Annotated in this window: 49 protein-coding genes, 1 pseudogene and 1 riboswitch (1 of these 51 running past the window's edge); of the genes and pseudogenes, 43 read left to right on the top strand and 7 right to left on the bottom strand. The window is 32.0% G+C overall.

The window, feature by feature from the left end:
• The 7 genes in view from V7056_RS10945 to V7056_RS10915 are tightly spaced (at most 35 nt apart) and all read left to right on the top strand, a layout consistent with a single transcriptional unit that may run on beyond the window.
• Nucleotides 1–381, top strand: the end of a protein-coding gene (locus V7056_RS10945; protein WP_499701856.1) for a glycosyltransferase family 4 protein. The gene continues 750 nt to the left of window position 1, outside the view; only the last 381 of its 1131 coding nucleotides appear in the window; its start codon lies off the left edge, out of view; it ends in the stop codon at nucleotides 379–381.
• Nucleotides 382–1401, top strand: a complete 1020-nt coding sequence (locus tag V7056_RS10940) for a glycosyltransferase family 2 protein (RefSeq protein WP_499701854.1) — start codon at nucleotides 382–384, stop codon at nucleotides 1399–1401.
• A gap of 35 nt (nucleotides 1402–1436) precedes the next feature.
• Nucleotides 1437–2468: an EpsG family protein gene (locus tag V7056_RS10935; RefSeq protein ID WP_499701852.1), complete on the top strand. Its 1032-nt coding sequence runs from the start codon at nucleotides 1437–1439 to the stop codon at nucleotides 2466–2468.
• A 23-nt stretch (nucleotides 2469–2491) separates the two neighbouring features.
• Nucleotides 2492–3241: a glycosyltransferase family 32 protein gene (locus V7056_RS10930; protein WP_499701851.1), complete on the top strand. Its 750-nt coding sequence runs from the start codon at nucleotides 2492–2494 to the stop codon at nucleotides 3239–3241.
• Between the two features lie 5 nt (nucleotides 3242–3246).
• Complete coding sequence (locus V7056_RS10925; RefSeq protein WP_499701849.1) at nucleotides 3247–4440, top strand: glycosyltransferase; 1194 nt, start codon at nucleotides 3247–3249, stop codon at nucleotides 4438–4440.
• A gap of 22 nt (nucleotides 4441–4462) precedes the next feature.
• Nucleotides 4463–5653 (top strand): glycosyltransferase, encoded by a 1191-nt coding sequence (locus tag V7056_RS10920; RefSeq protein ID WP_499701847.1) that lies wholly within the window; start codon nucleotides 4463–4465, stop codon nucleotides 5651–5653.
• A gap of 29 nt (nucleotides 5654–5682) precedes the next feature.
• Nucleotides 5683–7215: a lipopolysaccharide biosynthesis protein gene (locus V7056_RS10915; RefSeq protein WP_499701845.1), complete on the top strand. Its 1533-nt coding sequence runs from the start codon at nucleotides 5683–5685 to the stop codon at nucleotides 7213–7215.
• 57 nt (nucleotides 7216–7272) lie between these two features.
• Here the strand turns inward: V7056_RS10915 and V7056_RS10910 are convergent, their stop codons facing one another.
• Complete coding sequence (locus V7056_RS10910; protein WP_499701843.1) at nucleotides 7273–9441, bottom strand: right-handed parallel beta-helix repeat-containing protein; 2169 nt, start codon at nucleotides 9439–9441, stop codon at nucleotides 7273–7275.
• 258 nt (nucleotides 9442–9699) lie between these two features.
• Between V7056_RS10910 and galU the strand changes: the two genes are divergently transcribed.
• From galU to V7056_RS10850, 12 genes are all read left to right on the top strand, one after another.
• Nucleotides 9700–10593 carry a UTP--glucose-1-phosphate uridylyltransferase GalU gene (galU, locus tag V7056_RS10905; RefSeq protein WP_499701841.1) on the top strand — a complete coding sequence of 298 codons (894 nt, stop codon included), beginning with the start codon at nucleotides 9700–9702 and terminating at the stop codon, nucleotides 10591–10593.
• 38 nt (nucleotides 10594–10631) lie between these two features.
• Nucleotides 10632–11633 (top strand): UDP-glucose 4-epimerase GalE, encoded by a 1002-nt coding sequence (galE, locus tag V7056_RS10900; RefSeq protein ID WP_499701839.1) that lies wholly within the window; start codon nucleotides 10632–10634, stop codon nucleotides 11631–11633.
• A 79-nt stretch (nucleotides 11634–11712) separates the two neighbouring features.
• Entirely contained in the window at nucleotides 11713–12459 is a 747-nt protein-coding gene (locus V7056_RS10895; protein WP_499701837.1) for a YveK family protein, read from the top strand.
• Complete coding sequence (locus V7056_RS10890; RefSeq protein ID WP_499701835.1) at nucleotides 12413–13102, top strand: CpsD/CapB family tyrosine-protein kinase; 690 nt, start codon at nucleotides 12413–12415, stop codon at nucleotides 13100–13102. The genes V7056_RS10895 and V7056_RS10890 overlap by 47 nt, the downstream gene beginning before the upstream one ends.
• 234 nt (nucleotides 13103–13336) lie before the next feature.
• The gene (locus tag V7056_RS10885) at nucleotides 13337–14239 is read left to right on the top strand and encodes an LCP family glycopolymer transferase (RefSeq protein ID WP_499701833.1); all 903 of its coding nucleotides are present in this window, start codon (nucleotides 13337–13339) and stop codon (nucleotides 14237–14239) included.
• 38 nt (nucleotides 14240–14277) lie between these two features.
• Nucleotides 14278–15051, top strand: a complete 774-nt coding sequence (locus V7056_RS10880; RefSeq protein ID WP_499701831.1) for a tyrosine-protein phosphatase — start codon at nucleotides 14278–14280, stop codon at nucleotides 15049–15051.
• An 84-nt stretch (nucleotides 15052–15135) separates the two neighbouring features.
• Nucleotides 15136–15708 (top strand): hypothetical protein, encoded by a 573-nt coding sequence (locus tag V7056_RS10875; RefSeq protein ID WP_499701829.1) that lies wholly within the window; start codon nucleotides 15136–15138, stop codon nucleotides 15706–15708.
• Nucleotides 15709–15849: 141 nt separating this feature from the next.
• Nucleotides 15850–16383, top strand: a complete 534-nt coding sequence (locus tag V7056_RS10870; RefSeq protein ID WP_499701827.1) for a signal peptidase I — start codon at nucleotides 15850–15852, stop codon at nucleotides 16381–16383.
• A 187-nt stretch (nucleotides 16384–16570) separates the two neighbouring features.
• Entirely contained in the window at nucleotides 16571–17185 is a 615-nt protein-coding gene (locus V7056_RS10865; protein WP_499701825.1) for a hypothetical protein, read from the top strand.
• Nucleotides 17186–17197: 12 nt separating this feature from the next.
• On the top strand, nucleotides 17198–17767 hold the full coding sequence (gene lepB, locus V7056_RS10860; protein WP_499701823.1) for a signal peptidase I: 570 nt from the start codon (nucleotides 17198–17200) through the stop codon (nucleotides 17765–17767).
• Between the two features lie 19 nt (nucleotides 17768–17786).
• Complete coding sequence (locus tag V7056_RS10855; protein WP_499701821.1) at nucleotides 17787–18431, top strand: hypothetical protein; 645 nt, start codon at nucleotides 17787–17789, stop codon at nucleotides 18429–18431.
• Between the two features lie 80 nt (nucleotides 18432–18511).
• Nucleotides 18512–19618 carry a hypothetical protein gene (locus tag V7056_RS10850; RefSeq protein ID WP_499701819.1) on the top strand — a complete coding sequence of 369 codons (1107 nt, stop codon included), beginning with the start codon at nucleotides 18512–18514 and terminating at the stop codon, nucleotides 19616–19618.
• 163 nt (nucleotides 19619–19781) lie between these two features.
• Here V7056_RS10850 and V7056_RS10845 read toward each other — a convergent pair whose 3' ends face one another.
• Together V7056_RS10845 and V7056_RS10840 are read right to left on the bottom strand one after the other, a co-directional pair.
• On the bottom strand, nucleotides 19782–20105 hold the full coding sequence (locus V7056_RS10845) for a helix-turn-helix domain-containing protein (RefSeq protein WP_499701817.1): 324 nt from the start codon (nucleotides 20103–20105) through the stop codon (nucleotides 19782–19784).
• A gap of 63 nt (nucleotides 20106–20168) precedes the next feature.
• Nucleotides 20169–20306, bottom strand: a complete 138-nt coding sequence (locus V7056_RS10840) for a hypothetical protein (protein WP_499701815.1) — start codon at nucleotides 20304–20306, stop codon at nucleotides 20169–20171.
• Between the two features lie 144 nt (nucleotides 20307–20450).
• Nucleotides 20451–20513, bottom strand: a riboswitch (cyclic di-GMP riboswitch).
• Between the two features lie 433 nt (nucleotides 20514–20946).
• Here V7056_RS10840 and V7056_RS10835 point away from each other — a divergent pair.
• Complete coding sequence (locus tag V7056_RS10835) at nucleotides 20947–21396, top strand: chemotaxis protein CheX (RefSeq protein ID WP_499701813.1); 450 nt, start codon at nucleotides 20947–20949, stop codon at nucleotides 21394–21396.
• A 41-nt stretch (nucleotides 21397–21437) separates the two neighbouring features.
• On the opposite strand, the gene V7056_RS10830 is transcribed toward V7056_RS10835, so the two are convergent.
• A complete protein-coding gene (locus V7056_RS10830) occupies nucleotides 21438–21965 on the bottom strand; it encodes a sigma-70 family RNA polymerase sigma factor (protein WP_499701811.1) in 528 nt (175 codons plus the stop codon).
• 306 nt (nucleotides 21966–22271) lie between these two features.
• Between V7056_RS10830 and V7056_RS10825 the strand changes: the two genes are divergently transcribed.
• Nucleotides 22272–22811, top strand: a complete 540-nt coding sequence (locus V7056_RS10825; RefSeq protein WP_499701809.1) for a competence protein ComK — start codon at nucleotides 22272–22274, stop codon at nucleotides 22809–22811.
• A 30-nt stretch (nucleotides 22812–22841) separates the two neighbouring features.
• Here V7056_RS10825 and V7056_RS10820 read toward each other — a convergent pair whose 3' ends face one another.
• Both V7056_RS10820 and secA2 read right to left on the bottom strand, forming a co-directional pair.
• Nucleotides 22842–23747, bottom strand: coding sequence for an accessory Sec system S-layer assembly protein (locus tag V7056_RS10820; protein WP_499701807.1), 906 nt, complete (start codon nucleotides 23745–23747; stop codon nucleotides 22842–22844).
• On the bottom strand, nucleotides 23731–26118 hold the full coding sequence (secA2, locus tag V7056_RS10815) for an accessory Sec system translocase SecA2 (RefSeq protein WP_499701805.1): 2388 nt from the start codon (nucleotides 26116–26118) through the stop codon (nucleotides 23731–23733). Before secA2 ends, V7056_RS10820 begins: the two co-directional genes overlap by 17 nt.
• 500 nt (nucleotides 26119–26618) lie before the next feature.
• On the opposite strand from secA2, the gene V7056_RS10810 reads away from it, so the two are divergent.
• From V7056_RS10810 to V7056_RS10765, 10 genes are all read left to right on the top strand, one after another.
• Nucleotides 26619–29084, top strand: a complete 2466-nt coding sequence (locus V7056_RS10810) for a hypothetical protein (protein WP_499701803.1) — start codon at nucleotides 26619–26621, stop codon at nucleotides 29082–29084.
• An 801-nt stretch (nucleotides 29085–29885) separates the two neighbouring features.
• Nucleotides 29886–31295 carry a hypothetical protein gene (locus tag V7056_RS10805; RefSeq protein ID WP_499701801.1) on the top strand — a complete coding sequence of 470 codons (1410 nt, stop codon included), beginning with the start codon at nucleotides 29886–29888 and terminating at the stop codon, nucleotides 31293–31295.
• A gap of 247 nt (nucleotides 31296–31542) precedes the next feature.
• Complete coding sequence (locus tag V7056_RS10800; RefSeq protein ID WP_499701799.1) at nucleotides 31543–32808, top strand: HNH endonuclease; 1266 nt, start codon at nucleotides 31543–31545, stop codon at nucleotides 32806–32808.
• 287 nt (nucleotides 32809–33095) lie between these two features.
• Complete coding sequence (locus V7056_RS10795) at nucleotides 33096–33290, top strand: hypothetical protein (RefSeq protein ID WP_464958066.1); 195 nt, start codon at nucleotides 33096–33098, stop codon at nucleotides 33288–33290.
• 78 nt (nucleotides 33291–33368) lie between these two features.
• Nucleotides 33369–33878, top strand: coding sequence for a hypothetical protein (locus tag V7056_RS10790; RefSeq protein WP_499701797.1), 510 nt, complete (start codon nucleotides 33369–33371; stop codon nucleotides 33876–33878).
• Nucleotides 33879–34232: 354 nt separating this feature from the next.
• Nucleotides 34233–35906 carry a hypothetical protein gene (locus V7056_RS10785; protein ID WP_499701795.1) on the top strand — a complete coding sequence of 558 codons (1674 nt, stop codon included), beginning with the start codon at nucleotides 34233–34235 and terminating at the stop codon, nucleotides 35904–35906.
• 4 nt (nucleotides 35907–35910) lie between these two features.
• Entirely contained in the window at nucleotides 35911–38901 is a 2991-nt protein-coding gene (locus tag V7056_RS10780) for an ATP-binding protein (RefSeq protein WP_499701793.1), read from the top strand.
• On the top strand, nucleotides 38888–39820 hold the full coding sequence (locus tag V7056_RS10775) for an HNH/ENDO VII family nuclease (protein ID WP_499701791.1): 933 nt from the start codon (nucleotides 38888–38890) through the stop codon (nucleotides 39818–39820). Before V7056_RS10780 ends, V7056_RS10775 begins: the two co-directional genes overlap by 14 nt.
• 13 nt (nucleotides 39821–39833) lie before the next feature.
• Nucleotides 39834–40223: an SMI1/KNR4 family protein gene (locus tag V7056_RS10770; protein ID WP_499701789.1), complete on the top strand. Its 390-nt coding sequence runs from the start codon at nucleotides 39834–39836 to the stop codon at nucleotides 40221–40223.
• Between the two features lie 467 nt (nucleotides 40224–40690).
• Entirely contained in the window at nucleotides 40691–41008 is a 318-nt protein-coding gene (locus tag V7056_RS10765; RefSeq protein ID WP_499701787.1) for a hypothetical protein, read from the top strand.
• Between the two features lie 615 nt (nucleotides 41009–41623).
• Here V7056_RS10765 and V7056_RS10760 read toward each other — a convergent pair.
• Nucleotides 41624–43456 carry a transglutaminase domain-containing protein gene (locus tag V7056_RS10760; RefSeq protein ID WP_499701785.1) on the bottom strand — a complete coding sequence of 611 codons (1833 nt, stop codon included), beginning with the start codon at nucleotides 43454–43456 and terminating at the stop codon, nucleotides 41624–41626.
• 610 nt (nucleotides 43457–44066) lie between these two features.
• Here V7056_RS10760 and V7056_RS10755 point away from each other — a divergent pair.
• The 12 genes and pseudogenes from V7056_RS10755 to V7056_RS10700 all read left to right on the top strand — a co-directional run.
• Nucleotides 44067–45470: a tetratricopeptide repeat protein gene (locus tag V7056_RS10755; protein WP_499701783.1), complete on the top strand. Its 1404-nt coding sequence runs from the start codon at nucleotides 44067–44069 to the stop codon at nucleotides 45468–45470.
• A gap of 83 nt (nucleotides 45471–45553) precedes the next feature.
• A complete protein-coding gene (locus tag V7056_RS10750) occupies nucleotides 45554–46270 on the top strand; it encodes a restriction endonuclease (RefSeq protein WP_499701781.1) in 717 nt (238 codons plus the stop codon).
• A gap of 364 nt (nucleotides 46271–46634) precedes the next feature.
• Nucleotides 46635–47537: a tyrosine-type recombinase/integrase gene (locus V7056_RS10745; protein ID WP_499701780.1), complete on the top strand. Its 903-nt coding sequence runs from the start codon at nucleotides 46635–46637 to the stop codon at nucleotides 47535–47537.
• A 6-nt stretch (nucleotides 47538–47543) separates the two neighbouring features.
• The gene (locus V7056_RS10740) at nucleotides 47544–48377 is read left to right on the top strand and encodes a tyrosine-type recombinase/integrase (RefSeq protein WP_499701779.1); all 834 of its coding nucleotides are present in this window, start codon (nucleotides 47544–47546) and stop codon (nucleotides 48375–48377) included.
• An 18-nt stretch (nucleotides 48378–48395) separates the two neighbouring features.
• Entirely contained in the window at nucleotides 48396–49277 is an 882-nt protein-coding gene (locus V7056_RS10735; protein ID WP_499701778.1) for a tyrosine-type recombinase/integrase, read from the top strand.
• 13 nt (nucleotides 49278–49290) lie between these two features.
• On the top strand, nucleotides 49291–50142 hold the full coding sequence (locus V7056_RS10730; RefSeq protein WP_499701777.1) for a tyrosine-type recombinase/integrase: 852 nt from the start codon (nucleotides 49291–49293) through the stop codon (nucleotides 50140–50142).
• Nucleotides 50143–50418: 276 nt separating this feature from the next.
• Nucleotides 50419–50897, top strand: a pseudogene (locus tag V7056_RS10725) (tyrosine-type recombinase/integrase).
• 293 nt (nucleotides 50898–51190) lie between these two features.
• On the top strand, nucleotides 51191–52864 hold the full coding sequence (locus V7056_RS10720) for a hypothetical protein (RefSeq protein WP_499701776.1): 1674 nt from the start codon (nucleotides 51191–51193) through the stop codon (nucleotides 52862–52864).
• 411 nt (nucleotides 52865–53275) lie between these two features.
• Entirely contained in the window at nucleotides 53276–54013 is a 738-nt protein-coding gene (locus V7056_RS10715) for a PD-(D/E)XK nuclease domain-containing protein (RefSeq protein ID WP_499701774.1), read from the top strand.
• A 161-nt stretch (nucleotides 54014–54174) separates the two neighbouring features.
• Nucleotides 54175–55074, top strand: coding sequence for a hypothetical protein (locus V7056_RS10710; protein WP_499701772.1), 900 nt, complete (start codon nucleotides 54175–54177; stop codon nucleotides 55072–55074).
• Between the two features lie 128 nt (nucleotides 55075–55202).
• Nucleotides 55203–56498 carry a phospholipase D-like domain-containing protein gene (locus V7056_RS10705; RefSeq protein WP_499701770.1) on the top strand — a complete coding sequence of 432 codons (1296 nt, stop codon included), beginning with the start codon at nucleotides 55203–55205 and terminating at the stop codon, nucleotides 56496–56498.
• A gap of 124 nt (nucleotides 56499–56622) precedes the next feature.
• Nucleotides 56623–57671: P-loop NTPase fold protein (locus tag V7056_RS10700; protein WP_499701768.1), on the top strand; the 1049-nt coding region annotated here is incomplete at its 3' end.

Below are 57671 nucleotides of genomic sequence, written 5' to 3'. Positions count from 1 at the left end.
TTGGAAAACACAATCTACATGCTAGGCTATCGAAGGGATATTGAAGAACTAATTTCGGCAAGTGATATCGGAATGCTACTTTCATATCGAGAAGGTCTTCCTAGAAATATTATGGAATTGATGGCATTTGGGAAGCCGGTCGTTGGGACAAACATTAGAGGTATTAAAGATTTAGTAATCGATCATGAAACAGGTTTATTAGTGGAAGTAGGAGACTATGAAGCGACAGCCGAAGCTATAAAACGGTTTATTCAGGAAAAGGATTTGTTACAGTCTTGTGGACAGAAAGCTTTCGAGAGAGTACAAATGTATGAGATTTCAAATGTTTTACACCAATTAGAAGAGATCACTATGTCTGGAAGGGTCAGAAAGGTGGAGTAAATGCCTAAAGTAAGTGTACTCATGTCTGTATATAATGGTGAAAAGTTTTTAGCAGAAGCAGTAAAAAGCATATTAAATCAAACATTTAAAGACTTTGAATTTGTCATCATTGACGATGGGTCAACTGATCGCTCACTTCAAATTCTTCAGCAATTTAGTGATAAAAGAATACGATTATTGCAAAATGAGCAGAACAAAGGATTGGTCTACTCTTTAAACCGAGGACTTGAAGAATGCTACGGTGAGTATATTGTCAGAATGGATGCGGACGATATTGCAAACCAGCATCGCCTTGACTTACAAGTGAGCAAAATGGATGAGTCACCTGATGTTGTTTTACTAGGATCCTCATTTCACATGTTTTACTATAAGTCGTTCATTAGTAAACGAATTTCACCATTAAATGATACAGAGCGAGTGAAGACTAGGTTATTATTTCAAAATGCAATTGCACATCCTACTACGATTATCAGAGCAAAAACCATGAAAGAAAATGAATTGTTTTACGATGAAGAGCATAAATATGCTGAGGATTATGGATTATGGAATAAGCTAGCTTCATATGGTGAGATTACAAATTTACAAGAACCTTTACTTCAGTACCGGCTTGTAAGTAATAGCCAAACAGCGCGCGGTAAGCGAGATGAAAAAGAACGCCTTGCCATTTATAACAAAATAGTCTCTATTCCTTTATCAAGGCTAAATATAGATGTTGAAAACAATGGCATACATTTTGAATTAGCAGAAGCGCATAATCTGAAGCAGCTACAATACAAACTGGAAGATTATAAGGAGTACTTATCGAAGCTAATGAAGGCAAATGAACTGACAAAAGTATATCATCATGATCGGTTCAAAGAAGAATGTGCTTCTCAATTTTATCGTTGCTGTCTAGTTTTTGGAGACTATGAAGCATATAATCAACATTTCTATCAAATTACGCCAATCAGTTCATTTCAATTTAAAATGGACCAACTTCAATTCAAAGCAAAGAAAAGAGTGAAAAAACTAGTTCGTTAAATGCGATGAACGATAAAACAGATGGAAGGTGAAAAATGCTTGGTTATAATCTACTCGTACTAAGTACATTTTTATTTTCATCAATCGGCCAATCAAAAAAGCTAAGTAAATGGATTGTTTCTATATTTAGTGGTTGCTGTTTTTTAGTGCTATGGTTAACTGCGGGGTTTAGAGATCAAGTAGGGACAGATTTTATAAGCTATCGTGTATATTTTGACCATATCAAACTACTCTCATATGAAAATAGAGGAATCGAGGCTGGATACTACTTTCTTAATAAAATTGTTTATTTTATAAATACAAATAATGAAAGTATCTTTTTAACCACTTCATTTATTACGTTGATCCTGATTTTTCTGACAATCAACCGTTATTCGAATCATATAGGCGTCAGCGTATTCTTATTTTTAACAATGTATTTTTATTTTTCATCTTTCAATATTGTTAGGCAGTATATTGCTGTAGCAATCGTATTTTATGCACTTAAATATATTGTTTTAAATGAAACTAAAAAGTATATTTGTTTTATCCTCATTGCGATGTCGTTCCATATGACAGCCATCATTGCATTGTTGGTTTATCCTTTTATGAAAAGGAATCATTCAGCATTTCTTTATTTATTTATCTCAATGATTACGTTTTGTAGCATCCCTTTTCTACCGCATATTATGGGACGAATCAGCGATTTACTTGATAAATACCATACATTAAATTATGGAGCAAGTCCGGTTGGAATGGTCATATCTGGTACGTTATTTCTATTCGCTTTATTCCATAAACAAAAACTCATTAAACAAAATCCACTAAATATCATTTATATGAATGCAATGTTTCTAGCTTTTATTTTTCATACACTTGGTACTCAACAGGTTGTACTCGCAAGATTTGCTACTTATTTTTACATCTTTTCAATCCTTCTCATTCCAAACTGCCTTTCAATATTAAACAAATACGTTCGAATCAGTGTTTATATTATTTTGTTTTCATTATTACTAATTTATTTTAATGTCCAACTAACTCGTGGAGTGGCCGGAGTTTTTCCGTATCAAAGTATTTTCTCAAATTAAATCAGATGAATAGGTGATGATGAATGGAAGAAGTAAATGAGACAATTCCTAAAATAATCCATTATTGTTGGTTTGGAAGAGGGAATAAGCCTGCCTTGTTTATAAAATGCTTAAATAGCTGGAAACAATACCTACCAGATTATGAGTTTATAGAATGGAATGAAGATAACTTTGATATCGAAATAAATCAGTTTGTATCTGAAGCATATAAAGCCAAGAAGTTTGCCTTCGTCACGGATTATGTAAGGGTATATGCTTTATACAAACACGGTGGAATTTATTTAGATACAGATACTGAAGTTTGTAGCTCTTTCGATTCTTTTTTAATGGATGAAGCGTTTCTGGGCTTTGAAGAAAAAAATTTTATAGCAACAAGTACAATTGGAGCAAAGAGCGGAAATCCTTTAATTGGGAAAATGTTAGAAACATATGAAGACAAATCCTTTATCAATCCAGATGGTAGCTATAATATGATCACCAATGTATCAATTTTAAGCTCACTTTTATCGCAGCTAGGAATAAGACTAAATGGCCAAAAGCAAGAGTTACCTAATATCGTAACGATTTATCCTCAAGAAGTATTTTCTCCTTATGACTATATTAATTGTAGAAATAGAACGACAAACCAAACTGTCACAATTCATCATTTTGATCAAAGCTGGTTACCTTGGCATTCGAAGTTGAAAACTTCAATTAAAGTTCTTTTTGCAAAAATACTGGGTGGCGACAACATTGCACTCATACGTCACTACATTCAAGAAGGAAAGAAGTGAGTCTAGTGAAGAAAAATATTCTGATTGCTTCATTTGACTTGAATGTCGGTGGAGTGGAAAGAAGTTTAATTAGTATGTTAAATCAATTTAATTATGAAGAATACAATGTAGATTTAATGCTGTATCGTCATAATGGTGAATTTATGGATCTTTTACCGATTGAACCTAATCTGTTAAAAGAACTACCGCATTATGCTACATTTCGAAAGTCTATTAAACAAGTAGTGAGAGAAAAGTATTATGCTCTGGGGGCAGTCAGGTTATTGTCAAAATGCGTTGCCGTGACTAAAGGGAAGATAAAGACATTAGATGAACTAGGATACTATCAAATGCAGCTAATGTGGAAATACTCATTACCTTTTTTACCCGCACTTGATAAAGAATACGATGTCGCTATTAGCTACTTGTGGCCACACTATTTCGTTGGTGACAAAGTGAAGGCAAAGAAAAAAATTGCCTGGATCCATACCGATTATTCAACAGTTTATACGGATGTCGATCTAGATTGTTTAATGTGGCAAAAATTTGATCATATTATTTCAATTTCACCATCTTGCTCAGAAGCTTTTCTACATAAATACCCTACATTATCTAAGAAGATAGTTGAAGTAGAAAATATTACTTCACCAGCCTTTGTAAAAGAGCTGGCCAATGAAGGAATGGAAGAGTTAAAACAAAATGAACATGATTTTAATCTAGTATCAGTTGGTCGTTTATGCTTTCAAAAAGGCTTCGATTTGGCCATTCAATCAATGAAGCTCTTAGTAGATAAAGGATATAAAAACGTGAAATGGTATGTGGTTGGTAGTGGAGAAGATGAAGAACAATTAAAAAGAAGCATCCAAGAACTTGGATTAGAAAATCAATTTATTTTAGTCGGTAAAAAGGTCAATCCATATCCTTATATTAAGCATTGTGATTTATATGTTCAGCCTTCGCGATACGAAGGGAAAGCAGTTGCTGTGCTAGAGGCTCAAATTTTAGAAAAGCCTGTCTTAATTACGAATTATCCTACGGCTAGTAGCCAAGTAACGGACGGAGTAGATGGAGTTATTACGGAGTTAAGTGTGGAAGGGATTGCGAGTGGGATTGAAAAGATGCTTAAAAATCTTTTGTTAAGGGAAGGTCTTTCAAAAAATAATAAAGAGACTGACTTTCGTAATTCCGCAGAATTAGAGAAATTATATAAATTATTCTAGTTCGAAGGAAGGAGTAAGCTGGATGAAGAAAAAGATTCTTTTTGTACTCGACTCTTTACAAAGTGGTGGAGCAGAAAAGAGTTTGGTGACACTACTAAATGCGTTTGACTATGACAATTATGAAGTCGATCTTTTATTGATTCGTCAGAAAGGGTTGTTTTTGCCGTTAGTTCCCGAGAAAGTCAACATGTTACATTCACCTGATTATTATGTAGCAGTTAAAGAGTCACTGCCTACATTTTTAGTCAATATGTTAAAGAAGAAATCTTTCCGTTATATATTCAGTCGAATCGCAACATCACTTTCCTTGAGAAATCCTTTTAAAAGGAAAGGATATCATACAGCGCAGATTAATTGGCAATATGTTCAATACTCAATTCCAAAGCTAGAAAAAACATATGACACAGCAATCGCTTTTAGCCAAGGCGTACCCACATATTTTGTGGCAAATAAAGTAGATGCTAAAAATAAAATTACTTGGATTAATACAGACTATGAATTAGCAAGATTTAACAAGAGCTTTGATGAACCGTATTATACAAAGTTTAATCGAATTGTCGCTATTTCTGATCAATGTAAGGAATCCTTTACTAAACTGCTACCAAATACAAACGATAAGATACACGTCATTTATGATCCGGTTTCTCCATCATTCCTACACAATTTAGCGGAAAGTGGAGAAGGTTTTGATGATGATTATAAAGGTATTCGCATTTTATCAATTGGTAGGCTGGTCGAATCAAAAGGTCATGAATTAGCAATTGAAGCATGTTCAAAACTCATAGAAGCAGGATATGACCTAAGATGGTATGTCATTGGTGAGGGAGAAGAAGAGGGAAATTTAAAAGAACGTATTCGCTCACTAAAGCTAGAACAACACTTCCATTTATTAGGTGTAAAGCAAAATCCATATCCATATTTATTGCAAAGTGATTTGTATGTTCATGCTTCAAGAATTGAAGGTTTTGGATTGGCGATTCAAGAAGCAAGGATCTTTAAAAAGCCAATCGTAACGACTAATTTTACGGTTGTAACGGATCAAATTACACATAATCAAAACGGTATTATTGTTGAGATGAATGCAGATGCAATTTTTAATGGCGTAAAACAAATACTAGACGATGAGAGTCTACGTACACAAATCAAAAACTATTTAGAACTTGATGATGCAAGTACAGAAGATGAGATTCATAAATTGTACGCCATTATATAAATTTTTTTGTCATGATAGGAGACAAAATAATGAGAAATCAAAAAGTACTTTATAATTTACTATCAAACTTAATTCTCCAAGTACTATTAATTATTGTAGGGTTTATCATTCCAAAGATGATTATTCATGCATATGGTTCAAGTACAAATGGTCTAATAAGTTCCATTACACAGTTTCTGGCTTGCTTAACGATTGTTGAAGCTGGACTTTCCTCAGCAATCACACTTTCTTTATATAAGCCAGTTGCCAAAAATGATATCCAAAAAATTAATGAAATTATGAGTGCAGCAAGAGAATTTTTTATTAAATCTGGGTATGTTTTTACCGGCCTTGTCATTCTATTAGCATTCACTTATCCAATCATCATTGAGGAGAAGAGACATTTTTATACAAGCTTTATCGTGTTAGTTATGGGGTTAAGTGGGGTAGTTGAATTTTTCTTTATCGGTAAATACCGAACTCTTCTGTATGCAGATCAAAAGGGATATATATTAACAAATGTACAGACATTCGCTTTAATCAGTAACACGTTAATCAAAATCCTCTTTATCTACTTAGGTTTTTCAATCTTAACGATACAAATTGGCTCAGCGATTGTCTATATTGTAAGTTTCTTCTTAATCTCAAACTATATAAAGCGAAAATATCCTTCATTAAACTTGCGAGTACAGCCGGATAAAACGGCAGTAAGTCAGCGCTGGGATATCCTAATTCATCAATTGATGTATATTATCTTAACGAATACGCCTATCATTATTCTTTCTATCTTTTGTAGTCTAGAAGATATTAGTGTCTATTCAATTTATATGATGATTCTTACTGCAATTAGTGGCATCGTTTTTATCTTCCAAAATGGAATGAATTCCTATTTCGGTAATGTACTAAATACAGATAAGCATGAAGTATTAATCAATCTTCACAGTTTATATGAAAATGCATTTTTTATGATCATTACGTGCCTGTATTGCTGTACCTTTGTATTGATCATTCCATTTATTAGAATCTATACACATGGTATTACAGATGCGAATTATATCCGAGAAGATTTAGCATTAGTAATGGTATTGTTCGGTTTATTAAAGGTGATCAGGGTACCAGATATGACTATTTTAAGTGCAGCGGGTCATTATAAAGAAACTAAATGGCGAGCAATTACTGAAGGACTAATTCTTATTTTAACGACGATTCTATTTGTTCATTTTTATGGAATGGTCGGCGTTGTGCTAGGGGGAATTATATCGCTAGCGTATCGTTCAATTGATATCATCGCTTATACCCATAAAGAGATCCTGCGAGTGAGTGTGAAACATACTGTACGAAAAATTAGTTTGAATACGTGCTTAGGTTTACTTTCAATCCTACCGTTTGGTACAGTCGTTCATCTTCATCCAACTAACTACGTTGCATGGTTCCTTACAAGTGTTGTGGTGTTTGGTTGGATCGCAATTGTGATATTGACTGGAAACTTTTTATCAGATCGTAATGGAATGAAACAGCTGTTTAGGCAAATATTTCCTTTACTTAAAGTTAAGCTACTGAAACAAAAAGCAGAAGGAATGTAATAGAAGATGAAAAGCCAACAAGAAGGTGAACTCCTTTGTTGGCTTTTATTTGTTAGCTTATTTTTTAGTGCTTTGGAAGACAGTAGATGTAACTTTATCGATTGGACGTACTTTTAGTGTTGCATTGCTTAGAATATTACTTTGAAAATAAAATGGCTTGTTGTATCCACTATAAGATGTTGTATCTACTGCAATACTTGCACTTTTAGACGCAAACGTATTGTTCGAAAAAGTTGCTGCTTTTACCGAGTATGCATTATTCACCTTAAAGAAACGAACCATTCGATAATCTTTTGCTGGTGAGTAATTAAGATTGATTTTATTTGATTTAAATAGAAAATTTGATGCGCTTAAAACAGAAACGATTGGTTCACTATTTAAAGGATTTTCAGTAAATGTGAAGGTTGAGGATTCAATCGTTTTTTGTGTAGCACTTGATGTTGCTGAGTTTTCAATATATACACGTACATTATTAAAAGTTGAACCACTAACTGTGGAATTCTCTTTTAATGAAACTTCCATATACGATTGTGCAGAAGTACTTGTAAAAGTAGAATTTGTAATTTTTGATGCATAAATAGTTCGGCCAATGTCCTTAAATTGGGAATTGATATAAGTGATACTTTTTGCATCGCCACCTGCAATACTAGCCCCTGGGTCTCCAATAAATTTACTGTTTAAAATTGTAAAATCGATTCCTGGTGTGTAAATATTCCATCCAGCACTTTGATCTGTATTGTTGAAAGTACAGCCAGTTACAAGGATATTTGCATCGTATAATTCTAGTCTAGCATTTTCAAATGTATTATTTTCGATAGTAGAAGATGCATAACCATATATTTTAGATGAATAAATTGTATTACCAGAAAAAGATGCACCATAAACATAAGCGCTTGTCCCATTAAAGACGTTGTTCAGAATCGTTTTATTTTTACTTAAGCTACTAGTAGATAATCCGACTTTGCCTTTTGAACCAAATACATTATTTGATGCTTTTAAGTTTTCGCCATCATAGAAGATTAAGTCAAAGCTGTCATTATTGTAAAACTGATTGTTCTCGACTGTAATCGTATCGTTTGGATAATCCCCGCCCTCTACGTCAATACCGCTTTGAGGTGCAGTTCCTTTAATATCATGAAGGATACAATTAGAGATGGTAATATTTCTACCGCCGACAACACTAATACCTTGGCGGCGATTGTCGTGAATATTACAATTATCCACTAATACATTTTCAGCGAAATAAAATGCCCATACGTCGACTCGTAAATCAGGTGCAATTTTTTTAGCATCAAAAACTAGTTTATAATAATACGCACCTGTAGGAATCTTAACGCTATCTTGTAAAAACTGAACATTTTTCTGACTTGAAATAAAACGGTTGTTTTGATCATAAAAATAGATCGCATATGCTTTATTTGTTAATGAATCAATAGAAGAAGGGTAAACAAGCAATTCTTGTGTACGTTGAAAATGAACTGAAGATAAATTCATATCGCTATTTGATAAGACGATTTTTGAAGTTGATGCTACAATTTGACCGGAGGAATTGATATCTCCAAATCGAAATGCTGATGATTCTCCAATATAGCTTGTGATATTTTGACCTGAGAGAAGAATCCCATCACCTGTAAAATTCGATAATTCTACATTTTTAATCGTTACATTTTTAGAACCTCTAATTTGAATTCCAAATCCCCATTCATGTGTACCACTACCATCATAATGATGTGTATTTTTATCGCCTACTAGTTTTCCACCAATAATTGAAATATTGTTATTTGGGAATTCAACATAAATAATATCGTAATACTCGTTTCCATTTGTTTCTTTATATAGAACAGTTGCATCTGTCATGTAAAATGTAAAATCTCCAACTAAATTAACACTATTATTTGCTTCAATTAGATAATTTCCGGCTGGAAGCAATGCACCTGTATATCCATTCGATTTAGCGTATTGGATTGCATCGTTAATCCCATTTGTCGTTTGAACAGGGTTGCCTTTTTGATTATCAATGTGGAATTTAGCTAAATCAATTTGATAGATTGACTCTATATTCTGAGCAATGATTTGTGTAGTTGACAGCCTGTCCTTCTTAGGTCCAACTAATTTCCCGTTTTTTGCTATGTTAGAAGATTTTAAGCTAACAGTGGAATGAAGAGAAGCCATAATTAGTATAAAGATCAGACCTAGAGGAAGTAAGATTGTCATCAACTTTTTCATGTTGATTATCACATCCTAAAAGTAATTTGCGTTTACAGTAGAAACACATACAGTATTCTATGAAAATTAAATCGTTTCGCAAGGTTCAAAATCCTATATTATTAAAAAAATTCTATAAATTAGCAGATTGTATTAATACTCTGTCTAGTAAATGAATACATTTAAGGTAGTATGATACGAAGTTGATTTGAATATGTAGCAAGTTCTTGATCACAAAGAAAATGGTTGGAAGAAAACTTAGAACTGTGAGGGATTATATTGATTAAAAAAGTTAAAAAAGCGATTATACCAGCAGCAGGTTTAGGCACACGTTTTCTACCAGCTACAAAAGCAATGCCAAAAGAAATGCTACCAATTATTGATAAACCGACCATTCAATATATTGTGGAAGAAGCGATTGAATCGGGGATTGAAGATATCATTATCGTTACGGGTAAAGGGAAACGTGCAATAGAAGATCATTTTGACAATGCATTTGAGCTTGAATATAGCCTTTTACAAAAAGAGAAATTTGAGCTATTGGAAAAAGTAGTCCAAGCTTCAAATATGATTGATATTCACTATATTCGCCAAAAGGACCCAAAAGGACTTGGACATGCAGTTTGGTGTGCTAGAAAATTCATAGGAGACGAGCCTTTTGCAGTTTTGTTGGGCGATGATATAGTACAGGCCCATATCCCTTGTACGAAGCAATTGATTCAACAATATGAACAAACTGGTGCATCTGTTATCGGCGTAAAACAAGTACCAAATCATGAGATTAATCGGTATGGAATTATTGATCCTTTCAAAGAGAATGACAGACTTTACAAAGTAAATAATTTAGTTGAAAAGCCTAGCTTGGAGCATGCTCCGTCTAATCTAGCAATAATGGGCCGATATATTTTGACACCAGAAATCTTTTCATTTTTAGAAATGCAAAAAGTAGGCGTCGGAGGAGAAGTCCAGCTTACGGATGCAATTCAATTATTAAGTGAATCTCAAGCAGTATATGCATATGACTTTATTGGTAAGCGATACGATGTTGGTGAAAAGCTAGGCTTTATTAAAACGACTGTTGATTTTGCAATGCAGGACAAACAGCTGAGAGAAGAGTTAGTTGGATTTTTTCATGCTTTATTAGAAGAAGAGAAAGTCCAAGAGGCAAATTAATAATAGATTATGATGATATTGAAAAGGTGAGGGGAATTATGAAGGTACTAATAGTTGGTGGCGCAGGGTATATAGGTTCTCATACTGTTTACGAATGTATACGTGATGGTCATGAAGTCATCGTGGTCGATAATTTATCTACTGGCGAAATGGGACATGTTCATCAAGATGCTAAGTTCTATCAAGCTGATATGAGAGATGAGAAAACGTTAAATCATGTATTTCAAATTGAAAAAGAGATCGATTGCGTGATTGTGTTTGCTGCAAAACTAATTGTACCGGAAAGCTTAGAAAAACCACTTGAATATTATGATAACAATGTAAATGGAATCAGAGTTTTACTTGAGGTTATGAAAAATAATCAGATAAAAAACATTATATTTTCATCAACAGCTGCAGTTTACGGAGAACCAAATAAGCGTGAAATAAGTGAAGATGAAATCTGTCTACCAATTAATCCATATGGAGAAACAAAGCTTGCAGCAGAACGGTTGATCAAGTGGGCTGCAAAAGCATATGGTTTTCATTATTGTATTTTTAGGTATTTTAATGTTGCCGGGGCAGATTATACAGGCGAAATTGGTTTAGAAAAGGAACATTTAACACATTTAGTTCCACTGACCATTCAAACTGCACTTGGAAAAAAAGCGAAACTATCTATATACGGATCTGATTATGAAACTAGTGATGGTACTTGTATAAGAGATTATATACATGTATCAGATTTAGCTCGTGCCCATATTCTTGGTGCTAAATATACTCTGCAAAATAATAGTGGTACCTTTAATTTAGGTTCTAACAATGGATATTCTGTAAAAGAAGTAATTGATAAAGTAATTGAGGTTACTGGTGTAGCAGTGCCATATGAATATACAAAACGACGTGCTGGAGATCCAGCAGTATTAATAGCTTCTAATACTAAAGCAAAAGAAATATTAGGCTGGGAAATTAAAAATAATTTAGATGACATGATCAAGTCAGATTGGCATTTTAGAGCGAAAATGATTGATAGAGAGTACGGTAAAGTGGCAACGAGTTAGATTGACCATAGACAACTTGCTGTATGAATTGATAGATAGTTGCTCAGTAAACAAAACCAATCACTTGTAGGAGGAGACTATGGAAGAAACGGTCGGCATAAGAGAATTCTACGCAATATTGAAGAAGCGGTTTTGGGTGATTATCTTGGCAATTATTTTAACATCTACTTTATCAAGCTATTATAGCTTCTATTACATGCAGCCGACTTATGAAGCTTCATCACAAATTCTAGTGAATGAGAAAAAAGCTGATGAAGTAAACGCACAATTTATCGATATTCAAACAAACCTGCAATTAATTAATACCTATAATGTCATATTAACGAGCCCAGCCATTTTAACGAAGGTAATTGAGCGGTTAGATTTAGATATTTCAGTTGAAGAGCTGCAAAATATGATTACTGTTGGAAGTGAAAATGAGTCACAGGTTATGAATGTAGTTGTGAAGAATAAAGACCCTGAATTGGTCATAAAAATGGCGAATACAATTGCTGATGTTGCAAAAGAGCAAATTCCGAAAATCATGAGCATTAATAACGTTTCTATCTTAACAAAGACCGATCTAAACAAGGAATTAAGCCCAGTTCAACTAACGCCAATGCTCATTATTGCAATTGCGAATGTAGTAGGTATTTTAATCAGTGTTTGTATTGTGTTTCTACTTCATTATTTAGACAACACAATTAAAGATGAAAAGCAGCTAGAAAGTATATTAGGCGTACCGATACTAGGTACGGTTTACGACAGTGGTAAGGAACGAAAAAACCGTTCGAATCGAGGTGTTCAAGTTGTCGCGACTGAAGAAAAAAAACAAGCTTACTCATAGTCTAGTTATGATAGAAGATTCCTTTTCTGTCGTAGCGGAGCAATACCGATCTATTCGAACAAATATAGAATATTCTTCGGCAGATAAAATTCTCCAAACAATTATCGTGACTTCAGCAAATATGTCTGAAGGAAAATCTACCACAGTTTCCAATTTAGCAATTTCTTTTGCGCAGCAAGGAAAAAAAGTATGTATCATTGATGCCGATTTAAGAAAACCAACAATGCACTTTATATTTAACCAAAAAAACACGATTGGACTCTCATCTGTCCTAACTAGACATGCTCACTTAGATGAAAGTATCCAAAAAACAAAAGTCTACGGATTGGATATCATTCCATCTGGCCCAATACCGCCAAATCCTTCAGAGCTATTAGGTTCGAATGCAATGAAGGAATTACTTACCATCCTACGTTCATCATATGATGTCATCATGATTGATACACCACCACTACTACCAGTAACGGACGCTAAAGTACTTGGCAAAATTGTAGACGGCTTAATCTTTGTAGTAAAAAGTGGTAGCACCGAAATTGAGGACTTAAAAAAAGTGAAGCATCTGCTTGAAGGCATCTCAACGAAAGTAATTGGCACTGTCTTAAATCGTAAAAAAGTAAAGAAAATAAAAGAATACTATTATTAAACAGAATGAATCTTACTCAACTCTCTAATTTATTGAAGACGAATTGAGTAAGATTTTTTTTGATTCTTTGAAGACATGATATTCTTCTTCTTTCAAAAATGGGTGTTATTTTAATTCTAAAAAAGTCACAGAAACAGAGAATTATTTGCTCTGAAAAAAAGTATGAATTCATATAAATAGAAGAAAGAGATAAAAAATATTGCCAAGTCATTTGGTCAAAGGGGTCAGGTTGGTGTGAATTACAGAAAGATTTTGATTCGGACTGGTATTGTGTTATTAGCTGTCTTGATCATCGTAAGCGCATGCGGTTTTTATATTTACCGTGACGTTGTGAAAACAACGACAGTTATTTATCAACCAGTTAAGAAAACTGAAAAACGAATTGAACCAGTTCAAGTTGTCGAAAAGGATCCATTTTCTGTTTTACTCTTAGGCGTAGATAAAAGAGAAGGAGATCGTGGACGTTCAGATTCATTAATGGTTGTAACCATTAATCCAACAAAGCATTCAACGAAGATTGTTAGCATTCCGCGGGATACGCGTACGGAGATTGTTGGCAAAAAGAAAATGGATAAAATTAACCACGCATATGCTTATGGTGGTGTGCAAATGACCATTCATACAGTCGAAAAGTTTTTAAATATTCCAATTGACTACTATTTACAAGTCAATATGGAGGGATTTAAAGATATCGTTGATGCAATAGGTGGTGTGAGAGTAAATAATACCCTCGACTTTACATTTGAAGATGTTCATTTTGGCATTGGACCTTTATTTTTAGATGGTGATGATGCATTGAAGTTTTCACGGATGAGATATGAAGATCCCGACGGAGATTTTGGTCGACAAGCTAGACAACGGAAAATTATTGAAGGTGTCATAAAAGAGGGCGCTAGAATTGATAATCTACTAAGCTATCATGACATTCTAAAATCTATTCGAAAAAATTTAGTAACGAATTTTAAAGTAGACGATATTTATGAAATTCAAAAAGATTACCGATCAGCGAGTGAGATCATTGATCAAAAGCAGGTTGAAGGCAATGGAACAATGATTAATGGCATTTACTATTATCAAATTCCAAATAAGAACCGCCTAGCGATTTCTAAAGAATTAAGAAGTCATTTAGGTTTATAAACTAGAGTTACATAGTAAGTAAAAGGAGAATGTCAAACATGATTGATATACATTGTCATATTTTGCCTTACTTGGATGATGGGCCACAAATAATGGATGATGCACTTCAATTAGCAACAATAGCAGTAGACCAAGGTATCAAAAAAATTATTGCAACACCACATACTCAAAATGGAGAGTATTCTACTTCAGTTGCGCATGTAAAAGAAACGGTAGATCTGTTTAACCAAGAGCTAATAAAGCATCAAATACCATTAGTTGTATCTCCTGGCCATGAAATTCGAGTAACAAGTCAATTTGAAACTGACTTAATACAAGGTAAATACTTATTTTTAGATGACAAACAAAAACATATTTTAATTGAATTTTCTTCAAGCTTTGTCCCATCAAATGCTAGTCAGTTAGTTCATAATTTAGTTTGCGATGGGATCGTACCAATCATTGCACACCCTGAAAGAAATGCGGTTTTTCATCGGAATGCTAATCTTCTCTACGAACTAGTTGAAAAAGGTGCGCTAACTCAAATTACTGCAAATAGTGTAGTCGGCAAATTTGGAAGCAAAATTCAAAAATACACTAATAAACTACTAAAAAACAATCTAACGCACTGTATAGCCTCAGATGCTCATAACACAAAAAATAGAGTCTTCTACTTAAAAGAAGCCCACCAAGAAATAGAAAAAAGATTTGGTTCAAAAATGAATGGTTATTTATTAGAAAACAGCAAAAAGATTGCTGTAGGTGAAGAAATACTAAAGCGTTCACCTTCATATATAAAAAGTATATTCTTTCCATTCCAATTTAAAAAATAGCATTTGTGACTGACATATATTTACGTTTACCTAATACATTTAATAATGAAAACAAATATATTATGTGTGGTAGGGTGTGAATTGATGAAAAAGAAGAATAAAAAACAACTCGGCTTCTTATTAATGACCTCAGGACTACTCATCATGCTGATTAGCACAATTGCTTACTACACCTTTTCTTCCACTGTAAGTACAAGCCCATACACAACTGTACAGTTAGATCTATCAAATAAAGAAATCACAAAAACAACGGATTTAATCTATGTAAAAGAAAAAGAAAAAAATGGCTCATTGTATGAAATCAAACACATACTGAAAAACACAGGCAAAAAAGATATCACGAGAATTACTTTGAAAGGGCTTTTATTGCAAAAAAAGAACCAAAATGAAGCACAATATATTAACATTCAAATGATAAAATTTGGTGACCAAATCTACACTCCTACATTCCTTATTAATCTTGGATTTGATCTCAACAAAGATCAAAAGATTTCATTAGACGAATTTTCAAAGGGTAGTTTTCCTTTGGGAAGTCTAGTGGAAAATAGAGAAAGAGAATTTACGCTACAAGGTAAATATGAAAAAGGATTAGCACCATTTAATAGTGATAATCCAGAATCTAGAATTATTATGGATATATCGTATCATTTGGAATAAAAACCATATAATAGATAGACATTTTGAACGATAAAATGTCTATTTTATTTATTTTATGAACATGATAGAGTTACCTGCATACGCTATTAAGACAGGAATTTATTATGTAGAGTGGATTGCTCAATCAGAGGTAGAAGTGATATGAAAGTATTTACTAGGTTTATTAACATTTTCATGTTAGTTGTTCTGTTATTAATGTCATATAAAGTAATTGAGGGAAAAATGAAAGGTGAACCCCCAACATTTTTCGGACACCAAGTATATTATGTAATTTCTGGATCAATGGAGCCAACATTAAAAACTGGTTCAATTATTCTTGTCAAACAGTGGACAAACCATATGAGACTAGTACCTGGAGATATTATCACATTCAGAATGCCATACAATGAAAAAATTCTTGTAACTCATCGTATTAAAGAAATTGTCAAAGGGCATGAATATGAGCTTTACCGAACAAAAGGAGATGCAAACCCAATACAGGATCCTTGGATCATTACTAGTAAAAGTATTGTTTCTATATATAGTGGTGTAACAATTCCGTTGGTTGGTTACTTTTATGAAGAATTTCAGGCTAATATTATACTGTATCTTTTAGTTATGCTATTTGGAATCATCCTAGTATCATATGGATTTCATTTAATTCGTAAACCAGATAAAAATAGTGAGGAACTTTAACATGGCCAGCTGGTGCTGGTTTTTTTATTTGTGTATCACTTTTCTACAAATTATGAGAAAAAAGGTCGATATTTGATGTATCTTTTATATGAAAAAGGTATTGTTTTTTGAAAATTCGTTCTATATAATGAACATTGTAAGGTTGTTCTTTATACAGAACAAAATGAGAAGCGAAAGGGGTAAAGAAATGATTACCCGTAAGAAAAAGCATAAAAAAAATTCTGAGAAAAATAAAATTATATTCAGTATTATTGCTGCCAGCGGTATTGTAATCACTTCTACAAGTTACGCCTTTGGTGAAGCTGATGTGTCCACCTTAGTAACAAACTGGTACCAAACAAAGATTACTGAGGCAAAAGATTCAATTACACAAGCAGCATTAACAAAAACAGAAATTGAAAAAGCTAAATTAATTGAACAGATTCGAACAGATATTGAGAACTCAACGTCTGAAATCGTTCACTATTCAGAACAAAAAAGCGCTGAAGTACAACTAGCAATTGAGCAAAAAAGAAAAGAAGTTGAAGAAGAAATGAAAAAGAAAAATGAGGAAGATAAAGATAAAGTAAAAGATCAAATTGATCAATCGACAGAGGATCAGCTTGCAGATATTAATAAAGACAAAGACAAAGAAAAAGACAAAGAAAAAGAAAAAGATAAAGACTCTAATCAAAAAGATGAACCAAAGAAAGATGAAAATCAACCAAAAGATGATTCAAACAATAATTCATCTAATGAAGATAAAAAAGATGAGGGTCAAAATGAACCTAAAAAAGATAAAGATGATAAAAAATCAGAATAACGGGAGAATTGTATGAGCCAGGTAAATGCAAGTAGTGTTCATGTAAAAGAGAGAGTTGAAAAGTCTTCTAGTAAATTAATAGGTTGGATTAAATATATTTTCTTCTTACTATTTGTATTTTTTATCTTTCATAATGTAATTGGTATATCGAAAGTTAGTGGTCTTTCAATGAGCCCTTCTTTAGAAGATGGAGGGTTAATAATAGTAAATAAAGCTGCAAAATATTATAAAAAACCTCATTTAGGTGATGTTGCTATTTTAACTCAACCAACAGAGGGTATTGATATAGTAAAAAGAATAATTGGTGTAGCTGGTGACAAGGTGAAAATTCAAGAGGGCATTGTTTTTGTCAATAATGAAGCAATACCCGAAGTCGCTACTTTAGGTAAATCAGTGGACATGGAGGAAGTAACAGTACCTGATGGAACATTATTTGTAATGGGAGATAATCGAACACCAGGGGAAAGTTTAGATAGTAGAGATAATAGTGTAGGACCGATATCAATAAATAATTTAAAAGGCTATGTATTATACTCTTTATCGCCGTTTCATAGTATTCCAAAACCATTGGTATTAGAATAATACAAATTTGAGGTGGGATATGAAGGGTATACAAAATTATAAGAGAATCTTACCTATTGTAATAATAGGTTTGTTATTGGTCATTAGTGTGGGGAGTGTTTATGCTAATACAGACATAAAAAAACAATTTGATCTTTGGGGCAATTCAAAGACTGATCAAGCAAAAAGTACAATAAGTAAGAAGCTTGACGTCACATTGAGATCTAACGAAGACAATATTGATGAAGAAACAAAGAAATTATTAGGAAATACAACTAAAGAAATTGAAGATTCAGCTAAGAATATTCAAGATAAAGTTGAAAATGTGATCCAAAGTGAATTAGAAAAGAATGAAAAAAATATGAGTACAGCTTTCCAAAGCAATCAGGGTAATTTAGATCAGGATTTTGATTCAATCAATCAAGAAGTAAAAGGGAAAACAACTACAATTTTAGACGAACTTTATGAAGATTCTAATATTCTACCAAATATCAATTCTGAAAGTGGTACAAATATAAACTTAGAAACTGCCAAAGAACAAGTTGAAATCGAAGTAAATAAAACGAAAGAAACGATTTCAAAACTTAAAGTATTGGCACAAAATGAAAAAGATTCATTCGTAAAACAGTATATTCTAGAAAAGATAATATTTTTAGAAATGCTGATTGAAAAGGTAGAAAAATAACTATGTTATAACATCTTGTTCTCAATGAAGAACAAGTATTATATAAAAAATAAAACTACATATTAAGGGAGAGATTTTAAATGAAAAACGTATTATCATTAAAAGGTAAAATCGCAGCGGGGATTGCAGCAGCAACAATTTTAGGATCAACTGGTGTAGCGTTTGCTAACACGAATGCTGGTGTGCAGTTTAAGGCTTGGGGAGATGCTAAAATTACTGCGGCAATGGATGCTGTTAAAGCAGCTCTAGCTGGTGAGATTCCTAATGCCCAAGCAAGTATTAATTCAAAGGCAAATACAGATCGAGATGCAGCTAAAGGTAGAATTGATGCTGCTGGAGTAGCTGAAAAATCAGATACAAAATCTAAAATTGAAGCTAAATTAGCAGAGCATATTTCTTCTTTACAAAATGCATTAGCTGCTTTCATGTCTAGTATTGGTGGAGATTTTGATTCATTAGTAAATGCAGAGAAAGGTAACACAACTTCGACTTTAAATGATCAATATTCTGGATTACAGACAAATATTACTTCTGTACTTAATAACGCAAAAGCTGCAAATGTAAAAGATGTAACAGACTCATCTTTACTGGTTAAAGGGAAAGCGACTTCAGATTTAATTAAAGAAATCAACCGAGTGAAGAGTGAATTAGCTGCTGAAGTTGAAAGTCAAAAAAATACAGCTACGAGTGAGGTGCTTGCTCATCTTACTTCTGAAGTAGCTCGTATTAATGGTCAATTAGATACATTAATTGCTGGTCTAGAATCTAGCGCTAAAACTGCAATTGAAGAAGCTGGTCAATCAGTAGAAGACAGTGCAATTGCAAACTTTGATCGAGTGATTAACTTAATTCAAACAGAGACTCCGATTAAAGTAGACGAACAAAAGTTATCATGGGAAGCTGGTAGATACAATGATAACAAAATTAAATTTAAAGTAAAAAATTCAAATGAGTTCGACGTAGTATTTAGATATCATTTTGAAACTCCAAATCATAATACTGGTGGCGTTTCTGAAACTCCTTTCGCACAAAGTGTTGCAAGTCCTGGTGTAAAAGAATTTACATTTGACGTAAGCAAATTTGTTGGGGTAGATTTAGGTGGACTTTTAGTTGTTGAATACTTAGACGAAGATGGCAACTATAAGCATGCTTATTCTGTAAAATTATTAGATTTACCAAATCTATAATTAAAACGGTAAAGGCAGAGGATTTAAATATCCTCTGCCTTTACCTATTTAGTCATTCCATTTTAATTTATTTGAAGAACCTTCGTTAATTCCAAGAGACTACTACTTTCTTACATATACATAAAAAATCCTTTAGACCAAGTGATTAACTTAATCTAAAGGATTATTTACCTTGTTTATACTTATTAAACTCAATAAACTTCATTAATTCTTCTTTTGGAATACCCGAATTAATTGCCTCTTGAAGGATGTTCATCCATTCCGAATCAATCGTCTTTGTTGGTGCAATATCATCTTCTTTTAAAAGGTTTTCTGCTGTCGTGTTAAAGACACTAGCTATTTTCTCTAGCACTTGAATTGACGGGTTACTTTGTAAGCCCCGTTCAATTGAACTTATGTAGGATTTTGCGATGCCTGCGCGTTCTGCTAGCTCTGTTAAAGACATTCCATGTTGTAAGCGTAGTTTTTTGATACGTTCTCCAATCATACATTGCTACCTCTTATCTTTTTGACTATTGCAAAAAGTATATCACAAAAGATAGAGGCTCTCCTAGTTCTGACTTGAATCTTTAATGCAATTGTAAAGAAAGGCACGAACTTCTTCTGGTGATATTCCTTCATCAATACATTCTAAAAGTAAATCTGTCCAGCTTGGTTCGATCTGGTATTCGTGTAAACGTGCCTGCATTAATAAAGCCCTCCCAAAAATTTAGGTATATGACACCCAGGTAGCACTGCCATCTTCGTTGTAGAATGAATCAATTTACCTAAAGTTAAACATACATTTTATATATATGTTTAACTTTGCAAGTCATGCAGGAAAGTAAAAGATTTCTAGAACGGAAGATCAGTTGCTTTGCGTCCCAATCTTTCAATTGGTTTGCCCTTTTCTGGAGGATTTTCTTAACAAATTACATAGAATAAATAAAAATTAGTACTTTAGAAATGAAATCATTTAGAACTAGTTCAAATTATATAATGGATATGATTCATAAATTGTAAGAATTTGTAACAGCGAAAGAAATTTTTTTCGTTTATATTTATAGTTCAATTAGCTCATTTTTCGTTGTTATGAAAAGGTTTCTCATAATGCTTTAAGGTAATAAAAATTAATAAGTAATTAAATTCTTTTCGACATCTAGTAAAAAGATGCTCGAATAAAGGAAATCTATCAATATATAGTGGGGTTTAGTCAATTAGGAACTAGGTATGAAGAATGATATTTAATTTTTTTAATTTTTAAAATTCCTGAAAAACTGCCGATATAATACATAGAAAAATATATGGGGTTAGAGATAGGATAAAAGTTTTATAAAAAGGAGACAATTATGAGCGATTCAATGATCATTACTAAATTGTTAAATAGTGCAGTTCAGTCAATTAAAACTGTTATCCCATTAACATTTACAATAGGCGAACCGAAAAGGCTTAATGGAAATGTTGTAGAAGCACACTTAGGTGTACTTGTAGGAATGACTGGAGATTGTAGGGGACAAACGATTTTAAAAGGACCAACGAATACATTTAGCCAGCTTGCACTAGCAATGTTCGGTATGCCGGTAGAAAATGAGATACTGATCTCATTTACAGGTGAGTTAGGTAATATGATTGCTGGTAATTTAAGCACATTTGCATCAGAGCAAGGAGTTGAGATGGATATTACGCCACCAACTGTTTGGGAAGGAAATACAACGCTACATAATATTAAAACACCGATCGAATTAACAATGAATTTCGAAGGTGCCGGAGAAATGTCTTTAATCATTTCTGTTGCGTAGGGTAAAAGAGTAATCAAATTGATTACTCTTTTTTTGTTGATTTAACCTTGAGTTTTTTGTTTTCTTAATCTTTTTAACGCATAAAGATAACTTGATCGAACGCTCGCTTCCGGCATTTTACATCTATTTGCAATTTCACTAAATGATTTACTCAAGTAAAAGCGGTCTATTATGATTCGTTTTTGTAATGAAGAAACGCCATCTAAGTGACTCTTAAATTGGTCAAATAGAAATGCTTCATCATGATAGTGTACATCTTCTTTGTATGAATCAACTACAACGAAACGTTGATCATACTTACTTTCTTTCGTCATTTCGTTTAATAAATGGCCACGAACAGTTGTATAAGCATGGTTAGAAAAACTACCCTTTTCCTCTTTAAAATGTTCATATGCTTGCCACAAAGCAACCAATCCAACTTGGTAATAATCCTCAAAGTTTTTATAAATCCTAAGTGTTTTGATCAGTGATTTAACCATTGGTGAATAATGGACCAGGCACTGCTCAAATGTTTCAGGTTTGATTCTTCCTGAATTTGTATGTTTTCGTGAACAATGAGTCGTTTTCATTTTTTCGCCCTTTTTAGGCGCGCCAATTGATATTCCGCGGTGATGTAACTATATAAAATTAAATATCTTACCTCATCTGAGAAAACTTCAAAAATGAAAAGAAAAAGTAAGTGTAAATTTATGTTTTGAGCATGAAACTTAATGTTTGAGGAGGATATGTTGAGAAAAATTGATAATTGAAGTGATTTTATGAAAGAATTTGTTTTTTTCCCTAGAAGCCCTTTATTTGGTCAAAGAACTGTCATAAATTATAAGACATGATTTTGATATAATTTTATTAAGGAAATACATTAAAGGGAGGTAAAAATGTCAAAGTTAGATTACGTTATTTCATATGAAACGATGTTACTTGAACCCGCAGACCACCCAGAATATTTAACGAAAATTACAGATAAAAACAAAGGAATCATTTATTCAAAACGAACAGCAAAATCGCTTATTAATGAATCAGCACTTACATATCATTACTCAGTAAAAGGTCATTTAGAGATAGTGAAAAACAAGTATCCAACAATGAAAAAAATTCCTCTTATGGTGAATCCCACATTATCTATTCTAATGATTCCTACAACATCACCAAATCAGTCTTCCTGTAAATGGTTAAACTTTATACAAATTGATCAATATCGACCAACGAAAAAACAAACGAAAATAAGATTTCGAAATGGAGATGATGTTATTCTGCCAATTTCTTATTACACATTTGATCAGCAGATGAGTAAAGCAGCAAAATTAATTGGAATTTATATTCATCAAAAAGTGGAAAACGAATTGAAGTTAGGAGATGAAAAGTTGTTATTAATAAAAGAATTAGTAGAAGATTATTATGAGATGAAAAAAAGCTAGAGAACAAATACTGTTCTCTAGCTTTTGGCTTTAAATCATTTGTTGATTTGGAATTCTTACACTCCATTTTGTAAATTTTTGCTTTTCAACTAAGCTAGCCGGGAAGATAAACGTCCATGGCTTACTTGTATTCGGCAAAATAGTAAGTGGTGCAAGTGTAAATGAACCACGTGCGATAATTTCAAAGTTTTCATCAAATAATTCTAATGGTAATACTTCAAGATTTACTGCTTGTTTTGATCCATTTCGAATTAATAATGTTGCGGCTAAATTTCCATCCTCTTTTAAACTAGCAGAAATGGAGTGCAAACTAAGTTCGTTTTCACCAAGCTTAGGTAATGAAGCAACAAGTTTCGTTAATTCCTCTTTTTGCACATCTGATAATTGTGCTTCCCAAGTTGGTTCTAGGTCTAACTTATGCTCATTTTTTGTTAAATCAAAAGCTAATTGGAATCCAGATTTAGGAAGCTCTTCTTTTAATAGTGTTTCACGTTCAAAATAGAAACGCCACGGACGACTACTAGAAGCAGGTAATTCCCCAAGCTCTTCTAAGCTAAATTCTTTTCTAGCTAAAAGCTCTCTTTCTTCGCTTAAAAGTAATAAGTTAACATCTTGTAATAGAATAGATTTTGCTAAGCTATTTCGTACGAATGCCGTTACCATTGCACCTTCTTCATCAACTTCAATATCAATGGCTGACAATGACAACTGGTTAGGTTGTAATGGAGGCAATTCATTATTTAAAAATTGATAAACATAGCGAGTTTCATCCTCAATATACATTAATGGATGAAATGAGATTTTAGGGAAAATTTCTTCCACTGCTTCATGTTCAGTTTGTTCAGGTAGAGCATTAGAAGAATCGTGTAATAAATCATTCGAAGAAACAGTTGAGTCTTTACCTTTTTGTAATAAACGCTTAATCGATGAAAACATGTTCTTCCTCCTCCTCAAGTGCTGGGTTACTTAAATCTTGAAATGTTGAAGCAAGATTTGCTGAGATTTCTCGTTGAATATGATAAAAAGTTGTTTCAAATAATTTGAAACCATCGAACTCATATAGACGGATTGGATCTTCTTGTTGATACTGTCTTAAATGAATTCCTTCTATTAGATTCTGTAAATGGTCTAAATGCTCAGTCCAATATTGATCAACAATCTCTAAAGCAGTATATTTCATTAAACTTACAACAGATTCTTTTAATTCTTCATCAAGACTATTTAGAAGATCTTTATAAACAGAAAGTGCCTCGTTAACAACTTGCCATGCATCTTGATCATCTTCTAAATGCTCAGTATCAATACGAAGTGGTGGAATTAGTTGTTCAAGAGCAGTTTTACCTTCTAATTGATCCCATTCTTCCACAACACTATTTTCTGGATAATAGATCTTCAGTGATTTCTCAATTGTTTGATCTACTTGCTTTGTTAGCCATTCTAAATCGATATCGTTAATTAGCAGATTATTACGGAATTCGTACATTACACGACGATGTTCATTTGCAACGCCATCTAATTTAAGTTGCCATTCACGAATAGAGTATTGATTTCCTTCACATAGACGTTGTGTCGTTGAAACAAACTCTTGAATCGTAGAATTTAATACTTTTCCATTTTCATCTACTTTTACTTGTTTCACATATTTTTCTAGCTTTTCATGATTGTAACGGACAAATAATTCATCTTCTAGTGATAAGTAGAAATGTGATGAACCAGGATCACCTTGACGACCAGCACGTCCTTTTAATTGAAGATCAATTCGTTCACTTTCATGACGCTCTGTCCCAATAACATGTAATCCACCTAGATCAGGTACACCTTCACCAAGTGAAATATCTGTACCACGACCAGCCATGTTTGTAGAAATGGTAATCATTCCTTTTTGGCCAGCCAGTGCAATCATTTCTGCTTCTTTTTCAACATGCTTAGCATTTAGTAATTGGAATGAGATGCTTTCCTTTTCTAATAACTCAGCAACAATCTCAGATTGGCGAATAGATGTTGTTCCAATTAATATTGGTTGTCCTTTTGAATGACGCGTTTTCACATCTGTAATAACGGCTTTCAGCTTTTGCTCTGTTTTCGCAAAAATTGCATCTTCATGATCGATACGAATAACCGGACGATTTGTTGGAATTTGAATAACTTCCATATTATAAACTTGTAAGAATTCTTTCGCTTCTGTTTTACCAGTTCCAGTCATTCCAGAAAGGATAGGGTACATACGGAAGTAATTTTGAATTGTTACAGAAGCAACTGTGTGGTTTTCTTCTGTTGATTCTAATCCTTCTTTTGCTTCAATCGCTTGGTGTAATCCATTGCTTAGCGAACGGCCTTCCATGATACGACCAGTGAATAAGTCGATTAATTGAATTTCTCCGTCACGAACGATATAGTCAACATCGCGTTCAAACAATACTTCAGCACGTAAAGCGTTATGAACATAATGGAAAAGAGTCATATGTTCTAAGTCATATAAGTTATCAATTGAGAAGGCTCTTTCTACTTTTGAAATACCATCCTCTGTTAAAGCAATCGCTTTTGACTCTTCATCATATAAATAATCCGTTTCTCTTTTAAAAGTACGAATAAATCTTGCACATAGTAAATATAAATGTGATTGTGCTGATTTTTTACCAGCAATGATTAATGGTGTTTTTGCTTCATCTATTAATACAGAATCAATTTCATCAATGATTGCATAATTGAATGGACGTTGTACTTGTTCCTCAGGTGAACTCACCATATTGTCACGTAAATAGTCAAATCCAAATTCGGTACCGATACCATATGTAATATCAGCGTTATATGCAGATTTTTTTTCTTCTATTGAAAGGTCTGGAATATTTAATCCAACAGTTAGTCCTAAAAATTCATGAATTTGGCCAATTTGCTCAGAATCACGACGAGCTAAATATTCATTGACAGTAATAATGTGAACACCTTTTCCTTCAAGTGCGCGAGTATACGCTGGTAATGAAGAAACTAATGTTTTTCCTTCACCAGTCGGCATTTCAGAAATGTTTCCATCTAATAATGATAGACCACCAATTAACTGTACATCATAGTGACGCATGCCAAGTACTCGTTTCGAAGCTTCACGTACTAAAGCAAATGCTTCGACTTTCAAATCGTGAATCGTTGCTTCATTATTATTAATTTTTTGTTTCCATGTATAAGTAAACTCACGTAAAGCTTCATCAGTTTGATCTTCAAAGAAAGATTCAAGTGCATTTATATCAGAAACTAGTTTTTCATATTCTTTTAATTTTCGATTGCCAATTATTTTTTGCAATGATTGGATCAAGGATGTTCCCTCCTAAGATGGTAATCTATATCGTTTCTATTCTATTAATGTAACATAAGTTCTGCTCTTCTCGAACTAGAAAAAATTTGAATTCGGCGAAAATAGTGAAAAAGGGAACTGATTTCACAAAAATTTTTCGACAAAAGTAGGAGAATGGTCTTATCTTTTAGAATTTAATAAAAAACTTTAAAAAAAGACTACAAATATGACTATTAATGACGATGTATTAAGTGTACAACAAAGCGTTTGTAACAAAACTGAAAAGATTGTAATGTAAAATTATTACTAATATTTAAAATTTTTTGTACAAATTTCGATTTAATTGTTGTATACTAGCGTTGTTAACCATTTAGTAAATTATGTCAAATTCTTACAAAATATGTAAATTTGACAGTAGGGAATAGAGATATTTACCTACGTTTGAGTTAATACCTAGAGTAGGAGAATGCATCTTTTATTCTAGTAAAATACTACATAAGATCACAGGGAGGAACACTAGAATGGCATTTAACAAAAACAAAAAAATCGTTACTACAGCTTTAACAGCTGCAATGGTAGCATCTGCTGTAGCTCCTGTAGCTGCTGCAAAATTAACTCCGGCTCAAGACGCTTCAAAAGCGGTAGACGGATACTACAAATTATCAGTAAAAACTAAAGCGGACGTTTCAAACTCTGCTAAAGTTAAAAAAGCAGCTTTAGCTAAAGTTGCTAAATTAGGCAAAAAAGACGCTAAATTAAAAGCTTCTTTAACTGCTAAAGTAGCTAAGAAATCAGCTGCTATCAACAAATACTATCAAACAGTAATCGTTGCTGCTGAAAACGAAGCAAAAGCAATCGCTGCTGTTGATGCATTCTTTAAAACAGTTGCTGGTGTACCTGTAACTGCTGAAACTACTAAAGAACAAGTAGAACAAGCTTACGCTCAAGCACTTGCTTTAATCGCTAAAGTAAAAACTGAAGCTAAAAAAGCTGAGTTCAAAACTGCTGCTGATAAAATGAAAGCTGACGCTTTAGCTAAAATTGAAGAATTAGCTACTCCAAAAGTTGCTAGTGTAACTGCAATTAACGCTAAACAATTAGAAGTTAAATTCAATAAAGCAATCAATGCTGATACAGTGATTGATACAAATGGAAAATTAAAAGCTGGAGTATTCAAAACTAACGGAACTGCATTAGCAGGTTTAGTACATGGTGCTTCATTAAGTGAAGATGGTAAAACATTAACTATCACAAATGATCTTGCGACAACAAATACATTTACTGGTACTTACTTATTAGAATTAGTAAAAGACACAGTAAAAACAACAACTGGTGCATTTATTCCAGCTTACGCTCAAAAAGTAGAGTACACTGATTCAGCTGCTCCAACATTAGTAAGTGTTGAAAAAGTAGATGCTTCACACGTAAAAGTGAACTTCTCTGAGCCAGTTAAGAGTTTTGGAACAATCACTGCTAAATTAGCTGATGGTACAGTAGTTTCTGGTATCGTACCTGGTATTAGCGGAAAATCAGTTACTTTAGATTTATCTAATGCATCTGTACCTTCAAGTAAAGATATTAATCTTACTTTCTTAGGTGTTCTAGATTTCGCTGATAACTTAGCTAATCCAAACCCAGTAACAACAACAGTACAAAAAGGTGCTAAAGATGGAGTTGCTCCAACAGTTGCTAGCATTACTAAAGTAAACGCTAAAAAAGTAACAGTTAAATTTAGCGAAGAAGTACAAAACTTCACTGCTGCTTCAGTAACAATTGGTGGCGTTGCTGCTACTTCAGTTGCTCAAAGCACAACTGATAAAACTAGCTACACTGTAACATTTGCTAACCCAATTTCAGGAATCGCAACAGTAGCAATTGGTGCTGGATTCGCTGACTTATCAGGTGAAGCTGGTGCTGCAACTTCAAGAATCGTTGACTTCGGTTCTGATACTGTAAAACCAACAGTAACTTCTGCTGTAGTTTCTAAAGATGCTTCAGGTCTTGAAGTATTAACATTCACTACTAGCGAAGATGCTACTTTCACAGGTGGTGCTACAGTAACTCTAAGCGCAACTCGCGTTAAAGATTTCGTAACTGAAACTGGTAAGGATATTACTTTTGCATCTGCAAACGTAACTGCAGTTTCTGGAACTTCAAATCAGTTCACTGTAAAATTAAAAGACGTTTCTTATGATGGTGCTGCATTAACAAGTGGTGCAAGATACACTGCTGATTTAACTGCTGGCTTATTCACAGATACTGCTGGAAATGCTAATGCTGCTGCAACTTCTGCGGTTTCATTTACTCGCGGAACTGACTCAGATAGCTCTAAACCAGTTGTAGATTCAATTGCAATCGTTGACAACAACACTTTAACAGTTAACTTTAATGCTGCTGTTGCAGTAGAAGGTTCAACTGCTACTAACAAAGCTAACTACTATGTTGCTGGTGCAACAGTAGAATCAGCGACATTAATCGCTGGTAACAAAGTTACATTAAAATTAGCTGCAGATTCTAATGCTTTCACTGGCGTACGTACAGTTAAAGTAACTGGCGTAAAAGCTGCTAACAACAATGTAATGACTGAGTACAACACTACTTTAAACTTAAATGAAAACGTTCGTCCAACTGTAACTGGTGTTGCTGTAACAAGCATTACTAATGATGCAGATGCAAACGGAACTGCTGATGATCCACAATCAGTTGTAACATTAACTTTAAGTGAAAATGTAGTTCTAGGTGGTGCTGATACAGCTGACTTCGACCTTTACGTTAAAGGTGTTAAAGTTACAGGAACTACAATTGCAACTACTGCTGGTGCAACAGCTAACAAAGTTGTTGTTACTATCAACGGTAAAGCATTAGTAGGTCAAGATTTCACTGATGGAGTAACACTTGTTGCTAAATCAACAATCGATATCAAAGATGCTGCAGTTAATGGAAACACTATTAACGTTGCTTCTCCAATCGTAGTAACATTAAACTAATACAAACATTGAGTAAAAGCCGAGGAATAATCCTCGGCTTTTACTTTATTTGTAGCAAACCATCTTTATAAAACGAAGGGATTGCGCTCATTTACGGTTATATTTGTCAGCAGCAATAGCAGTACAATCTCAGGCTCTGTGGAGAAATCTCAACAGAGCTTTTTTGTATTTATTAGAATGTTTAACAAGATTAATAATGAAATATATACATGGTTAAATGGTTGTTTAGAATGAACTCAAACTTTGCTGGTGGTACCTGTCCTACAGATGGTTAATTAGTAGTTCGAATATTTTTTCGGCATAGATATTTTAATTCTTCTCTGAAATAATAATTTTGGTTTATTTATTAATAGATCTTATACTAATCTAGTTAAAGTAAAGAATTGTAACTTATTAACTTATAAAAAAGTGGTTTGATTATAGAGTATGCCGGTTAAAGGTATTAGTTATTGTAGAAAGCATATCAGTTAAAGAAGCACATTTAAACAAAAGTATGGGTTATCAGCATTTAATTATTCAAGAGTATGTAAAAATAAAAATCTATTTGTGAAACATCTCACTTAAACTAACTGGCAGTATAGTGGAATAAGAGATGATTTTTAAAATAAAATTATTAATATAAACGATGGTATTAATGTTTTTAAAGGGGGAGTAGCAATGAATAATGATATTCTAACTTTATTAAACACATTAAATTGACAATTTGAACGACTGTAGGGATCTTGAATGCTTGTAGATAGGTTTTAATTTAATGGTTACTTGCAACCAAGTTAACAAATGGCTGAAATGGGGAATTTCAATATGGAATACAGGGGAATTCAATTAGATGAGAAGTGTTTGTTATATAAAAAAACCGGAGAATTTCACCCGCAAATTAAAAACAGTTTGGATAAATTAGCGGATATGTTAGAAGAAAAAAATCATATTCTAAAAAGTACATATAAGAATAGTAAAGAAAAAGTATTAATTGATTTCAATTGTGGTCACATTGCTCATTCAATTGTTCCTAATAGTTACACACAAGGGCATGGCTGTCCAAAGTGTGCAGGCTCATGCCCAATACAAGCTAAGGAAAGAATAGTAAAACTTGTCAAAGAACGTAATCACGAACTATTAAATGAATATGTAAATGCAGGAACTAAATTAAATATAGATTACAAGTGTGGACATAGTCCCCATTGGATTAAAAGATCAGATTACATCAGAGGTAGAGGTTGTCCAAAGTGTTATGATGGAGTCAGAGGTATTAAAAAATCAAAAAAATCTGAATTAGAACTTATGTCGATGTTAGAAGAGAACGGTCACGAATGGGTTGAAGGTGAATATAAAGGCAAAAAATCACGAATTGCAATTGATTTTAAATGTGGTCATCCACCTCATTGGACTACAGCAGATAACTATAAAATGGGGAATAGGTGTCCTAAATGTAGTGGTCATTGTTCAATACAAGCTAAATTGGATTTAATTGAAATGCTTAAAAGAAATGGTCATGAATGGGTTGAAGGTGATTACAAAGGGAATTTTGAGAAGATTGGTATTGATTTTAAATGTGGTCATCCGATTCATTGGATTTCTCCAAATTTGTACAAAAAACATGGTAGAGGATGTCCTATATGTGGAAGAGAAAAAACTAATCAAATGAATAAAGACAGAAGCGAAAAAGCTAGATTGAAACTGATTAAAACTATTAAAAACAATGGTCACGAATGGGTTAAAGGTGATTACAAAGGTAATTTTGAGAAAATAGCAATCGATTTTAAGTGTGGTCATCCACCTCATTGGATTACTCCAGGACATTATAAAAGTGGTAAGAAATGTTCTAAATGCCAACGTTCTAATGGTGAGGATATTATTTGTGATTTTCTAGAAAAAAATAAGATTAATCACGAATCAAGAGAATGTCTACCAAGAAAAAGGTTTCAATACGATATTATTATTCCATCTCAAAATTTAATAATCGAAGTGCATGGTATACAACATTTTGAATTCCATGAACACTTTCATAGAACAGAAGCTGGTTTTAGAAAAGAACAAGAAAATGATAGAAATAAAAAAGAATATGCAGAAAGATTAGGTTATTTCTTTATGGTAATAGATTATAGGGAACATGAACCGCAGCTGGCACTGGAAAGATTCCTCAAAGCATATAGGGAATTTAAATTAAAACAATTATATAAAGTTGAAAAAGGTCAGTTAACTTTTGAATTTTAAGGATAAAATTTTTCTATTCTACCAAAGGGTAAAATTCTATAAATGTTTCAAATTCATTAAGAGTATTGTATATAAAAAACTTACAAAACCACTCAAACACTGAGATTTATTTCGTTGTACCATTTAAGTGAAAAATGGCATTGGATATACAAACTTCCAATGCTTTTTTTATTTAGGTTAACAATAATAATTTGTCTTTGAATGATATAATAAATAATAAATTAGAGTGAAATTAGGGGATAACCAAATGGAATATCAATATAAGAATGTACTTTTTGAATATATTCCACATAATTTGAATGTAAAAAGTGCTACCACTTTAGACGTGATGGAAGCAATTAATATATTATATACAAATAATCCAGAAATAGTAGGAGGTTATTATAGAACAAGAACTATTAAAGGACAAGAAATACTTGTAATTCCTATTTGGGATAAACTATTGGAAATACAAATTAGGGGATTTCTTGAGAATCATAATAGATATATCGTAGAAGATATACTTTTTACAGGTGTTAAATTTGAATTAGACAGTTCAAAAAAATTAAAATTAACTACAATAAGTGATTCATATATAAGTAGAATATTGAAAGCATATAGTGAGAATCCCTTAAAGTTTAAAAATTCATACCCAATTTATAATTATAAAGAGAAAAACTATTTGCATATACCATGTGAAACGATTGATTTTAATAAACTCGGAATATCCAAGAACGCTCAAACTCTAAGTAACAAACCAATCTTAGAAGTAAAAGGTAACGAACGGAACAATAAAAACAACCAAAGAATAAAGCTAGATAACAATAGAGAAAATAAGTATCTAGAAGTTCCTTATGAATTACCAGTTGAACAGTCTAAAAGTGATTTAGACTTTGATTTTGAATTAAAGAATGAAGAATCTAATAAAACCATAGATAAAAAAGAAGTTGAAAATACAGAACACGTAGAAAGAGTCGATTTTTTAATTAAACAACATAGTATAGTTAATGAAACATTACCAACTAAGTTACCTGAACAAGATATCAAAAGGGAGCCAATCGGTTCTATGAGACCAAGAGTATTAGAAAAGACTCAACATTATAAAGTTAAAAAATCTAAATCTATTTCTATAAAAACGGGTAATGAAAATCCAGTTAAAGTAACCAGATCAGTTAAAACAACGATTCGTGATCATAAGTTAGTTGCCCAACTCAAAAAATTATATAATCATACCTGTCAGTTATGTGGTAGAAGGGTAGAAATTGCTTACAACGAATTTGCTACAGAAGTTCATCATATACAACCGTTAGGTGGAGAACACAATGGTCCAGATATAAAAGAAAATATGGTAGTGTTATGTCATATTGATCATGCAATGTTTGATAATGGAGCCATCACTATCGATTTGTCTGACTTAACAATAAAACACGTTAACCCATCTAATCCAATTCATAATACAAAATTAGTTCTAAAACACAGAATTGATGAAAAGTATATCAATTATCATAATAAAATTATCTTTATTAAATACTAACTAATAAAAGATTGTGGGATTAATAGGATTCTTTCAGTGTCATGCAAATAACCAGTCAATTGACTGGTTATTACTTTTTATATTACAAATTAAGCTTTCTTTAAACGATTTAGATAATAGCTGTCGATATATAAAATGATTAATAAAAAATAGGGGAATAGAATTAGATCAAATTGGTAATTGGGATTTAAAAAATAGGAGAAGAATATTAAACAACAACTAACGAGAGCGTTAGTTCATTATCTTGAATCGTATGAAAAGTCTTATTTTTTAATAGAGGAGTATTTATGGCAAAGAAAATTTATGGATATATTTTGGTTTTAACTATTTTAATTGCAAATGGACTTACAATATTTGATTTTGTAAATGGTTCTAAAAATTTCAAGTTTGGGTTCATTATTTCTGTAACAATCTTAGTCGGAATCCTCTTGTTTTTATTTGATAAATTACTTATTAAGAAAGTTAGTGTAACTCGAAAGTAAATTGACTTAAAGTAAAGTTTTCAGCTCACACCTATTCAACTAACGAGAGATAGTTTAAGAACTGAAAGGAGAATTAAAATGTACAACTTTTTCCAATTACATACTGAAAATTTTGATGAACTCAAGGAAACTCTTAAAAATATTATTTGGATGTACCAAGATATGATTAGAAGTTATGGAGGATTTGGACACAATATTGATTTTGAAAATATTAATTATGAAAAATATATATTAGCTGAGATCGTAGATGAAAGAATGAGTTCTTTTTCGGAAGAAGTTGAATCTATAAGACAAGGTTCAATGATAGCGTTATGTTGTGAAGTCCATGATATGCTTGATGAATTACGAAGGGATTCAAAGGTTTATAACTTTATTAAAGGCTTAACTACAAATACTGAAATTATAAAAATGCAATTTGAAAATGAATTATTGTCTTCTATGTTATTAGCATTAGATGAAAAACCGCATGATGAGTGGGAGACATTAGAATTCGGTACACTTTTTTCAAAAAATCTAAAGAAGGTATATAAACAGTTTGTTCTAAATTATTTTATTCGAGTGTTAGAAGAAGACGAAAGAAGTTTATGATTAGAGATTTTTCTATTAATGAATCTTCTTCAACTAACTGGCGCATTAGTTGAAGATTATGAGTCATATTTATGACTCTTTTTTATTTAAGTAAATGGAAGTTTAGTTGAAAAATTAAGTCATCATTCTTAATGCATAGTAGACTCATACTGCGCAGTAAATTTTTTTAATAAATAATGTTAACAATTGGTCCAATTTGTTAAATTAAGGATTGTTAACATTTTCTAAATTTGAAATAATTGTATTGAACGAGCAAGTTAGTTTAGTAACCAATTTTTAACTAAAAGATAACAAAAATTTAGAAGCATTTTGAATACTTCATTACGTGAATATACTTTGTCAGGAGAGAAAGTAATGGTCAAAGCAGAATTAAGCTATAACCCATATTTGCTTGAAACTAAAGTTAAATTTAATGGGCAAGAACCAAAAATAAATAGTCTTGTAGAGAAATACCAAGAAGGGAAATTGCAAGCTTGGATTACAGAAATTCCTGCTGTTTTTTATAATGAGATGAATGGTTACAATTTTGATCTAGATTTTTCTGGAACAAAAGCAGATTTTGAGGAATTGGAACAAGTATTTGTAGATTCAGGGGTTAGCATCAAGCCCGAAACAAAAGCTCGCGGCGGAACAACCCCTGCTGATGTGAGAATTTTCTTTAAGAATGAATTAGAAGATTCACGTACAAAAAGCAAAGAGATTGATGATTTATTAACATGGCTGAACACAACGTCAAATCGAAAATTTGATAATGCTAGTTTTCGATTTGAGAATTCTGAATTATTCGATGAACCATTTTCATATTTGTTAATTCAAGCGCCAAATATAGATACTGCTGTATTTGATGACTTAGATCTTACTTTAGAAAATGCAAATACTGTTAATGAGTTACCTAAGGATTTAACCAACACACCGATTCTTTTTTATATTGATGAAAAAACCAGAGCAGAATTTCTAAATTTTTTAGAGGTTGTTCAATCAAGACACGACGTTAATAAAAAACAACTATTTTTCTTTATCCATCCCGATTTGAATAAGACGCAAATCGAACGAATAATTCAGGATAAAGGAATAGCGCGCCATCAAATTGTTTCTGCTGTGAATGATAAAATGGTAAGCAATTTCTTAGATAATTATCCAATTGCAGACTATGTAGTGAAGTCAATAAAGGTCTTTAGGAAAGAGTTTGATTCACTTTCAAAAATTCTTGAAGTGGAAAATGAAGAGTCAAGAATTCAAAACGCTGATGTTCACAAACAAATTGATTCATTGGAAGAGTCAATTCAGAAATTAAAGGATGTCAATGAACGCTTCATCAGAAGAGATATTTTGGAAATTTCATCAACGTTAACTGAGGCAAAAATTACACTTTACGATAAGATTCAAAACTGGCGAAAAAAGAAAAATAAATATAATAATGACTTAGAAGCTACAAATGCCGCAAGAGAATACTCAGCGGATTTATCTACCCATTTTGAAACCTTTATCACTGAAGTGAATGCTATATTCAAATCTGAAAAGGATGAAATTTTCAGATCGTTTTCTGCGTTATATTGTTTTGCAGATGCATACGATGGTTTTAAATCATCGGTAAAAAATGTTTTTGATTTCTCTAGATATTATATTAATGATTTAACAAAAGAATTCTTATCTTATAGGGAACAACGAATGGTAGAACAAACAGAAGATTTGTTTGGTTTGGCAAAGAAATTGTTTGATAAACGAGTGGAACCAAGACCGTTAGTGCCTGAAATTACTTATTCGATTAGTAAGTGGCGTGATAAAGCTAGTGAAATTACTATTCCTAAAGCAGAAGAAATTATTGACGCAGTTTCAGATGCCTTGAAAACATTCTATGATGATGTTTCTAAAGATTATCATGAACACCTTGAAAAATTAATTATTGAAAAGACATCACAAAAAGAAGAGACATTGGATCGACTCTCTGATGACGAACGTAAATTACAGAAAGATAATGATTGGTTGGTGAATTTTGACGATCAATTGAAAATAATTGAGAGAGGATAAGTTGATGATAAATAATGAATTAATGCAAACACAAGGTGGAGAACTTGTTTACCAGAATTTATCTCCAGCAGAACAGCTAGATGTCAAGTTAGATATCATTGATGAAACGATTCGTCGTAGAGAACTTTCTCGTTTGACAGAGATGGAGATTGCCCCATTTGAGAATTTGGGATTGCCAGCGCTTGAAGAAGATCTCATTAATAATGTTCGTCTATATAAAATCACAGAGATGGTTTATCAAAAAGGTGAGCCAGTAACCGATAAATTTACGACAGTTTTTAATACGCTTCAAACCTATAAATCATCAGTGTTCGTGGTGATTGACTCTAATGGTAAGCAAACTGATTTTTATCTAGGAGTTCGGTCTAATGGCGATAATCGCTCGACAGTAACATTAGGAGATACCTTAAAAAATACACTTGTGGGGCATTTTCCTGGTGTGAAAATCGAAAATGAAGATCGTTCTAAAATTGCAGCATTATCAACTACAATAGCTAAGCAACATAATGTAGCTTCAGTTAGTGTCGTCGGTAACAATAAAAAGGATAAGGAACAAGGAAATGAACAGTTTGTTCAAGGGTTAGAAAAGCTTGCTCTAGCGATGCACGGTCGTCAATTTACAGGGATAATTGTTGCTCAGAATTCATCTTCTGATGAAATTCAAAGGGTGAGAAAAAGCTATCAAAGACTTTATACGGAATTATCTCCATTACAAAAAGTACAGTTAAATGACAGTATTTCAAATTCTGAGTCAAAGAGCAAATCATTCTCTGAGATGAATGGTAAACAAAAGGCGGCAATGATTGCTGGAACGACTTCGGGAGTCATTGGTGCAGTAGTTGGTATTGCCATTGCTAACCCAGTAGGAATTATGCTTGGTGGTCAAATTGGTGGAACATTAGGTGGACTATTCCAATCACTTGCACCAAATGCTCAAGTTACTGAATCATCTTCAAGTTCGGTTACAAAGACGGTAGAGAATAAAGCAATCACGGATATGCTACAACTTATCGATAGTCAGCTTAAAAGAACAAATGAGTTTGATAGTTATGGGATGTGGAATGTTGCGGGATACTTTATTTCCGATGATATGTCTGCTGCCGAGATTGCTGCAAGCAACTATCGATCGTTAATGAACGGTGAAAACTCTGGTCGTGAAGTGTCTGCTATCAACTCTTGGCGCAGTAACTTCAATAATTTTGGGGACTTGACTCAATACTTGTCACGATTTGTTCATCCACAGTTTGTATATGGTGGGAATGTGTTCACCAATGCGTCAACAGCTGTTAGTGGTAAAGAACTTGGACTTCACTTGGGCCTGCCTCGAAATACAGTGCCTGGTATGCCTGTAATTGAACACGCTGAATTTGGTAAAGAGGTTAATTCGTATCAATTGTTCCCGAAGAAATCTAGTGATAATCCAAAAGAACGCATCACGTTAGGTAAAGTGTTTGATCTAGGCCAAATCACTGACAAAACAGTTGAACTTGATAATAAGAGTTTGAATATGCATACCTTAATTACTGGATCAACTGGATCGGGTAAGAGTAACACTGTTTATCAATTGCTCAATGAATTACACCAAGACGAAATTCCATTCCTAGTTATTGAACCAGCGAAAGGGGAATATAAGGATGTATTTGGAAATTGGGATGATGTAAATGTTTACTCAACAAATCCAAATATCGCACCATTGATTAACTTAAACCCATTCAAGTTTCCGGAATCAATTCATGTACTTGAACACGTAGATGGTTTAGTTGAATTATTCAGTGTATGTTGGCCAATGTATGATGCAATGCCAGCGTTTTTCAAAGAAGCAATTTTGAAATCATATGAAGAAGTTGGTTGGGATTTGGGCTCTTCAACTTTTGAAGTTGAAGAAGTCGAATACCCTGACTTTGAAATTCTTGCGGTACAACTTGAAAAATTAATAGATGAAACTGACTATTCTGCTGAGGTAAAAGGAAACTACACCGGCGCCTTAACTACTCGAGTCAAGTCTCTTACAGTTGGATTGAACAAATTCATCTTTACAAATGAACAAACCCCATACGAAAAACTTTTTGATGAGAATTGTATCTTAGATATTAGCCGTGTTAAATCTAGTGAAACTAAGGCGCTCATCATGGGGCTTATGGTTTATATTTTGAATGAATATAGGGTTGATCAGAAGTCAGAAAATAATGTTGGGCTTAAACACGTTACTGTACTTGAAGAAGCGCATAATCTTTTGAAGAACACATCAGCTGGTGGAGAATCTGATTTAATTGGTAAGTCAGTTGAGATGTTGACTAACACTATTGCAGAGATTCGTACTTATGGTGAAGGTTTCATCATTGTTGACCAATCACCTTCATCAGTAGATATCGCTGCAATTAAGAATACGAATACCAAGATTGTTTTGCGTACACCTGAAGCAAACGACCGTGAAGCAGTAGGACGCTCTATGGGATTAACGCCTGATCAAGTCAATGAAATTGCTAAATTACCCAGTGGGGTGGCTGTCGTTTATCAAAATGACTGGATCAGTCCAGTACTGACCATGGTTGATAAAGCTAATGTCATAGAGACTCCATATATCAATGAGAATCCTACTGTAATCAAACCGATTCGTCAGTCTCGAACGGAAATAATTAAAGCTATCATGGAACCTTGGTTGCCACATGACCAAATCAAACAGGACGAACTTATTAGTGCTTTGAATAGTTTAGAAGTTTCTCGTGGAAATAGAAAATTTTTGAGGAAAATAATTGCAACTTATACGAACCATCAAGGGCATATTATCTGGAATGTAAGCTCAATCCCTATCCTACGAAATCTGTTATTCGACATTATTAGATTGCCCAAAACGACATTTGCTGGCTTTGTTGAGTCAGACAATCCAGATACATTAAGAGCATTCATTCAAAAGAAAACTAAAGGACTTATAATAGAAGAAATTGATGAAATTTGTATTGTGTTAACGATGGAGGAAGCGGATGATGGAAATTGATTTTGGCAAATCTCTTGACGCTGTTTGCGAGGGCGTTAAAAATGTTGGAGAAGTAGCACATAAATCTATGGGAAATTACCATAAGAATTATGTGTCTAAAATTGCTCCTAAGGATGGAAAGTTCGGAGATACAACGAAGTTTGTGGCGGAAATGGTTCCTGGTGTTTCTGAATACAATGCAGTCCGCGAAGGAGATTGGAAAGCTTTTGCTATAGCGGCTGGTATTGATGTAGCATTGATAGGTGTAACTGTTGCGACTGCTGGATTAGCAACTGGCGCAGCTGTTGGTGTGAAGGCAGGAACAGAAGCTGGAAAAACTGCGGTGAAAACAGTTGTGAGAGCAGGAACAGAGGCTGTTGCTAAAAAGGCAATTAAGGAAGGAAATGAAGCTGTTGCAGAAAAAACATTTCATGAAGGTGTCGAAGCGATAGCTAAGAAAGCGGTTAAAGAAGGCACAGAAGAAGTAGCTGAAAAAAAGGAAGCTGTTACACTTGAGTCAAAGGAAGTAGTTCTCAACGAAGGGAAAAGATTTAAACCTTTAGATGAGGTTTTAAAAGATGCTAGCCCAGAAGAAATCAATATTTATAATAAAGCTAAATTAAAAGAAGCAACTGTCAATAGTCGTGAAGCATTAATCCGAACTGACATTAATTATGAAGTGAAAGATCAATTTGGGAGAACCAATTTAGAACGCATGGAAGAAGGCTATGCTCCTTTACTGGACGGTCAACCAATTGAATTACATCATATAGGACAGGAAATGGATTCTCCTTTAGCGGAATTAAAATGGACTGAACATCGTGGAGAAGGTAATTACTTAGTGTTACACGATGTTAATAAGGAAAGTGAAATCAATCGTCCCCTGTTTAACTTAGAAAAAGAAGCGCATTGGAAGGCGCGTGCTGAACAAATTAAGTAGCTGGAGGTATATGATGAATTTAAAAACAATATTTGAAAACAAGAAAGTTCTTTTTACAGGAGGAGTGGATATTCAAGCAGTTGAACAGGCTGAAATGGAATTAGCATTTAATATGCCTTCCGATTATAAGGAGCTATTACTGCAATATGGAGCCCTCGCATCAGGTGGCCATGAAATTGCAGCACTAGGTGTTGATGGCTACTTAAATGTAGTAGAATTAACCAAAAAAGAGCGCGTATTAGCTAATAATCAATTAGATAATTATATTGTTATTGAAAATTTAGCTACAGAAGGGTTGTTAATTGTTCTTGATGAAGAGGGACAAGTGTACCAATATCAGAAAAATGCTCTTGAAAAAATCTATTCTGATTTTAAGGCTTATTTAAAAGAAGAAGTTCTTTAAAACGCGAAAAATAAGAGTTGTTAGAAGAGCTATAAAAATAATGGGTTAGGATCGGCTTATAAAATAAGGAGACGTGAATGCGTCTCCATATTTAGTTTTTTTAGGTGGATTTCTCGTATTATTACAATTTGTTGGATTAGAGGATTCATTAATAATATCACTAGTAACTGTTATAGGGTTCTAAGTTGTTATGGTACGTGTGCTATGAGTGTGATTATTTTAAGATTGAATGTACGAGACTTGCATTTAAAAATTGACTGATAGATTTCGATATTGAATAGGACTGAGAGAAGAGAAGATTCAATCAAATATAGCCTAAATGTCATAGAAGATATTAAACAGTTTTAAGATAACTGGATATTCGCATGGATAAAGGAAAATTTAAAAAAATCACATATTTTTTATTGTTTAAATTTTAAGAATAAGTACATAATTGATAAGGGTTTTTATTTAAAGGAGGAGAATATTTGAGAAATCAACTTGATTTATTAAACTACATTAACTACACTTACGATGAATTTGCAGTAAATGAATTAAGAAGCTTCTTTTCATGCACTACAATTCCTAAGTTGGGTGCACCTTTCGAGTATCGTGTAAAAGGTTTTGGACCAACAGATAGACACATAATACTTGAAGTTGTTCATTTAGCAACATATGATTCCGTGATAGTTGTAAAATATAGTCATGAATCAAATGAAGCTATTACTTATTGGAAAACAGATGAAGTAAAAGAGTTATTATCTCGTACACAATATCCAAATTTAAAAGATTTACAACCGTTTTGAATCCTATAAAAAAGCTCAACCAATAATAATGGCGGGGCTTTTTTTATTGGTAAAAATTTTCCCACTATAAATCATGTTTATTATATTGATTTTAAGTAGCTTGCAGCATCTTGGTAAAGTATTTTTGTGGGAATGATATCAATAGCTAATTAAAAATTAGGAGTTACTAAAGCATCTCAAATTCTTATTCAACTAATGAGAGCGTTAGTTGAATAGTTTTCGAGTTGCGTAGGCATCTCTTTTTGATTTGCCCAGCTGCATAATCTAAAGTATGCAAGACTTGAACAGTGAGGGCATTAGTAGTGTTTAGCTCATGTCAAAATTTTATTGGTTTGTTAAACAAAACAAATTCATTACTGTCGAAGGGAATACAGAGCAATTGAAGTCGGTACAGGGGATGAAAGAATATACACTTACCAAAGTAGGTCTGACATAAATGCTTCACTCATGTTTTAACTTATCGAGGCATAGATACCTAAACTCTCAATTTTCAGAAGCCTTCATTCTACGAATATGGATAGAAAAACTTAGGTACTATGAACAAAAGAAAAAGCAAAGTCAAAATGGATAATGATTCAATCCATCTTGTTCTTTGCTTTTTAACATTTTCACTTGTTATCTACTATATAGATAATTATATTTCGTACTTGTTGCACTTGGATAATCAGACATATTCCATTCGTGATCTCTTGCTAATACTTCACCAGGCACTAAAAAGTAATCATAACTTAGCACGTCTTTTCCATAATATTCTCTTGGGGGGTCGTCCCAAGTAGCATCTAAATAGTAGTACTCACCATCTAAATTAACCAAATTCCATGCATGGCCATTACCATTTACTACCCCGGATACATATTCAGTTTTAACACCAGAATAATTTAATAAAAAATACATAGTCAATGCATAACCATTGCAAACACCTGTTTTATTAATTAATATCCCATATGGTGAATAAGAATCCATGGGAACAGTATCATTAAGATAATTTTCATAATCGTAGTGAGCTAAATTTACGACATAATCATGAATGTATTTTACTTTATCAAAATTGGTGTTTAATTTACTAGCTTCATTTATTATCGGATGCATTGCATTTTGAATTTTAAGTGTTTTTGATTTTAAAAACTCAGGATTTGGATTATCAAAATAAAATTCTATTTTTCCAAAATAAGCTTCGTATGGATCACTATTAAAATAGTCAACGTTAGAAGCTTTGACATCTTCTACTAGTTTTATAATTGTTGTATTATCTTTAGAATAAAAACTTAAATCAGTTAATTTAACGTTATTTAAAATAGATGTTCTGATCTTTTCAATCGCTAATTTTTTAAGCTCTTGATCTGACATTTTTAAATAAGTTGACACTTCCTCTTTTGAATAATTATATTCAAGTTCAAGTTCGCCGGATATATCAATATTTCTTACATTTACATAAAAATATTGTTTTTGCTTAAATATTTCCGAGATTTGTTCAGCTATTTCATTATAATCTTCGTATTCATTACTTTGAACATACCATATATTTAAGTTGTTTTTTCGATTTTTAACAGCTTCTAAGATTTCTTGAATAGCGTAAGCCTTTTTCTCTTTTTGAGTTAATTTTTCAACTTTTTTTATAGTGGTAACATCTGCCTTATATTTAAATTGTATTTCCGCAGAAGAATATCGAGATATGTAGTCATAATAATTAAATTCAGTATGAGCGGTTAATACATCACACCAAATTTTTTCTAACGTTGGTTTGTCTAACATATATGGAGCAACTCTTACTGACGGATTAACATTTTTGATAGCACTTAAAATGAGTTGATATACTTTTTCTTTCTTTTCGTCTAATGAAAGTGTAAATGCTTCTTTAATAACAGCAGGGTCATCATAATATGTAAATTTAATCACATTATTATTTTCATTATAATCCTTGATAAGTATGTCATATTGTTTAATCGGATTCCATAGAATTGTTTTAATGTGATTACCTAACAATTTAGTACCAGCTAAGTAAAATAAATTACAAGTTTGAGTACCATTTTGGATAGTCGTAACAATATCTTTTTGTGCACGCTTTATTTTTTCATTATCGGATAATAAATAACTGGAACGAATTAAGTTTTTATCCATTGTATAGCTTAATGTAACAAGACCATTTTTTATTGATTTGACTTTAACATAAGGGAGTTCAGGATGTGCTTTAAGTAATGTATTTGTGAAATTTTTTATTACTTTCTGATTCTTTGAATACCCACTTAAATCTACTGTATCATTTAAATTTCTAGTAGCTTTGACAAATTTACTTGAAGCTGTCTTGTAAGTTAATTTAGAAGAATTCTTTGCATTATTTAACAAACTCTTTTGTTCAACGACTTCTGCATAGATCTTATTTATTGGATGACAGTAAGTAATAATGACTAATAAAAAAGTAAAACCTACTATGTTAATAAAATTCTTCACTTTTACACCTTCCTTTAATATAAAATAAAAAAATTAGAAAAATAGTAACCTTTTAATTTATCGGAAGTTTTTTCCAATTTTTATAGGCCGTTTTATATTTAAATAAGAAACACTTTAAAATTCATGAGTATTTCTAATTAATAGTATTGAAGCAATTTGGACAAGAGAAAGGCTATAATCATGAATTTTAAATTATATTATTGAATTAGAAGGCAATATGTTTTTGGAGGAATATCAAAATAATCGTATTTAAAAGTAAATGATCAAAAAGTACACCTATCCTTGTTGTTAAAAACATTCTATATATACATATTGAACTAATGCATTCAATATATGAAGATCATAAAGGGGGTTCGGTTGCTCATTTTTCTGATTGAACAATATGGCAGCTAACGACGAGCGCGTTAGTTGAACAAGATGAGTCGCTGATGTGACTCTTTTTTTATTGAAGAAACAGACAGTTATGTGGATAAAGGAGATAATTAAATTGGAGAAGAATATTAGTAATTAAACAAATAACTATTTAAAGAGATAGGATAACGATAGATGTACTTATTTTTATGTAAAGAGAAACTTAATAATATATTTACTAAAGAATGGGGTATAAGAAATGCAAGAAACTATGGTAAATGCAAATAAAGATGGACAAGATGGAGTTGCTAAATACCTCACAAAAGAGGGGCATTATGTGGAAGTTCGATACAATGACAAGATGAAGAGAATCGAGTTCTACCGCAATAATGGATACTTAGGTTCAACACCCTCAAATGTAAGAAAAGAAGGATATGCACGAGTTATAAAGAAGGAACGTCTCTTTAAAGGATATCATTTTACTTTTGAATTTTACGAAGGTCTAACCGAAGAAGAAAGTGGAAAAAGAGAAAAACTATATTTTGTTGAAGAAAAAAAGAAAAAAAACGAAATAAGAAAAGAAATTCAAAAAGAAAAAAAATCATTAGATGAAAGATATAAGATTGCTAATCTACCGTACCAGAATATAAAAAATATTCAACCTGTTAATGGGCATGCAAATGATGTCATTAGCATAAACAAAACTCCAAATGAATTTTTACGAGATGAACAGGCTTTGATTGATTTTCTAACGAACCAAGATTTAAAAAATATTCCTTCCGTAGATGCTATAGATGCACTTGCTAATGAAGTGATTATCCTTAACAAAACTCCAGAAAACTATAATAAAATTATTGAGAATGGATGGAAACTTACTGAATTATTAACATCAAAAATAAAAATAAGAGTAGATGTTAAAGAAATCTCAAGTATTATAGTATCAGCTCACATTGATCACAATGATATCAATAAGGCTATTGAGTGGCTTGATGAAATGTCTAAGTGTGGGTATGAATTTCCTTATATTACTAAAAAGTTAATGGGAATTAATAAGCTTCAAAATGGACATCACTTAGAGAATATAACTGATAATAGAACTTTAAATAGTATCGCAAGTTTATATAAAGAATTAAAGGCGTATAACAAGGCTAAAAGTGTTCTTGTACGAGCATTAGAACTTCAACCTAACAATAGATACTCTCTTGCTCAATTAGGTGGGATATATAGAAAGTTACAAATGCATTCAGAGGGAATTATCCAATATGAAAAATCATTAAAGATACAGGAAAATAAACATGCTCTAAACGGCTTAGGTGGGATTTATAGAGATATTACGGATTATGATAATGCATTGAAATATTATAAATCAGCTCTCGAATTAAACGAGTCGGATATGGTAGCACATACTGGTATTGGTGCTGTATATATTGATTTAAAAGAATACGAAAATGCAAATTACCATTTTGAAATAGCAGGTATTAACACAATAAAGTACTTGGAAAATGAATATATAATGTTCATGAAAGAAAATTCAATTGAAAAAGCTTTCGAATGCCTGGAACAAATTTTGTCAATTGATCCTAATAATACAAGGGCGAAGAATGAGCTTGATTATATTAACGAGCAGAATAATAAAAATGAAAAAAAGTTAAGTGAGATTTGATTAGCTTTATACAAAGGAGTAAGATACTTCGAATCGAACAAAATTAGTACAAAAAGTAATGTAATCTTTAAAAGGAGTTCAAGATGAACAAGGAAATTATTTATCAGTCATTAGTTATATCTTTACTAATTTTTATCGTTGTTAAGGGTATGTTACTTTATAGAAAATATCGATTAGTAATTGGAAAATTAAAAAATGCAAAACCGGTTATAAAACAAATAGATTCCTTGCAATTTTACAAAGGTGATCATTTTACGATTAAAGATGTACGAGATTCAGAAATAAAAAGAATTAGAACTGAATTGGAAGAAGAGTATGGTTTTGATAATATTAAGATTTCTTATGTAAAAGTTGCTTTAAATGAAATAATTAACGAATTGAGAATAAATGTTGAAGCAAATAAAAGAACAAAACTTATAAAAGAAAACATTTCAATTGAACAAATCGACTTAATGACTGGAATAGAGTTTGAACATTTCCTAAAAAGTCTCTTTGATAAAAGAGGATTCAAAAGTGTTGTTACTCCTGGTTCAGGTGATCAAGGAGTAGATTTAATTCTATACAAAGATGGTAGGAAAATTGCAATTCAAGCAAAAAGATATTCAGTAACAAATAATGTAGGGAATAAAGCTATCCAAGAAGTAAATACAGGTATGCAGTTTTATGAATGTAATGAAGCATATGTTATAACTACTTCAGATTATACAAGAAGCGCTGTTCAATTAGCGATGAAAGTCGAAGTGAAATTGGTTAATAGAAATAATTTAGTCGCATTACTTAATAATAAATATGATATGTAAAAGATGAAGCCGTGGAGTAATCCTCGGCTTTTTAATTTGAGTATTTAATTTAAAAAGCCTTAAATATATAGGAAAACTGGATAACTTTGAAATTTATTTTAATTTAATTCAATTATATTAATTTATTTGAAAGTAATTGAAAAAAATACACTTGCAAATTCAACTGCAAATATAAGTCATAAAAATTGGTATATATAATAGAAGAAACTATTTTACTTAGGGTGGATTGCTTTAATTTATTTTAAATTAATTGAAACTAATCGAAACTAATTGAAATATTTATGTTTAAAACGTGGACTTCAGTTAACAATGGTAACTATCAAATTTTCAAATTTAAAAAAATGATAGAAATGAGGTTAATAGAATGCAAGTAAAAGAAAATTATTGGCAAATTAATAACAATTTTATTCCTTCAAAAACTAGTGCAATTTTAAATGAATACTTATTAAGTTTAAAACTTGAGAATAAAGCAGAGTCAACAATTGTTAAATATCGATCCATATTAGAGAGGTTCTTCAGTGATTGCTGTATTTGTAGTATTTCATTAAAACGATTAACATCATCTGAAGTTATACACTATTTTAACCGAACTACTGAAGGAAAAAAGCTTACTTCAATTAAACTTTACCTCTCTACATTGTCTTCATTTTTTAATTTCTGTGTTGCAGAAGAATATATTGAAAAAAATCTTATCAAAAAACGTTGGAGACCCAAAATACCTAAATCCTTACCGCGTTTTTTAAATGAACAGGAATATGCAAGTGTTAAGCTAGCTGCTGAAGAGTTATCTCATCGTGATCGAGCATTAATTTTATTTCTCTTTACCTCTGGAAGTCGTAAATCGGAAGTTTCAAAATTAACAATTGATGATGTTGATCTTGAAAAGAGGACTGCCGAAGTGAAGGGAAAAGGGAAGAAGATTCGAAATGTTCATTTCTCAGAAGAGTGTGCACTTGTATTAAAAGAGTATTTAAAAGAAAGGTCTTGTGAGGGAAAGGATGCATTATTTATTAATAAATTTGGTAACCGACTTTCTTCTGGAGGAGTCTATGAGATTACTAGAAAAATTGGAAAGAAAGCAGGTCTAAAACAGTCATTGTATCCTCACTGTTGTCGTCACACATTTGCAACAAACTTATTGGCAAGAGGAGCATCACTTGAATTTATTGCTGATGAACTAGGGCATAGCGATTTGAACACGACACGAATCTATGCACGAATTATAACTGAAGACAAGATAATGGCTTACCAAAATAGAATGGGGTAGATATGAATGAGTAATGATGCTCAACAGTCTTTCTTTAAAGATAATCAAAATAGATTTAGTTCCGAAACGTCTCGGAGTTACAAAATATCCCTCAAACAATTCTTTGAGTTTAGTAAAAAAAAAATTGATGAAATAAAACCAATAGATATACGCTCTTGGCTTGCTTCAATGGAAGAAAAAGGGTTAAAGTCACGCTCACTTCACCTAAAACTATCTGCTTTAAAATCATTTTATCAGTATTGTATAGAGGAAAATATCGTAAAAAAGGATCCAACTCTTACTATAAAAACGCCTAATATAGATGATTCACTTCCATATTATTTAAGTAGGCGACAAGTTGCACTTCTTCAAGAATTAACAAGAAATAATCAAATGTACAGGGCGATAGTGGAAGCCTTATATACAACTGGTGTACGAATCAGTGAATTATTAAATATCAGGTTAGAAGATATAAAATGGGAAACAAGACAAATTTGGATACGAAAAGGGAAAGGGACCAAAGAACGCTTTGTACTATTTACACATGAATGTTCAGTACGTCTAAAAACATATCTCCATTTTCGTGGAGTTGAAAGTGAGTATCTGTTTTGTAATCAACGTGGAGGAAAATTAAATCGAACAACGGTGCAATTAAGTTTTAAAGAGTTTTCGAAGACGTTAGGGTTTAAAGTTGTTCCACATACCATGCGTCATACATTTGCTGCACACTTAGCAGAAAAAAATATGCCACAAAGTTATATTCAAGAATTACTCGGTCACGTCAATATTAATAGTACACGAATCTACACGCGATTAATGGAACATGCCCGCAAAAAACAGTATGATCGTTACCAACTTTAATTAAAGAGGAGAATAACCATGGAAAAGTACTGGGAATTGAAAAAAACTTTACCAAATCAAGCGAACCAAGAAGTTATCAATGAATTTTTACTAAGTTTAAAATTAGAAAATAGAAGTGATGGTACGATAACCCATTATCGTTATTTTTTAGAAAGATTTTTTGGTGATATTAAAGAAGATTATTCATCACTTACGTCCGAAACAATTCTGCAATGGTTTCTCGAACATCAGTCACATGTAAAGGAAGCAACGCTCCACTCCCGATTAGCTGTTCTTTCTTCTTTTTACAATTTTTGTGTAATTGAGGAGCATATTTCAAAGTCTCCTATGAAAAGTCGATGGTATCCTCGATTACCTCATCCTATTCCCAAATATTTAGAGAAAGATGATATTGCCAAAACTCGTTTACAAATTGAGAATGTCTCAATTAGAAATCAATTATTAGTTGAATTTATGCTTGTTTCTGGTTGTCGGGTTGGAGAGGTAAATAATCTAAACTGGGAAGATGTTGATCTTGAAAATCGTACAGCTTGTGTAGTCGGAAAAGGGAAAAAAATTCGACATGTTCATTTTACAGATAAATGTGCCGTTCTGTTTGAGCGATATTTGACTAAACGTAAAATCAAATCAGGAGCACTTTTTGTGACAACGACAGGAAAACGTTTAGGTATTCGAAGGATTCAGGTAATTATATATGAAATCGGAGAGCTGGCTGCACTATCAAAGAGATTGCATCCACATCGATTCCGACATACTTTTGCAACTGAATTATTAGCAAAGGGAGCAGAATTATCGTTTATTGGAGATGAACTGGGACACAGTCAAGTAGCGTCTACATTGATTTATGCACGACTTCCAAAAAGAGAGATTGTTTCTCTTTATCGAAAGTATATGGGGTAAGGTAGGGACGATTATGATATCTTCAGAACAGTGTTTAGAAAAATTTGGAAAAGAATATAGTTTTCGGTTGGATATAAAGACTATCAATCTATATCAGAAGTCAGTTATACAACTGCTAACATACTGTGAGAAACAGTTTCAAGACATTACTACACGTGATATTAGAAATTGGCTTCTCTATCTTCTTGAAAATGGTTATAAATCATCTTCTATAAAAAATAAATTGGCTGGATTGAAATTATTTTATAAGTATTGTGTAGAAGAGGGGATTATTAATCATAATCCAGCCGCATCAGTCCCTTTTCCATCAGTAGAGGAAAAACTTCCATATTATTTACAACATGATCAGTTAATCCAGTTAAGAGAATTGATAAAAGAAAAAACGTTCGAAAGAGTTCAAGAAAGAGCAATTATAGAATTACTATACGCAACTGGTATGAGAATAAGTGAATTAGCCGCTTTAAAAAAAGAAGACATTTGTTGGACTGAGAGAACGATTATAATCCAGAAAGGAAAGCGTAAGAAAGGCAGAATAGTATTGTTTACACGGTACTGCGCTGAATATTTACAGATGTACTTACAAATGCGAAAAGATAATCTTCCATTTGTCTTTCTGAATAGCTGGAGAAAAGGTCCCGTAGGTACTCGAACCATACAATATGATTTTAATGAATATGCTAAGCAATTGGAAATTCATTTAACTCCACATACGTTACGTCATACATTTGCAGCGCATTTATCAATGAAAGGAATGCCACTAGAATGTATTCAAGTTCTTTTGGGACATAATGGTCCACATCAAACCCAATTATATGCGCGTTTATATAGTCATGCTAGGAAAGAAATGTATGATGAGTGGATGTGAGAATGTCTTCACAAGGTAGAAAAAAATTTATTGTAAAACTAATTAATTAATTAACCTCTAATACATATGCATTAGAGGTTCTTCTATTGCCTAAAAAGACAGTTCTTATTCACCTAATGGAAGTATAGTTGAACAAGGAAGTACTGTAAGGAAGAAGGTTTTATTAAAAATAATCCGGTTGCATCAGTTCCCTTTCCTCAAGTTGATGAAAAATTACCACATTACTTACAACATAACCAGTTAGTTCAATTTAGAGAATTGCTAAAAGGAAAGACAATGGAAGAAGTCAATGACAGAGCGATAGTAGAATTGCTATATGCAACTGGTATACGCATAAGTGAATTGTGCGCTCTTAAATTGGAAGATATCTCCTGGTTGGAAAGAATGATCACTATTCAAAAAGGAAAACGTAAGAAAGGTAGAATTGTATTGTTTACAAGATACTGTGCCGAGTATTACAAGCTTACTTGCAAATGCGAAAAGATAAACTTACGTTTGTATTTCTAAATTCATGGAAAAATGGACAAGTAGGAAAACGTACTATTCAATACGATTTCAATGAATATACTAAACATTTGCATTTTCATATAACCCCTCATACATTACGCCATACATTTGCAGCACATTTAGCAATAAAAGGCATGCCATTAGAATGTATTCAAACTCTTTTAGGTCATAATACTCCACATCAAACTCAATTATATGCACGTTTATATGCTCATGTTCGAAAAGAAATATATGATGAGTGGATGTGATAACTTTTTCAAGGCTATGAAAATAAATTACTTTATTAAAACAAATTTAGCTAATCTCTTTGCATATGAAAGGAGATTTTTTTAATCCCTTAAAATCTAATATTTATTTAACTAATAGTAGATTAGTTGAATTAGATATTAGGTTCAAATATAGGAAATATAAAAAACTAAGAATGGTTTCTATGACTTTTTGGAGAGACATATGCTTAGCAAGTATTTTTATTGAAATATGAATACTTATTATTTTTTTTGTTAATAATGAAAATATGAAAATATCAAAAGGGGTGACAATAATGAAAATTAAGAGAATAGTTGATTTAAAAAATTTAAAAGAGGATTTACATGGAAATTCATTAGAAAGTAGTGAGGTTTCTGTAACTTCATCGGTTGAGGCTATTTATCAAGTAAACACTGCAACATATCCAAGCATTTGTACTAGCATTCGAGAAATTATTGATAATTCACTTGCTGCAATTAAAAGTACAAGTGTTAAAGTAAAAAAAATATATATTGAGGTACATGAATTAGAAGATGGTGTATTAATTGGAATTCATGATACTGCTGGTGGTGTTAAAGATATTGGGAAGTTAGTACGTTTTGGTTATGATAAACCTTCCATGAAAAAAAATAGACCTACTGTATATAACGAGCATTCAATTGGTGGAAATACTTCGTTGGCATCGTTAGATGGAACAAATAACGGATTTTTTATAGCAACCTGGCATCCAGGTACTAAAAAAGATGGTGTACAGTACTTCGATTATATTGATAAATTTGAAGATAACACAGTAGTTTATAAAGTTCCATTTAAAAAGTTGGATTATTATTTTAGTAACGATAAAGAAGTTGAAGGTGGTACAATTACTAAAATAACCATGGAAAAACATAAGTTTTATGGCATTGAAGACGATTTTAATATTACTGATAAAAGTATTAATATTGAAATGTGTTTTTCTTATTTAAAAGAAATGGTTAGAGCATATTATGGCAAGAATATTCAACGGAAAGAAGTTTCTATTTATATGGAATTTTTTAAACTAAATGAAATGGATTTAAGTGATGATGCTAGTAATAAAATGGTACCACTTGAATCACTTTATCCGTCTTATAAAGAAGTACTTTATTTCAAACAAGGATATATTAAAAATATTATCAATGTAAAAAGGCATAATGAAATTGTAAAAAAATTATCTCGAAGATATCCTAAGGCTGATTTTAATGAACTATTTAATAGTGAAGAAATTGAAATAACTATTAATAAAGGTATCTTGGATAAAGAATCATCTGGAACTAATAAATATTTTTATAAGGTTAATTCATATTCAGATCTTGCTATCTTATATGTTAATGGAAGAATTATTCAAGATGTTTATCGAATGATTTACAATAGAGTACGACACCCGAGTAAAAACAATGAATTTTTGGAAGTTGCAGTTGATATATCAAATCACAAGTTCTATTTTAATACAAAAGCTGACAAAACTCAGGTTCATTTTGGTGACTACAAGTTTAGGTATATTATTGAGGTAATAAAAAAATATATTAAAGAAACTGAAAAAAATAATAAAGATACCCATAAAGAAAAGCTTAATAAAATTCAAGATAGTATAAAAAATGATGGGTATAAAGAATTAAAAGTTGAGCTTCCTTTAATAAAAACTGATTTTATATATGAGAAGTTAATAAATGGTGAAATTAACCTTTTAGAATTTAAAAATTGCAATTTTAAAATCGAACACGTTCACCAGGCATTGGGGTACGTAACACATCTTTTGCATGAAGGTCAAACAATCGATTATTGCATCTTACTCGTAAAGGAGTTTAATGAAGGGTACAAGATTTCAGAATTAGAGAATTATATAATTTATATTTCAGGTTTATTAAATGTTCAGTTTTATGTTGTAACCGAGAAAAAATATGTTCAAGATTTTAATGCTCAAAATTTTAAAGATAGAATTATTTATTAATCTTGATAAGTAATGTAAATGAAATTGTTTGAAAGAGTAACTTATAAATAAATAAAAGATGGTATTTGAGTTTCTTTCGGTAATTAACCTGTTTATATGTAAAGGGTATATTCCAATTAGGTGTAGTATATTAAATAATTGCTAACAAACCAAGAGCGCTAAATCATAGCTTTTGGTTTTTTTCATTCTTATTTGTACTATCCATCTAAATTTAAACGACCTTTTTTTGCATATCCCAATTTAAAAGTGTCATTTTATTACTTTTCCACTTTAAATTTATTTAATTAGGAAACATTTTTGTTTTATATTAAATAATTGAATGTTATAGTTTCAGTTCCAATTTTATGTCAATTTTTTCCATCAATATGTTATTCTTATACTAGTGAAAAACAGACTTAAGGAGCTTATATTATGAATATTACTGAACTAATTACACTCGGTGAAAAGGTAGCAAGGGAGAGTTATCACTCAGGTGGCTCTGGTTTTAGAGGATACTATTCTGGAGATAAATATCAAGATTGGCTTGCTCTGTCTATACGATTTGTTGAATCCAACTTCCCTGGTGATCCTGATACGAAAAGATTTCGTGAAATAGCGGAACGTGCAAATGGTTTTGGAGATGATAAATATCATCCCCTTATATCAATTCTTAAGGCGTTTGAACAAAACCCACCTGTACCAACCAAAAGTGACATCATGCCTATAATTGCTAAACTATGTACCAATTTTAACAAATTTGATGTTAACATAAAACGCCGACATGGTAATCGTGAAACAATTAAAATCAATGACGAGTATGATGTCCAGGATGCAATGTTGGCGGTATTGAAACTGTTTGTTAATGATGTTAGACCTGAAGATTATGTACCGAGCTATGCTGGTGGCAATTCGAGAGTAGATTTTCTTTTGCCCGAACATGGAGTGGTAATTGAGACGAAAATGACAAATAAAAATTTATCCGATAAGCAGATCGGTGAACAATTAATAATAGATTTTGAAAGATATAAACAGCATCCTGGATATAATCATTTAGTTTGTTTTGTTTATGACAAGGACTCGCATATAACAAATCCACATGGGCTTATAAATGATCTTGAAAAACTAAGTGATCAAAATATGCGAATGACCGTATTTATATCTCCACTATGAAATCTCTAAACCTAAATTACTTTAACTAAAAAGAGATTAATAGAATAGAAGTAATTAATCGAAAAATGCGGCTTAGACTTCGTATATCTTAACTAACTGACAATTTATCCGATATTTAATTGGAATATATAAAATATTGGAAAGAGTATTAGGAGGTATTTATGAAGGCAAGAAACAAATGGGTTGCTACATTTTTAGGACTATCCCTTATTGTTTCTGGCTATCTATACTATAGCCATGAACTAAAGAAAAAAGAATTTAAAAAAGAATCCGCAGAAATTAACCATTTATTATATGATGGTAAATATGACCAGGCAATTGCAAAAATTAAAAGTTATAACTTATCAGAATCCAATGATTTTGAGATGTATGTAAACCATAAAGAACTCCTTGATTATTATAAAAATGGTAATTATGTATTGTTTGCATCAAGATTTCAAACTGAAAAAGTTAATGACACGAATTTTTTAGCAAAATTATTTAATGATTCTATTAGTGAAGTACTGAAAAATGAGCAAGATGCAAATACGTACATATATGGATGGTTTAACGATCAAGTGTTCAATAGAATAGAATTATTAAACACTGATAATTATTCTAAAGTTCAAGCGCTATTAAGTACTGGTTCAATTGAAAAATTAATTGATGAAGCATTAGCTAATAATACTTCAGATGAGAGAGTATTGGAAATTGCTGAAGAACTAAAAAGTTATAAAGGAGGTAGAAGACAGGAACTTGATGACATGATAGTTCTAACGAAACTCAGCATTGCAAGAGACTCTGGAGATTTCTATAAAATAAGAGACATCGCAAGAGATTTAGCTACTTATACAGGTCAATATCAAGAATATGTCGAGCAATCGCTTATAGAAATTCGTCGAGATATCATTAGTAAAGATGCGGCATATTCTGAACCAATGCCTGGTATGACGAAGGATGAAGTATTACGTTCGTTATGGGGCAATCCTGATCAAGTAAAAAAAGGTATTCCAGAAAAGTGGGTATATGGATCTAAAACTATCTACTTTGAAAAAGGAATCGTAGCAAAAATAGTAGAATAATAAGGGACCATGTCATATTTGAAAATCTACTTATATGAGATGGTCCCTCTTGTTCTTTCCAAATAAAGAAGGCTTGAAGAAATATGTATATCGAATCTATGACTAATAAATTGTGAGGGGCGATTCAAATGCTATCTTTATTAGAATTTCTAGATAAGCAGAAAAATAATAACCTATTAAGGGTTGAAATAGCTACAGCATATTATTCGAAAGAAGGTCTCGACCATTTAAAGCAAATTGTTAGTAATAGTAAGTTGGAAAAACATCAGGTTATTTTATATTTATCTGAAGATTTTTCAAATAATAAGCCAAGCTTTTTACTTGAAGAAACAATAAAATTAGCAACTGTACGCTTAGTTCAAGGTAGACTATTACATGCCAAATTATATTTGTTTATTGATAAAATCGGTAACTATTCATACTCAATTGGTTCATCTAACTTTACTAATGGTGGCCTTTCGCTAAATTTAGAACTTAATAGTATTTATGAGGATTGCGAAAGGGAAGAAATTGAGTTTATAAAATCATTTCTTGATGAATGTAATAGACTTTGTGTTGAAGTAGATTATGATGTCATCAAACATTATAAAGAAATTGAAGAGGTTTTATATGCTGCAGCAGAAGAAAGTAAGAAAATAAGAAAGGATATTAGGTTTTATAACAAAGAAAATGATCCCTTTACAATTGAGACCTTTAACCTTAGCAATTCAATATTCACGTTTGAAGAGTATGAAGCATTGTTTCCTAGAAATCAAAGTAGCAAATCTCAACAAATCCAATCGCTTAGACAAAGTATTCAAAGGAAATTATTATCAATACATAATGTAATGTTTAAGAAATTAAAAATATTGGATCTCCATCCTCACTGGGATAAAGCTTTTATCACTAGTCAAATCACACCAATAAATAATAATCATCATCGAGTTTCATGGATAGGTGTTCGTTTTGGAAAACAAAAGAAACAGATAAAATTTAGAGATGATGACGCTTTTTATAAACATGGAAACCTCCAGTTTGTTGTTGTTCCAAAAGGTTTTGAAATAGCTTTTTATCATTCAATACCTGGAGATGGTTTTGATAAGGCAATTGTACATGAAAAATTATTAAATAATGACCAAGAGTGGAAGAAATCTGTTATTGAAGAAATTAGAAAGTTAAAAGGTAATGGATATAGTTGGGTATTTCATAATTTAAGAGACCAAAAAGATATAGATGTCTTTAATATAGATACGAGAGATCCAGAAGACTTCTTTAATTTTTATAAGAAACATTGCTATGATGAGTTGGAATCCTATTGTTATAAAACAATATCACCAAACAGCAAGTACCTAACGGAACTGAAAGTATTAAGCGAATATATTGAGGGTGAATTTATTAAGCTTTTGCCACTTTATAAGGAAATGACGTATCGTCTTCCCTTTTAGTGCTATTTTAGGAATTCGAAGTTATATAAAATGGAAATTGATATTATAGCAAAGCCCAATAAAATTAAACGTGGCACTTGGTTCCCAAATGTAAGCCTAAAATTAGACGAAGAAAGGAAATTCTATGTCAGAGTATTTAAAGGTAATAGAAGATTATATCTCACGCGAAAATTCAGATTATGCATTAATGATAGATGGTAAATGGGGGATTGGAAAAACTTATTTTTACAGAGAAACGGTTGTACCATATCTACTAAAAAAAGGAAAAAAGCCTATTTATATATCATTAAACGGTATCAATTCAGTAGAAGAGATTAGTAAACAGATATACATCGAAACTACGCTCTATCAAAATGAAATAGTAAAAAAATTTGGCGAATCCAAAGTTGCTAAGTATGGTAAACAAATATTTAAAATTGCTCATTTTTCAGCTGTTAGTGTTGGATTATTGGACGGTAGTGATATAAAACCAATTAGTTGTGAGGAACTTTTATCAATAGGAAGCGATATAACTATTTGTTTCGATGACTTAGAAAGATGTGATCTTGATATTGTTCAAATTTTAGGATACATAAATAATCTTGTAGAACATATGCAAGTAAAAACAATAGTGATATGTAATGAGGATGAAATAAAAGACATAAAAAAAGAAAACAACATAGAATTGAAAATGATAACTGCTATTTTATCAACTAAACAAGAGATAGATAAAGAAGCTATTAATAAAGTAGTGAATGAATTATTTGCAAATGTTAAACAATATGACCTCATAAAAGAGAAAGTAATTGGAAAAACACTAAATTATGAACCTGAACTTTCCACCATCATCGATCAAATTGTAAGCGAGTATAATAAAAAAGGAAAGTCGAATATTTACTACGACTTTTTAAGGGTCAATATTGTTGATGTAATCGAAGTATTTATGAAAAGTGAAAAATCAAACTTAAGAATTTTAAAACATTCAATATCAGATTTTGAAAGAATCTTCAATATTATAAATGAAAATCTACGAGAATCTGACTATAAATCAGTTCTAATAAAGCAATATTTTATTTCAGCACTAATCTCAGGAACAGAGATTAGATTAGGTAGTTTAACAAAAGATTTCCTTTGTAATCATGAATCAACCGAGTTAAAAACCTCCTTGTTATCTTTCTATAAGAATAAAGATTT

The organism is Bacillus sp. JJ664 (assembly GCF_036962205.1).
GTDB lineage: Bacteria > Bacillota > Bacilli > Bacillales > Bacillaceae_G > Gottfriedia.
This window is presented reverse-complemented; position numbering and strand designations above follow the sequence as displayed.

Excerpts from the sequence above, each read along its gene's own strand:
- V7056_RS10940 (WP_499701854.1), top strand. The coding sequence starts at position 382 with ATGCCTAAAGTAAGTGTACTCATGTCTGTATATAATGGTGAAAAGTTT.
- V7056_RS10935 (WP_499701852.1), top strand. The coding sequence starts at position 1,437 with ATGCTTGGTTATAATCTACTCGTACTAAGTACATTTTTATTTTCATCA.
- V7056_RS10930 (WP_499701851.1), top strand. The coding sequence starts at position 2,492 with ATGGAAGAAGTAAATGAGACAATTCCTAAAATAATCCATTATTGTTGG.
- V7056_RS10920 (WP_499701847.1), top strand. The coding sequence starts at position 4,463 with ATGAAGAAAAAGATTCTTTTTGTACTCGACTCTTTACAAAGTGGTGGA.
- V7056_RS10915 (WP_499701845.1), top strand. The coding sequence starts at position 5,683 with ATGAGAAATCAAAAAGTACTTTATAATTTACTATCAAACTTAATTCTC.
- V7056_RS10910 (WP_499701843.1), bottom strand. The coding sequence starts at position 9,441 with ATGAAAAAGTTGATGACAATCTTACTTCCTCTAGGTCTGATCTTTATA.
- galE (WP_499701839.1), top strand. The coding sequence starts at position 10,632 with ATGAAGGTACTAATAGTTGGTGGCGCAGGGTATATAGGTTCTCATACT.
- V7056_RS10895 (WP_499701837.1), top strand. The coding sequence starts at position 11,713 with ATGGAAGAAACGGTCGGCATAAGAGAATTCTACGCAATATTGAAGAAG.
- V7056_RS10880 (WP_499701831.1), top strand. The coding sequence starts at position 14,278 with ATGATTGATATACATTGTCATATTTTGCCTTACTTGGATGATGGGCCA.
- V7056_RS10875 (WP_499701829.1), top strand. The coding sequence starts at position 15,136 with ATGAAAAAGAAGAATAAAAAACAACTCGGCTTCTTATTAATGACCTCA.
- V7056_RS10870 (WP_499701827.1), top strand. The coding sequence starts at position 15,850 with ATGAAAGTATTTACTAGGTTTATTAACATTTTCATGTTAGTTGTTCTG.
- V7056_RS10865 (WP_499701825.1), top strand. The coding sequence starts at position 16,571 with ATGATTACCCGTAAGAAAAAGCATAAAAAAAATTCTGAGAAAAATAAA.
- lepB (WP_499701823.1), top strand. The coding sequence starts at position 17,198 with ATGAGCCAGGTAAATGCAAGTAGTGTTCATGTAAAAGAGAGAGTTGAA.
- V7056_RS10855 (WP_499701821.1), top strand. The coding sequence starts at position 17,787 with ATGAAGGGTATACAAAATTATAAGAGAATCTTACCTATTGTAATAATA.
- V7056_RS10850 (WP_499701819.1), top strand. The coding sequence starts at position 18,512 with ATGAAAAACGTATTATCATTAAAAGGTAAAATCGCAGCGGGGATTGCA.
- V7056_RS10845 (WP_499701817.1), bottom strand. The coding sequence starts at position 20,105 with ATGATTGGAGAACGTATCAAAAAACTACGCTTACAACATGGAATGTCT.
- V7056_RS10840 (WP_499701815.1), bottom strand. The coding sequence starts at position 20,306 with ATGCAGGCACGTTTACACGAATACCAGATCGAACCAAGCTGGACAGAT.
- V7056_RS10835 (WP_499701813.1), top strand. The coding sequence starts at position 20,947 with ATGAGCGATTCAATGATCATTACTAAATTGTTAAATAGTGCAGTTCAG.
- V7056_RS10830 (WP_499701811.1), bottom strand. The coding sequence starts at position 21,965 with ATGAAAACGACTCATTGTTCACGAAAACATACAAATTCAGGAAGAATC.
- V7056_RS10825 (WP_499701809.1), top strand. The coding sequence starts at position 22,272 with ATGTCAAAGTTAGATTACGTTATTTCATATGAAACGATGTTACTTGAA.
- V7056_RS10820 (WP_499701807.1), bottom strand. The coding sequence starts at position 23,747 with ATGTTTTCATCGATTAAGCGTTTATTACAAAAAGGTAAAGACTCAACT.
- V7056_RS10810 (WP_499701803.1), top strand. The coding sequence starts at position 26,619 with ATGGCATTTAACAAAAACAAAAAAATCGTTACTACAGCTTTAACAGCT.
- V7056_RS10805 (WP_499701801.1), top strand. The coding sequence starts at position 29,886 with ATGGAATACAGGGGAATTCAATTAGATGAGAAGTGTTTGTTATATAAA.
- V7056_RS10800 (WP_499701799.1), top strand. The coding sequence starts at position 31,543 with ATGGAATATCAATATAAGAATGTACTTTTTGAATATATTCCACATAAT.
- V7056_RS10795 (WP_464958066.1), top strand. The coding sequence starts at position 33,096 with ATGGCAAAGAAAATTTATGGATATATTTTGGTTTTAACTATTTTAATT.
- V7056_RS10790 (WP_499701797.1), top strand. The coding sequence starts at position 33,369 with ATGTACAACTTTTTCCAATTACATACTGAAAATTTTGATGAACTCAAG.
- V7056_RS10785 (WP_499701795.1), top strand. The coding sequence starts at position 34,233 with ATGGTCAAAGCAGAATTAAGCTATAACCCATATTTGCTTGAAACTAAA.
- V7056_RS10780 (WP_499701793.1), top strand. The coding sequence starts at position 35,911 with ATGATAAATAATGAATTAATGCAAACACAAGGTGGAGAACTTGTTTAC.
- V7056_RS10775 (WP_499701791.1), top strand. The coding sequence starts at position 38,888 with ATGATGGAAATTGATTTTGGCAAATCTCTTGACGCTGTTTGCGAGGGC.
- V7056_RS10770 (WP_499701789.1), top strand. The coding sequence starts at position 39,834 with ATGAATTTAAAAACAATATTTGAAAACAAGAAAGTTCTTTTTACAGGA.
- V7056_RS10755 (WP_499701783.1), top strand. The coding sequence starts at position 44,067 with ATGCAAGAAACTATGGTAAATGCAAATAAAGATGGACAAGATGGAGTT.
- V7056_RS10750 (WP_499701781.1), top strand. The coding sequence starts at position 45,554 with ATGAACAAGGAAATTATTTATCAGTCATTAGTTATATCTTTACTAATT.
- V7056_RS10745 (WP_499701780.1), top strand. The coding sequence starts at position 46,635 with ATGCAAGTAAAAGAAAATTATTGGCAAATTAATAACAATTTTATTCCT.
- V7056_RS10740 (WP_499701779.1), top strand. The coding sequence starts at position 47,544 with ATGAGTAATGATGCTCAACAGTCTTTCTTTAAAGATAATCAAAATAGA.
- V7056_RS10735 (WP_499701778.1), top strand. The coding sequence starts at position 48,396 with ATGGAAAAGTACTGGGAATTGAAAAAAACTTTACCAAATCAAGCGAAC.
- V7056_RS10730 (WP_499701777.1), top strand. The coding sequence starts at position 49,291 with ATGATATCTTCAGAACAGTGTTTAGAAAAATTTGGAAAAGAATATAGT.
- V7056_RS10720 (WP_499701776.1), top strand. The coding sequence starts at position 51,191 with ATGAAAATTAAGAGAATAGTTGATTTAAAAAATTTAAAAGAGGATTTA.
- V7056_RS10715 (WP_499701774.1), top strand. The coding sequence starts at position 53,276 with ATGAATATTACTGAACTAATTACACTCGGTGAAAAGGTAGCAAGGGAG.
- V7056_RS10710 (WP_499701772.1), top strand. The coding sequence starts at position 54,175 with ATGAAGGCAAGAAACAAATGGGTTGCTACATTTTTAGGACTATCCCTT.
- V7056_RS10705 (WP_499701770.1), top strand. The coding sequence starts at position 55,203 with ATGCTATCTTTATTAGAATTTCTAGATAAGCAGAAAAATAATAACCTA.